This window comes from Paraburkholderia phenazinium (assembly GCF_900100735.1).
Taxonomy (GTDB): Bacteria; Pseudomonadota; Gammaproteobacteria; order Burkholderiales; family Burkholderiaceae; genus Paraburkholderia; species Paraburkholderia phenazinia.
Window position 1 is genome coordinate 113,806 of the sequence record NZ_FNCJ01000016.1, and the last position, 57,671, is coordinate 171,476.

The 57,671-nt window shown below is 62.2% G+C and carries 50 protein-coding genes and 1 pseudogene (2 of these 51 only partly in view); 14 read left to right on the plus strand and 37 right to left on the minus strand.

Annotation, left to right across the window (positions count from 1 at the left end; translation table 11 throughout):
* From BLQ92_RS28960 to ansP, 12 genes and pseudogenes are all read right to left on the minus strand, one after another.
* Positions 1 to 716 carry the 5' portion of an alpha/beta fold hydrolase gene (locus tag BLQ92_RS28960; RefSeq protein WP_090689921.1) on the minus strand. Its footprint begins 106 nt before the window's first position, so 716 of the gene's 822 nt are visible here — the first part of the coding sequence; it begins with the start codon at positions 714 to 716; its stop codon lies off the left edge, out of view.
* Between the two features lie 65 nt (positions 717 to 781).
* Positions 782 to 1,672, minus strand: coding sequence for a VOC family protein (locus BLQ92_RS28965; protein WP_244896678.1), 891 nt, complete (start codon positions 1,670 to 1,672; stop codon positions 782 to 784).
* Positions 1,673 to 1,745: 73 nt separating this feature from the next.
* A complete protein-coding gene (locus tag BLQ92_RS28970; RefSeq protein WP_090689928.1) occupies positions 1,746 to 1,988 on the minus strand; it encodes a DUF1427 family protein in 243 nt (80 codons plus the stop codon).
* A 46-nt stretch (positions 1,989 to 2,034) separates the two neighbouring features.
* Positions 2,035 to 2,721 carry a phosphohydrolase gene (locus BLQ92_RS28975; RefSeq protein WP_090689932.1) on the minus strand — a complete coding sequence of 229 codons (687 nt, stop codon included), beginning with the start codon at positions 2,719 to 2,721 and terminating at the stop codon, positions 2,035 to 2,037.
* A gap of 38 nt (positions 2,722 to 2,759) precedes the next feature.
* A complete protein-coding gene (locus BLQ92_RS28980; protein WP_090689937.1) occupies positions 2,760 to 4,475 on the minus strand; it encodes an amidohydrolase in 1,716 nt (571 codons plus the stop codon).
* Between the two features lie 2 nt (positions 4,476 to 4,477).
* A pseudogene (locus tag BLQ92_RS28985) lies at positions 4,478 to 4,681 on the minus strand (hydrolase); the annotation flags it as partial.
* Between the two features lie 280 nt (positions 4,682 to 4,961).
* The gene (poxB, locus tag BLQ92_RS28990; RefSeq protein WP_090689940.1) at positions 4,962 to 6,683 is read right to left on the minus strand and encodes a ubiquinone-dependent pyruvate dehydrogenase; all 1,722 of its coding nucleotides are present in this window, start codon (positions 6,681 to 6,683) and stop codon (positions 4,962 to 4,964) included.
* A 293-nt stretch (positions 6,684 to 6,976) separates the two neighbouring features.
* Positions 6,977 to 8,434: a mechanosensitive ion channel family protein gene (locus BLQ92_RS28995; RefSeq protein ID WP_090690117.1), complete on the minus strand. Its 1,458-nt coding sequence runs from the start codon at positions 8,432 to 8,434 to the stop codon at positions 6,977 to 6,979.
* A gap of 230 nt (positions 8,435 to 8,664) precedes the next feature.
* On the minus strand, positions 8,665 to 9,489 hold the full coding sequence (locus BLQ92_RS29000) for a transglutaminase family protein (protein ID WP_090689944.1): 825 nt from the start codon (positions 9,487 to 9,489) through the stop codon (positions 8,665 to 8,667).
* An 8-nt stretch (positions 9,490 to 9,497) separates the two neighbouring features.
* Positions 9,498 to 10,439: an alpha-E domain-containing protein gene (locus BLQ92_RS29005; protein ID WP_090689947.1), complete on the minus strand. Its 942-nt coding sequence runs from the start codon at positions 10,437 to 10,439 to the stop codon at positions 9,498 to 9,500.
* Between the two features lie 45 nt (positions 10,440 to 10,484).
* Positions 10,485 to 11,900, minus strand: coding sequence for a circularly permuted type 2 ATP-grasp protein (locus tag BLQ92_RS29010; RefSeq protein ID WP_090689951.1), 1,416 nt, complete (start codon positions 11,898 to 11,900; stop codon positions 10,485 to 10,487).
* A gap of 85 nt (positions 11,901 to 11,985) precedes the next feature.
* Positions 11,986 to 13,476 (minus strand): L-asparagine permease, encoded by a 1,491-nt coding sequence (ansP, locus tag BLQ92_RS29015; protein WP_090689954.1) that lies wholly within the window; start codon positions 13,474 to 13,476, stop codon positions 11,986 to 11,988.
* 271 nt (positions 13,477 to 13,747) lie between these two features.
* Between ansP and BLQ92_RS29020 the strand changes: the two genes are divergently transcribed.
* Together BLQ92_RS29020 and BLQ92_RS29025 are read left to right on the plus strand one after the other, a co-directional pair.
* Complete coding sequence (locus BLQ92_RS29020; protein ID WP_090690121.1) at positions 13,748 to 14,701, plus strand: LysR substrate-binding domain-containing protein; 954 nt, start codon at positions 13,748 to 13,750, stop codon at positions 14,699 to 14,701.
* Between the two features lie 50 nt (positions 14,702 to 14,751).
* Positions 14,752 to 15,711, plus strand: a complete 960-nt coding sequence (locus BLQ92_RS29025) for a substrate-binding domain-containing protein (RefSeq protein ID WP_090689960.1) — start codon at positions 14,752 to 14,754, stop codon at positions 15,709 to 15,711.
* Positions 15,712 to 15,773: 62 nt separating this feature from the next.
* On the opposite strand, the gene BLQ92_RS29030 is transcribed toward BLQ92_RS29025, so the two are convergent.
* Positions 15,774 to 17,936 carry an FUSC family protein gene (locus BLQ92_RS29030; protein ID WP_090689963.1) on the minus strand — a complete coding sequence of 721 codons (2,163 nt, stop codon included), beginning with the start codon at positions 17,934 to 17,936 and terminating at the stop codon, positions 15,774 to 15,776.
* A gap of 385 nt (positions 17,937 to 18,321) precedes the next feature.
* Between BLQ92_RS29030 and BLQ92_RS29035 the strand changes: the two genes are divergently transcribed.
* The 4 genes from BLQ92_RS29035 (at position 18,322) to BLQ92_RS29050 (ending at position 23,817) form a co-directional block, all read left to right on the plus strand.
* Positions 18,322 to 18,789 (plus strand): sugar dehydrogenase complex small subunit, encoded by a 468-nt coding sequence (locus BLQ92_RS29035; RefSeq protein WP_090690124.1) that lies wholly within the window; start codon positions 18,322 to 18,324, stop codon positions 18,787 to 18,789.
* A 1-nt stretch (position 18,790) separates the two neighbouring features.
* Positions 18,791 to 20,401 carry a GMC family oxidoreductase gene (locus tag BLQ92_RS29040; RefSeq protein ID WP_090689968.1) on the plus strand — a complete coding sequence of 537 codons (1,611 nt, stop codon included), beginning with the start codon at positions 18,791 to 18,793 and terminating at the stop codon, positions 20,399 to 20,401.
* Between the two features lies 1 nt (position 20,402).
* On the plus strand, positions 20,403 to 21,692 hold the full coding sequence (locus tag BLQ92_RS29045; RefSeq protein ID WP_090689972.1) for a c-type cytochrome: 1,290 nt from the start codon (positions 20,403 to 20,405) through the stop codon (positions 21,690 to 21,692).
* Positions 21,693 to 22,002: 310 nt separating this feature from the next.
* On the plus strand, positions 22,003 to 23,817 hold the full coding sequence (locus BLQ92_RS29050) for a GGDEF domain-containing protein (RefSeq protein WP_090689976.1): 1,815 nt from the start codon (positions 22,003 to 22,005) through the stop codon (positions 23,815 to 23,817).
* Positions 23,818 to 23,903: 86 nt separating this feature from the next.
* Here the strand turns inward: BLQ92_RS29050 and BLQ92_RS29055 are convergent, their stop codons facing one another.
* Positions 23,904 to 24,617 (minus strand): class II aldolase/adducin family protein, encoded by a 714-nt coding sequence (locus BLQ92_RS29055; protein WP_090689980.1) that lies wholly within the window; start codon positions 24,615 to 24,617, stop codon positions 23,904 to 23,906.
* 139 nt (positions 24,618 to 24,756) lie between these two features.
* Between BLQ92_RS29055 and BLQ92_RS41155 the strand changes: the two genes are divergently transcribed.
* Positions 24,757 to 25,059 (plus strand): type 2 periplasmic-binding domain-containing protein, encoded by a 303-nt coding sequence (locus BLQ92_RS41155; protein WP_143016681.1) that lies wholly within the window; start codon positions 24,757 to 24,759, stop codon positions 25,057 to 25,059.
* A gap of 65 nt (positions 25,060 to 25,124) precedes the next feature.
* On the opposite strand, the gene BLQ92_RS29065 is transcribed toward BLQ92_RS41155, so the two are convergent.
* Together BLQ92_RS29065 and BLQ92_RS29070 are read right to left on the minus strand one after the other, a co-directional pair.
* Entirely contained in the window at positions 25,125 to 26,087 is a 963-nt protein-coding gene (locus BLQ92_RS29065; protein WP_090689987.1) for an AraC family transcriptional regulator, read from the minus strand.
* 43 nt (positions 26,088 to 26,130) lie between these two features.
* Positions 26,131 to 26,817, minus strand: a complete 687-nt coding sequence (locus tag BLQ92_RS29070; protein ID WP_090689990.1) for an HAD family hydrolase — start codon at positions 26,815 to 26,817, stop codon at positions 26,131 to 26,133.
* A 130-nt stretch (positions 26,818 to 26,947) separates the two neighbouring features.
* On the opposite strand from BLQ92_RS29070, the gene BLQ92_RS29075 reads away from it, so the two are divergent.
* Positions 26,948 to 27,871, plus strand: coding sequence for a LysR family transcriptional regulator (locus BLQ92_RS29075; protein WP_090689994.1), 924 nt, complete (start codon positions 26,948 to 26,950; stop codon positions 27,869 to 27,871).
* 144 nt (positions 27,872 to 28,015) lie between these two features.
* A complete protein-coding gene (locus BLQ92_RS29080) occupies positions 28,016 to 28,741 on the plus strand; it encodes an alpha/beta fold hydrolase (RefSeq protein ID WP_090689997.1) in 726 nt (241 codons plus the stop codon).
* A 52-nt stretch (positions 28,742 to 28,793) separates the two neighbouring features.
* Here BLQ92_RS29080 and BLQ92_RS29085 read toward each other — a convergent pair whose 3' ends face one another.
* On the minus strand, positions 28,794 to 29,396 hold the full coding sequence (locus tag BLQ92_RS29085) for a CDP-alcohol phosphatidyltransferase family protein (protein WP_090690000.1): 603 nt from the start codon (positions 29,394 to 29,396) through the stop codon (positions 28,794 to 28,796).
* Between the two features lie 414 nt (positions 29,397 to 29,810).
* Between BLQ92_RS29085 and BLQ92_RS29090 the strand changes: the two genes are divergently transcribed.
* From BLQ92_RS29090 to BLQ92_RS29100, 3 genes are all read left to right on the plus strand, one after another.
* Positions 29,811 to 30,440: a lysophospholipid acyltransferase family protein gene (locus BLQ92_RS29090; protein ID WP_090690004.1), complete on the plus strand. Its 630-nt coding sequence runs from the start codon at positions 29,811 to 29,813 to the stop codon at positions 30,438 to 30,440.
* Positions 30,441 to 30,501: 61 nt separating this feature from the next.
* Entirely contained in the window at positions 30,502 to 31,434 is a 933-nt protein-coding gene (locus BLQ92_RS29095) for a phosphatidate cytidylyltransferase (protein WP_090690008.1), read from the plus strand.
* Positions 31,435 to 31,447: 13 nt separating this feature from the next.
* Positions 31,448 to 32,029 (plus strand): YcxB family protein, encoded by a 582-nt coding sequence (locus tag BLQ92_RS29100; RefSeq protein ID WP_090690011.1) that lies wholly within the window; start codon positions 31,448 to 31,450, stop codon positions 32,027 to 32,029.
* On the opposite strand, the gene catC is transcribed toward BLQ92_RS29100, so the two are convergent.
* From catC to BLQ92_RS29115, 3 genes are all read right to left on the minus strand, one after another.
* On the minus strand, positions 32,003 to 32,293 hold the full coding sequence (gene catC / locus BLQ92_RS29105) for a muconolactone Delta-isomerase (protein ID WP_090690014.1): 291 nt from the start codon (positions 32,291 to 32,293) through the stop codon (positions 32,003 to 32,005). The genes BLQ92_RS29100 and catC overlap by 27 nt on opposite strands.
* 90 nt (positions 32,294 to 32,383) lie before the next feature.
* A complete protein-coding gene (gene catA, locus BLQ92_RS29110; protein ID WP_090690018.1) occupies positions 32,384 to 33,292 on the minus strand; it encodes a catechol 1,2-dioxygenase in 909 nt (302 codons plus the stop codon).
* Positions 33,293 to 33,339: 47 nt separating this feature from the next.
* Positions 33,340 to 34,497, minus strand: a complete 1,158-nt coding sequence (locus BLQ92_RS29115; RefSeq protein WP_090690021.1) for a muconate/chloromuconate family cycloisomerase — start codon at positions 34,495 to 34,497, stop codon at positions 33,340 to 33,342.
* Positions 34,498 to 34,600: 103 nt separating this feature from the next.
* Between BLQ92_RS29115 and BLQ92_RS29120 the strand changes: the two genes are divergently transcribed.
* Entirely contained in the window at positions 34,601 to 35,488 is an 888-nt protein-coding gene (locus tag BLQ92_RS29120) for a LysR family transcriptional regulator (RefSeq protein ID WP_090690024.1), read from the plus strand.
* Positions 35,489 to 35,634: 146 nt separating this feature from the next.
* On the opposite strand, the gene BLQ92_RS41160 is transcribed toward BLQ92_RS29120, so the two are convergent.
* The 7 genes from BLQ92_RS41160 to BLQ92_RS29150 form a co-directional block, all read right to left on the minus strand.
* On the minus strand, positions 35,635 to 36,225 hold the full coding sequence (locus tag BLQ92_RS41160) for an ADP-ribosylglycohydrolase family protein (RefSeq protein WP_176860779.1): 591 nt from the start codon (positions 36,223 to 36,225) through the stop codon (positions 35,635 to 35,637).
* Between the two features lie 53 nt (positions 36,226 to 36,278).
* Positions 36,279 to 36,701 (minus strand): ADP-ribosylglycohydrolase family protein, encoded by a 423-nt coding sequence (locus BLQ92_RS41165; protein WP_280517453.1) that lies wholly within the window; start codon positions 36,699 to 36,701, stop codon positions 36,279 to 36,281.
* Positions 36,625 to 38,028, minus strand: a complete 1,404-nt coding sequence (locus BLQ92_RS29130; protein ID WP_090690128.1) for a sugar MFS transporter — start codon at positions 38,026 to 38,028, stop codon at positions 36,625 to 36,627. Before BLQ92_RS29130 ends, BLQ92_RS41165 begins: the two co-directional genes overlap by 77 nt.
* 99 nt (positions 38,029 to 38,127) lie before the next feature.
* Complete coding sequence (locus tag BLQ92_RS29135) at positions 38,128 to 39,183, minus strand: LacI family DNA-binding transcriptional regulator (RefSeq protein WP_090690027.1); 1,056 nt, start codon at positions 39,181 to 39,183, stop codon at positions 38,128 to 38,130.
* A gap of 173 nt (positions 39,184 to 39,356) precedes the next feature.
* A complete protein-coding gene (locus tag BLQ92_RS29140; RefSeq protein ID WP_090690031.1) occupies positions 39,357 to 40,919 on the minus strand; it encodes a hypothetical protein in 1,563 nt (520 codons plus the stop codon).
* A 754-nt stretch (positions 40,920 to 41,673) separates the two neighbouring features.
* Positions 41,674 to 43,245, minus strand: coding sequence for a methyl-accepting chemotaxis protein (locus BLQ92_RS29145; RefSeq protein WP_090690035.1), 1,572 nt, complete (start codon positions 43,243 to 43,245; stop codon positions 41,674 to 41,676).
* 177 nt (positions 43,246 to 43,422) lie between these two features.
* Positions 43,423 to 44,292: a glycosyltransferase family 25 protein gene (locus BLQ92_RS29150; protein WP_090690039.1), complete on the minus strand. Its 870-nt coding sequence runs from the start codon at positions 44,290 to 44,292 to the stop codon at positions 43,423 to 43,425.
* A gap of 261 nt (positions 44,293 to 44,553) precedes the next feature.
* On the opposite strand from BLQ92_RS29150, the gene BLQ92_RS29155 reads away from it, so the two are divergent.
* Positions 44,554 to 45,948, plus strand: coding sequence for a tetratricopeptide repeat protein (locus tag BLQ92_RS29155; RefSeq protein ID WP_090690043.1), 1,395 nt, complete (start codon positions 44,554 to 44,556; stop codon positions 45,946 to 45,948).
* A gap of 36 nt (positions 45,949 to 45,984) precedes the next feature.
* On the opposite strand, the gene BLQ92_RS29160 is transcribed toward BLQ92_RS29155, so the two are convergent.
* From BLQ92_RS29160 to BLQ92_RS29205, 10 genes are all read right to left on the minus strand, one after another.
* Positions 45,985 to 48,765, minus strand: a complete 2,781-nt coding sequence (locus BLQ92_RS29160) for a winged helix-turn-helix domain-containing protein (protein WP_090690046.1) — start codon at positions 48,763 to 48,765, stop codon at positions 45,985 to 45,987.
* Positions 48,766 to 49,261: 496 nt separating this feature from the next.
* A complete protein-coding gene (locus BLQ92_RS29165; protein ID WP_090690049.1) occupies positions 49,262 to 50,032 on the minus strand; it encodes a response regulator transcription factor in 771 nt (256 codons plus the stop codon).
* Positions 50,033 to 50,401: 369 nt separating this feature from the next.
* The gene (locus BLQ92_RS29170; protein WP_090690052.1) at positions 50,402 to 51,100 is read right to left on the minus strand and encodes a response regulator transcription factor; all 699 of its coding nucleotides are present in this window, start codon (positions 51,098 to 51,100) and stop codon (positions 50,402 to 50,404) included.
* Between the two features lie 48 nt (positions 51,101 to 51,148).
* A complete protein-coding gene (locus BLQ92_RS29175) occupies positions 51,149 to 52,276 on the minus strand; it encodes a DUF2827 domain-containing protein (protein ID WP_090690056.1) in 1,128 nt (375 codons plus the stop codon).
* The gene (locus BLQ92_RS29180; protein ID WP_244896679.1) at positions 52,273 to 52,749 is read right to left on the minus strand and encodes a DUF4019 domain-containing protein; all 477 of its coding nucleotides are present in this window, start codon (positions 52,747 to 52,749) and stop codon (positions 52,273 to 52,275) included. The genes BLQ92_RS29175 and BLQ92_RS29180 overlap by 4 nt, the downstream gene beginning before the upstream one ends.
* A gap of 68 nt (positions 52,750 to 52,817) precedes the next feature.
* Complete coding sequence (locus BLQ92_RS29185) at positions 52,818 to 53,972, minus strand: DUF2827 domain-containing protein (protein ID WP_090690065.1); 1,155 nt, start codon at positions 53,970 to 53,972, stop codon at positions 52,818 to 52,820.
* A complete protein-coding gene (locus BLQ92_RS29190; protein ID WP_090690067.1) occupies positions 53,969 to 55,135 on the minus strand; it encodes a DUF2827 domain-containing protein in 1,167 nt (388 codons plus the stop codon). Before BLQ92_RS29190 ends, BLQ92_RS29185 begins: the two co-directional genes overlap by 4 nt.
* Positions 55,136 to 55,226: 91 nt before the next feature.
* Positions 55,227 to 55,532, minus strand: coding sequence for an H-NS histone family protein (locus tag BLQ92_RS29195; RefSeq protein ID WP_090690071.1), 306 nt, complete (start codon positions 55,530 to 55,532; stop codon positions 55,227 to 55,229).
* A gap of 87 nt (positions 55,533 to 55,619) precedes the next feature.
* Positions 55,620 to 57,329, minus strand: a complete 1,710-nt coding sequence (locus BLQ92_RS29200) for a tetratricopeptide repeat protein (RefSeq protein ID WP_176860783.1) — start codon at positions 57,327 to 57,329, stop codon at positions 55,620 to 55,622.
* Positions 57,326 to 57,671, minus strand: the 3' portion of a protein-coding gene (locus tag BLQ92_RS29205; protein WP_090690078.1) for a tetratricopeptide repeat protein. 1,493 nt of this gene lie beyond the right edge of the window; only the last 346 of its 1,839 coding nucleotides appear in the window; its start codon lies off the right edge, out of view — the gene reads right to left on this strand; its stop codon occupies positions 57,326 to 57,328. The genes BLQ92_RS29200 and BLQ92_RS29205 overlap by 4 nt, the downstream gene beginning before the upstream one ends.

Sequence of the window (57,671 nt, forward strand, 5' to 3'; positions counted from 1 at the left end):
ATCTCCACGGCCTTGCGCCCCGAGTTATCGAGCGGCACGATCTGATCGTCGTCGCCTTGCAGGATTAGCGTCGGCACATCGATCTTTTTGAGGTCGGGCGTGTAGTCGACCTCGGAGAACTGCTTGATGCACTCGTAGAGACCGAGCACACCGCCCGCCATCCCCTGGCGCCAAAAGTCGTCGATCACGCCTTGCTTGACCTTGGCGTTGGGCCGGTTATAGCCGTAGAACGGCAGCGCCAGGTCCTTGAAGAACTGCGAGCGGTCGTTGGCGGTGTTGGTGCGAATCCCGTCGAAGACCTCCTTCGGCACACCGCCCGGATTGGCTTCCGTCTTCAGCATCAGCGGCGGCACCGCGCTGATCAGGACCATTTTAGAAACGCGCTTCGTGCCATGACGGCCCACGTAGTGCGAGATTTCCCCGCCACCCGTGGAGTGGCCCACAAGGGTTGCGCCCTTCAGGTCGAGCGCGTCGATCACGGCGGCCAGGTCGTCCGCATAGGTGTCCATTTCGTTGCCGAGCGCGGTCTGGCTCGAGCGGCCGTGGCCGCGGCGGTCGTGCGCAATCACACGGTAGCCCTTTTGCAGCAGGAACAGCATCTGCACATCCCACGCGTCCGCACTGAGCGGCCAGCCATGCGAGAACACGACAGGCTCGCCCGTGCCCCAGTCCTTGTAATAGATCTGTGCGCCATCTTTGGTCGTAACGTAGTTCATGGAACGTACTCCTGTGTGTGCAAAGGGGAACCGGCGGCGCAACGCCCATCCGTCAAACCTTCGGGCTATTTCGCCGCCTCGTGTATCTCGGCAATGTAGCCACCGGGAAATTCAAGCATTGCCGAGCGCCCGTACATACTCTGCGCCGGCTGTGACACCACCTTGACGCTCGCGGCCTGGGCCTTCGCAAGCGTCGCGTCCAGATCGGCGACCTGGTAGCCGGTTATCTCGCGCCCATACGGCCAGGGCAGCTTGCCGTCGGTGACGAAGATCAGCATGTTGCCGAAGCCCGACTGTAGCCGCACTCGCCGCATCGTTTGGCCGGACAGGCCGATCTCGGCGGCATCGGCATGCTTGTCGTCCGAAACCACCTTGCCGTGCGAGAAGCGCACAAAGCGCCGCACGAAGCCGTCGACAGCATGCGGCGACAGATACACTCGGTTATCCGGCACGCTCGCGAGCGGCTCGTACACCGGCGCCTTGGTATGCCAGTAGAGCTGCATCGTCAGGCCGCCCGGCCACTGGATCAGCGCGTCCTTGCCGATCGGGTCGTCGAAGGTATCGACGATCACGTCGGCGCCGGCGGCACGCGCGGCATGCACGGCGGCGGCCATGTCGGTGACGAGGTAGCCGGTGCGTTCGTTACCGAACGGGTAAGGAATCGGCGTCTGGAAGGCGAACACCGACAACATGCCCACCGGCGTGCGGACATACTGCGACGCGGTTTTACTGGGCGTCGGCGTGACCGTGAAAACTGCGCGCGGCGACGCGAAGCCGCCGAAGGTCGCGATAAAGCTGTTGACGAACGCATCGATGTCGTCGTTCGAGACATACACGTGCGTCGTGTCGTATTGCGGCCCTACCGAGACGCTGGCGCTTTGCGGCGCCATCACGTCGTCGCCGGCGCTCGCCTCGGCATGGCCCGTCGCAACCAGGGCAGCCGCGGCGAGCGTCATGCTCAGCGCAAATCTCACGGCCGCTGAAGTCTGCCGCATACGAAACGGATCAAATAGGCTCACTCGTGACCTCTCAGGTTTGCTTGCGCGAATCGATCGCGCTTTCGGAATGGGATGATTCGGCCGCCGGGGCGACGCTCACGTGCGCGGCGCTGTGCAACAGATGTGCCTGCACGAACGGCACCGCCCCTTCGCCGATCACAATGCCGAGCAGGCCGACGAGCGCGACCAGCGGCGGCGCGGGCGAATGCACGCGCACCATCCAGTACAGTAGTCCCACCACGAGACCGGCTCCAAACGAAATCAGATATGTCACGACTGCTCTCCTTCATACAGCAACACTGGCAACCCCGCAGGCGCGATCACTCTTGCCACTTTGCGCCGAGAATCAGGCCGCAGTAATTGATGCGCCGGTAATCCGGGTCGAGCCGTTCGAGCACATCCGCACTCAGCGTGCCGAACGTCGAGCCAGGGCGGTGCGCCACACCTTGCCCAATGGCGTGGATGAACTGCTCCTTGAAGCGCTCGCCACGCGGATAAGCCCGCAGGAGCTCCGCCTCCGACTCGCGCGGCAAAGCCGCGAGGTCCTCGCCGAACAGATCGGTGCGCACGCCGGCCGCGAGCAGCGCGGCAAGCGTCGAAGCATGTTTCGCAATGCCGTGGCTGGTATGCAGCGCCACCGCATGCCACATTTGCGTGGCGGCGGATGCAGCCACACCGTGGCGGGCGAGGAACTGCCGCGCCGCGTCCGCGCTGTCCACCTCGTAACGCCGTTGCGAGCCGAGGTAGGCAGCGCTCAGTCCGACGTTGATGAACATCGACGCCACATAGAGGCGTTCGGTGTTGCACCGCACCCCGCCGCGCTGCGCCTTCAACGCCGCAAGGATGAACACACGCTGCGCATGTCCGCTCAGCACGCCGGGCAACAGCGCGCCGGCCACCTCGTGCGCCTCGCGCGCCAGCTCGCCTTGCGGCACGCCGATGCCGCACACCTTCCTGCTTAACGAGCCTCTACCTGCCCCTGCCCCTGCCGATTCCTGTGACGCCATTTGGGTCTCTCTCCACAGCGCGGGACACGACGCAGGACTCAGAAAGCGAAGCAACTACAGCCCAGCGCACCCCAGAAGCTATTGAGGTCGCCGGCGGGCACCGGGCTTCGCCATGCCCAGTCGTGCCCGTGTCCATGCACGCCGCACAGCGTCGCGCAGCCGTCCGCACACGCCTGTTGCAACGTGCCCGCCGGCCGGTAGCGGCGATAACCGCCGAACTCGGCCACCGGCGACCACGACGGGCTGACCGGCAAGGGCGGCGTTTCGTCGCCGGAGAACCAGGCGCTGCCCACGGTATAGCGGCGCAAGGCTTCCATGCGGTCGAGCCGGTCCTGCTGCGCGTACATCGCGGTACCGCCGACGGTGCGCCCCGAGACGAGCCAGTACAGCGAGACGAATGGGTTATAGCTTGCAACGCGGGTGGCGTCGGTACCCGCGCCGACCGGCAGGCCGGCGGCCAGCATCTGGCGGATCGGCGGCGTGCGCGCAGCGGCCTCGGCGCCATAGCGGGAGATGAAGTATTCGCCCTGGAAAGCCATGCGATGCTGCACGGCGATCCCGCCGCCGAGCGCCGCAATACGTTCGATGTTGCGTTGCGTGATCGTCTCGCAGTGATCGAAGAACCAGCGCAGCCCGGCGAACGGCGTGTCCTGATTGACGCGTTCGAACACGTTGAGGAACCGGTCGATCGATTCGTCGTAGGTGGCGTGCAGGCGGAACGGCCAGCGGTTTTGCACCAGCAGGCGCACCACCGCTTCCAGTTCTTTTTCCAGCGCAGCGGGCAGGTCCGGGCGCGGCTCGAGAAAGTCTTCGAAGTCCGCGGCGGAAAACACCAGCATTTCACCGGCCCCATTCACGCGCAGAAAATCGTCGCCCTCCCCGGGCTTCGTCATCTTGACCCACTTGGCGAAGTCGTCGATTTCCTTCTTCGCGTTCTGCGTGAAGAGGTTGTAGGCGATCCGCACGGTCAGCTCGCCGCGTTTGGCGAGGTCCATGATCACCGCATAGTCGTCCGGATAGGCCTGATAGCCGCCGCCCGCATCGATCGCGCTGGTCACGCCCAGGCGGTTCAACTCGCGCATGAACTGGCGCGACGAATTGATCTGGTCGTCGAACGGCAGCTTGGGGCCCTTCGCCAGCGTCGCGTACAACAAGCCCGCATTCGGACGCGCGATCAGCATGCCGGTTGGATTGCCGCGCCGGTCGCGCTGGATCTCGCCGCCCGGCGGATTGGGGGTGTCCTGGGTATAGCCGACCGCGCGCAACGCCGCGCCGTTCAGCAGCGCGCTCTCGTACAGGTGCAGGATGAAGACCGGCGTATCCGGTGCGATCGCATTGATTTCCTCGAGCGTCGGGCCGCGCTTCTCCGCGAACTGGAATTCGTTCCAGCCGCCGATCACACGCACCCACTGCGGCGCCGGGGTGCGCGCCACCTGGCGGCGCAGCATCTCAAGCGCCTCATGCAGCGACGGCACGCCGTCCCAGCGCAACTCCATGTTGAAATTCAGGCCGCCGCGAATCACGTGCAGATGCGAGTCGTTCAGGCCGGGGATGACGGTGCGGCCCTTGAGGTCGATACGCTCGGTGCGCTCGTGAGCATGACGCATCACGTCCTGTTCGGAGCCTGCGGCGATGATCTTGCCGTCGGCGACGGCCAGCGCGGTCACGAAAGAACGACGCTCGTCCTGAGTGGCGATCTTGCCGTTAAAAAAGACCCGCTCCGCCATCCGAGGTACTTGCGTCGGATCGTTCATGGTTAGAGACCGCCCTCGTTGGCATGCGCGCCGAGAATCTGCTTGGCATAGCGCACGCCGACACCGTATGCGCTATGCGCCTTGAAGATCTCCATGCAACCTTCATAGGTCTCGCCGCGCGCCCAGTCGCGCTGCAGTTCGCACATCAGTTGCAGCGAGGTCATCGGCACCGCGCCGACCTGCAGAATGCGCTGCACGGCGCGCTCGTCGTAGGCCATGGAGTTCTCCGGTAGGCGAGGCAGGTTTTCAAACCAGCAAACGCAGGAGGCGAAGGCAAGCTCGAAGTGCAGTTGCACTCGCCATCCCAGTGCCCTGAAGCTTAGGGTGGAACCCGGCTTAAAGTCCTGATGGACAACTTAATTGTTCTGAATGGCCTGAAACGATTGCGCGGGATCGGCGAGCGTATCGATGCAGCGAAACGAAGGGCCCGGATGCGCGCCGCCCATCCGGGCCTATGCCCTCGCTACTTCTACGCGTGTGCCAGACTCAGCGCAGGTTGGTCTTCACCAACTCCACGATCTCATCGCCACGGCCGCTCAGAATCGCGCGCAGCATGTACAGGCTGAACCCCTTGGCCTGCGACAGTTCGATGGTCGGCGGCATCGCCAGCTCGTGCCTGGAAGTCACCACATCCACGAGCGCCGGCCCGGGATGGGCGAAGGCCTCTTTCAGCGCCGCTTCCACGCCTTCCGACTCCTCGACGCGCAGGCTGAAAATGCCCGCCCCTTTGGCGATCGCGGCAAAGTCCGTCTTGCTCAGATCGACATTGGTATCGAGGTAGCCCCCCGCCTTCAGTTCCATCGAAACGAAGCCGAGCAGGCTGTTGTTGAACACCACCACCTTGATCGGCAGATGGAGCTGGCGCGCGCTCAGCAGGTCGCCAAGCAGCATCGACAGGCCGCCGTCGCCGGAGAGCGACACCACTTGCCGCTGCGGATGTCCCGCTTGCGCACCGAGCGCCTGCGGCATCGCGTTGGCCATCGAGCCGTGATTGAACGAACCATGCAGTTGGCGCTTGCCGTTCATCGTCAGATAGCGCGCCGCCCATAAGGTAGGCGTGCCGACATCGGCGGTAAAGATCGCGTCTTCGCTGGCCACCTGATCGATCATGCGCGCGAGATACTGCGGATGAATCGGCCGGCCGGGACCGGCAGGCGTCGCCAGCTCGTCGAGCCCCTTGCGGGCCGATACATAGTGCTTGCGCGCGTTGTCGAGGAAGCGGCGCTCCGTCTTGCGCTGCAGCTTCGGCATCACGGCGCTGACGGTCTCCTTGACCGTGCCGACCAGACCCAGCGCGAGCGGTGCGCGTTTGCCCAGTTGCGAGCCCTTGTGGTCGATCTGCACGACCTTGGCTTCAGGCGGGTAGAACGGCCGGTACGGAAAATCGCAGCCCAGCAGCAGCAGCGTGTCGCACGACATCATCGCGTGATAGCCGGAGCTAAAACCGATCAGGCCGGTCATGCCGACGTCATACGGATTGTCGTATTCGATGAAGGGTTTGCCGCGCAGTGCGTGGACAATTGGCGCGCCGAGCGTGTCGGCGAGTGCAACGACCTCGTTGTGGGCGCCGGCCACGCCGCTGCCGCACATGATCGTCACCGCCTCCGAGCCGTTCAGCAAGGTGGCGAGGCGCTCGAGGTCGGCATCGGACGGCACGATGGTGGACGGCGCGCTATGGCTCCATTGCGGCGCTTCGGCCGGGCCTTCACTCAGCGCGATGTCGCCGGGCAGCACGATCACAGCCACGCCGCGTTCCTCGATGGCCGTGCGCATGGCGCGCTGCAGCACACGCGGGAACTGCGAGGCATTGGTGACCAGTTCGACGAAGTGGCTGCACTCCTTGAACAACTGCTGCGGATGGGTCTCCTGAAAGTAGCCGAGGCCGATTTCCGTAGACGGGATATGCGCGGCGATCGCCAGCACCGGCTGTTGATTGCGATGGCAGTCGAACAGGCCGTTGATCAGATGCAGATTGCCTGGGCCGCAGCTTCCGGCGCAGACCGCGAGCTTGCCGGTGGACGCCGCGTCGGCGCCCGCCGCGAAGGCCGCGACTTCCTCGTGACGTGTATGCATCCAGCGGATCGAGCCGAGCTGGCTCAGGCTGTACGCGAGTCCGTTGAGACTGTCGCCAGTCACGCCCCAGATTCGCTCCACGCCTGCGGCGGCGAGGGTTTGCGCCAGATAGTCGGCGATGGTGTGGCGGGCCATAAGCTACTCCTTTACGACAGCGTCGACCAAGCCCCGCATACCGAGGCGCGAGCCCGATGCCAGCAGTCTTGTTAGCCAACAGTAAGAGAGAAGAACGGCAATGCGGAACGCGCGAGGCAAGGGGCTCTTCAGGCTAAGGCGATCTACCTTAAAAGTCCTGAAAGCGACGTCAATCCTGCAAATTAAATGCCTTGCCGGGCGGTGCTCGCCGGGTGCCGTGCAGGATAGACCGCCCGCGCCGCTGGATCGTTCACCGTGCGGAATAACACGCGAGTATGACCGCGGCGTTGCGGCTAGGCCGCCAGGTCGTGCAGCTTGCGCATGCCGTCGCGCAACCAGTCGAACAGCGTGCGCTCGCTGAGCGCCGGTGTCTCGGGCACGCTGCCGAGCTTGAGCAGCTTGTCCTGGCGCTGCGACATCAGTTGGCACATCTGCTGGCCGACATCGGGGCGGCCTTTCAGCAAGGGCGTGAGGTCCGCCTTGTCGAGGCGGTAGACGACGGTCTGCGTCAACGCCGTGAGCCGCGCGCGCACCGGCAGGCCCGCCAGAACGCCCGCCTCGCCGAGCGCATCGCCGGGGCCGAGGCGCACCGGCTCGAGCACACCCGAGGCGGTCGTCACTTCCACCGAGATCACGCCCGATTCGACAATCATCAGATAATCGGTGACCGCGTCGGAGGCCACCACCAGTTGATTCGGCGCGTATTCGTGACGCGTCATCTTCGCCGCGAGGCTTTCCAGCTCGTCGCCTTGCAGCGTGCGAAACAGTTCGACGCGCGAGAGCAGCCGCTGCAAGCGGTCGGCGCTCGCGCGCGGCTGAGCCGGCACGGCGAGCGGCCGCAGATCGATACCCGCGGCGGCCAGGTGCCGGAAGCACAGATCGTAGAGTTCGTTGTTGACGGCCGCCTTCTTTGCCATATCGTCGACATAGGCGGTCACTTCGTATTGGATCGAGTTGACCGACGCCGCTTTGACGAGCGCGTACGGCGCGGGCGTTTGCAGCACCGTGCCGATGCCCGTCAAGGCGCGCTCGAGCGCGCTGAGCACGCGCGCCGGACGCTCTTCGGGCGAGATCTCCAGCGTAATCGACACGCCATGCAGCGCCGAGGGGCGGCTGTTGTTGACGATCTTGGCTTTGGCAGCCACGGCGTTGGGCACGATCACGACATTGCCCTGCCCGGTCAGCAGATGGGTCGCGCGCCAGTTCATTTCGAGCACCTTGCCCTCCACGCCGTCGACGCTCACCCAGTTGCCGATGTGATAGGGCTCGGTCGTATTGAGCACGATGCCGGCAAACACGTCGCCCAAGGTACTCTGGATCGCGAGACCCAGCACGATCGCGAGCGCCCCGGAGGTGGCCGCGAGGCCGCGCACCGGCACATTCAGCACGAAGGCGAGCGAGGCGACCGCTGCGGCCAGAAACACCAGCGCGCCCAGCACGTCCTGAAACAGCCGCTCCTTGTGCCAGCTGCTGGTCATGAAGAGCGCATCGAGCGAGAGCGTGAGCAGGCGTGCTCCGTTGAGCCACCACACCACTTCGAGTATCTGCGCGGCGAGGTGGCGTGGCACCGACTCGGGCCACGGCGCGGGCATGAGCGGATTCATGCCGGAGCCGAACAGCACGGCGCTGAAAAGGCCGAAGATCAGGAGGCGCAGCGCGAAGCGCAGCATGAGGTTGGGCGGCAGGCGCGTGCGCCAGATCGCGATGTCGAGAGCCAGCAGCACGAAGCCGATAACCAGAGGATCTTTCAAGGCACTCTTCCCATAGGTAGCAGGCGCGTGCACGACGGCGCGGCGCCGGGCGAGCGCCTTCTCACGCGGGGACAGGCGCCAGGAGTAAGAGTACGGGGAATTGGCGGTTTTTGCAGCGTCGGGCTGCTGGCTGAAACGCGTGGCTGACACGCTGGTGAAGCCGGACGTCGCGAGTGCCACCCGGTGCAGTGGCGTGCGGCGTCGCGTAGCGCCGCGCGCCATCCGGTGGGTCAACCCTGGCTCTGAGTCTGCCCTTGCAACTGCGTCACGGTGATTTCGACCGTGAGCGTCTCTGCCCCCGCTCCGCTGCGAACGCCGGACACCGGCATCGCGTCGCGGTAGTCCAGACCTGTGGCCATGCGCACATAGCGCTCGTCGGGGCACTTGTCGTTGGCGGCATCGAAGCCGACCCACCCTAGCCCCTCGACATATGCCTCTGCCCAGGCGTGGCTCGCGCTCTGCTGCACCACGTCCTCCATCAGCAGATAGCCCGAGATATAGCGCGCCGGGACGCCCAGCCGGCGCGCTACCGCGATAAACGCGTGAGCATGATCCTGGCAGACCCCGCACCCTTCGCGCAACGCGGTCTCGGCGTCGGTGCCGACCCCGGTGGTGCCGGGCCGGTAGGCGATCAGGCCGTGGATCGCGTTCATCAGCTTGTGCAGCGACTCCAGTTGCCCGTGGCCCGCGCGCAGATCGGCGGCGAGCGCCTGCACGCGCTCGCCGGCATGGGTCAGCGGGGTTTCCCGCTCGTAGATCCACGGCGGCGCCGTCTCGTTGGTGACGCCGTAGATACCGGCCAGGTCGCAGGTGTCGACCGTGCCGGCGGCGACGATCTCGATCTCGCGCTTGTTGCGCTCATGACGCACGAGCTCGACCCGGTTGCCGAGCCCGTCGGTCCAGCCGAGCGCCGGCGCGACGCCGTCGACCGTGACCTGCCAGTCGAGCACCGTTTGTCCCGCTCCGCTCTGGGGACGCAGCCGCAAGCGCTGCAAGGCATAAGGCACCGGTTGCTCGTACTGATAGCGCGAAGTGTGGCGAATGGCGATACGCATGGCCGTACTCAATCGAAGTTATAGGTCTCGGCGATTTCGAAGCCGAGCCGGTTGTTCTGCGCAATGAAGCCGGTGAGAAACTCGTGCAGGCCATGCCCGAAAATCTGCTTGACAGTGTTGTCGCGCAACGTCGCGAGCGTCGTGCCGGCGGTGGTCTGGCAGGCGTGCGTCACGCCGTAGTCCTGCGCCAGAAAGCGCAGGTTCTCGACGATGTTCACATAGCAGAAGTTCAGCGAACGCGGCATGCGGCCATTGAGAATCAGGTAGTCCGCGATGTTGGTGGGTTTGTACTGCACGTCGTAGACCCAGCGGTACGAGCGGTGCGCATCCACCGAGCGCAGGATCGACTCCCACTGGTAATTGTCGAGCGTCGTGCCGACGTACGAAATGGACGGCAACAGCAGATGGTATTTGACGTCGAGAATGCGCGCCGTGTTGTCGGCGCGTTCGATGAAGGTGCCGATGCGCGCGAAGTTGAAGATCTCGTTGCGCAGCATGGTGCCGTGAAACGAGCCGCGAATCAGCGCGGCCTCGCGTTTGATGCGATCGAGTACGAACGGCAGTTCGCTCGCGGGCACGGGCTCCGCCAGCACCCGCTTGATCACCATCCACGCTTCGTTGACGCTCTCCCAGGTCTCGCGCGTGAGCGCGGTGCGCACCATGCGCGCGTTCGAGCGCGCCGCTTCGATGCTCGACAAGACGCTCGACGGATTGTCGGTGTCGCGCAGCAGGTAGTCCGCGACGCTGTCGGCCGTACAGGTGTCGTGCTTCTGCCGAAAGCCCTCTTCGGTGCCCGAGGTCGCCACCACCGACGACCATGTGGCCGGCGCGTCGGCGCTGCGCGTGAGCGCCATGCGCAGTCCGGCATCGACCACCCGGGCGATGTTTTCTGCGCGCTCGATATAGCGGTGCATCCAGTAAAGCCCGCTTGCTGTGCGTCCAAGAAGCATGTGCTGCCCCACTCCGGTTGCTGTTTTTTTCTTGCTAACGACTGGCTACTCGGCCAGTACCCACGTGTCTTTGGTGCCGCCGCCCTGGCTCGAATTGACCACCAGCGACCCTTCCTTGAGCGCCACTCGCGTGAGGCCGCCCGGCGTGATGCGGATGCGGTCCGAGACCAGCACGAACGGGCGCAGATCGACGTGCCGCGGCGAGAGGCCCTGGCCGGTGAGGATCGGCGTGGTCGAAAGAGCGAGCGTCGGTTGCGCGATGTAGTTGTTCGGCCGCGCGCGCAGACGCAGGGCAAAGTCCTCGCGCTCCTGCTTCGAAGCCGTGGGGCCTACCAGCATGCCGTAGCCGCCGGAGCCATGGACTTCCTTGACGACCAGTTCGTCGAGATGGGCCAGCACGTACTTCAGGCTGTCAGCTTCCGAGCAGCGCCAGGTGGGCACGTTCTCGAGAATCGACTGGCGACCGGTATAGAACTCGACGATCTCCGGCATATACGAATAGATCGCCTTGTCGTCGGCGATGCCGGTGCCCGGCGCATTGGCGATCGTGATGTTGCCGGCGCGGTAGACGTCCATGATGCCGGCCACGCCCAGCACCGAATCGCGGCGGAACGTCAGCGGATCGAGGTAGGCGTCGTCGAGGCGCCGGTACAGCACGTCGATGTTGCGAAAGCCCTCGGTGGTGCGCATCGCCACGTGACCGTCCACCACCTGCAGATCGCTGCCCTCAACCAGATGCACGCCCATCTGGTCGGCGAGAAACGCATGCTCGTAGTAGGCCGAATTGTGAATGCCGGGCGTTAGCACCGCGATGGTCGGATTGTCGTGATTGCCGCCGGGCGGACAGACGGCGGCCAGCGACTGGCGCAGCAACTGCGGATAGGCTTCGACGGGCCGCACCTTGACCTGCTGGAACAGCTCGGGAAAGAGCTGCATCATCGTCTCGCGATTTTCCAGCATGTAGGAGACGCCGGAGGGGGTGCGCGCATTGTCTTCGAGCACGTAGAACTGGTTCTCTGCAGTCCGTACGATATCGACGCCGATGATATGCGTATAGACATTGCCCGGCGGCCGAAAGCCGATCATCTCCGGCAGAAAGGCTTCGTTCTGCGCAATCAGTTCCTTCGGAATGCGCCCGGCCCGCACGATCTCCTGGCGGTGATAGATATCGTCGAGAAAGGCATTGAGCGCCATCACGCGCTGTTCGATGCCTTGCGACAGGCGGGTCCATTCCTGTGCGGAAATGATGCGCGGGATGATGTCGAACGGGATCAGGCGCTCGGCTGCCTCTTCTTCGCCGTACACGGCAAACGTAATGCCGGTCTTGCGGAACACGCTCTCCGCGTCCTGCGCCTTTTGCGCCAGGTTGGCCGGATTCTGGGTATCGAGCCATTGCTTGAGCAGATCGTACGGCGCGCGTACTCCGGCTTCGGAGCTCAGCATCTCATCGAATGGCGTCACTTCGGGTTCTCCGTGCGGGTTGCGGGTTGCTTGTTGCGGCTTGTGGCTAGTTGTGATGGCTTGTGGCGAGTTGCGAGCCCCAGCTCTACTCGTCTTCGAGAATGCTTTGCGTGAGCGCGACCGAGGGAATGGTCGGCTTCAACATGGCGCCGGCGCGGCGGCGCACGCCATACCAGCCGGCCACCAGCAGCAGCACCACGACCGGAATCGAAGCGACCGTCCATGTGCCGTTCGGATAGTCGAACGCCATCAGCACCAGCACGCCCACCAGGAAGGCCAGCGTCAGCCACGAGGTGACCGGCGCGCCGGGCATCTTGAAGCTCACGTCTTCGGCCTCGCCGCGCGCCACCGCCTGGCGGAACTTCATCTGGCAGACCACGATGAAACCCCAGGTGCTGAGAATGCCGAGCGAGGCGATATTCAAAACGATTTCGAACACGCTCGACGGCACGAAGTAGTTGAGCACCACCCCGATCACGTAGATCGCCACCGTCACCAGGATGCCCGCGTAGGGCACCGATTGCGAACTCATGCGCGACAGGAAGTTCGGCGCGGAGCCGCCCATCGACAGCGCCCGCAGCACCCGGCCGGTCGAATACAGGCCGGAGTTCAGACTGGAGAGCGCAGCCGACAGCACAACAACGTTCATCACCGAGCCCACGCCCGGCACGCCGAGCGCGCCGAAGAACGTGACGAACGGGCTTTGCCCCGCCTTGTAGGCGCTCCACGGCAACAGGCACACCAGCAGCACGACCGCGCCCACGTAGAACAGGGCGATCCGCCAGATCACGCTATTGATGGCGCGCGGCAACACCTTGCGGGCGTCCTTGCACTCCCCTGCGGCCGTGCCGACCAGCTCGACGCCGGCAAAAGCAAACACCACACCCTGGACCAGCACCAGCGCGGGCAGCAAGCCATGCGGAAAGAAACCGCCGTTCTCGCCGATCAGATGCACGCCGGTGCTATTGCCGGCCACGTGCATGCCGGTGCCGAGAATGATCGACCCGATCACGAGGAACAGCGAAATAGCGGCGACCTTGATGAGCGCGAACCAGAACTCCATCTCGGCAAACCATTTCACGCCGATCAGGTTCATGGCCGCGACGATGCACAGCGCGATCAGCGCGAACACCCATTGCGGCACTGAGGCACACGCGCCCCAGTAATGCATATAGAGCGCGACGGCGGTAATGTCGACAATGCCGGTCATCGCCCAGTTGAGGAAATACATCCAGCCGGCCACAAACGAAGCCTTCTCCCCGAGGAATTCCCGCGCATAAGAAACGAAACTGCCGCTACTCGGGCGGTGCATCACCAGTTCGCCCAGGGCGCGCAGAATCAGAAACGAAAACACCCCGCATACCAGATAGACGATCGCCAGTGACGGACCGGCGATCTGCAGGCGCGCACCGGCGCCGAGAAACAGCCCGGTGCCGATGGCGCCGCCAATCGCGATCATCTGGACCTGACGATTACCCAACGTTTTGTGATATCCCGCTTCGTGCGATTCCAGCCAGCTTTGCTTATCCAGTTCGCCGCTAGCAACGGGGCGCGGTGAGTTATCCAGTGTGGACATAATCGGTTCCTTCCTTTAACGCGGGGCGGGAATTAACAATTAAGGTTTGGCGGGCGCTATTCGGCGTTTTTTATCGCGTCGCCACTGCACAATCGCATGAGCTGGCAAGCGAACGGTATGTAGCCCAATTTATGGCGGCAACGCTCATGCATATTTCGACTAACACCTATCGAAAAAAAACATCGGTATGCTGGGAGCGGCAGGCGGTAGGCTAGAGTCGCCGGCATCGCAAGGATGGCGGCTGTCGATTGATCCAATACAAGTGATGAATATGGAAGCAAAGTGGTTGGAAGACTTTCTTTCTCTCTCGGATACGAAGAGTTTTTCCCGTTCGGCACGCAGCCGGCATCTCACCCAGTCAGCTTTCAGCAGGCGAATCGTGGCGCTCGAAACGTGGATGGGCACGCGCCTGTTCGATCGCAGCGTCAATCCCATCACCCTCACGCCCGCCGGCCGGATGTTCCGCAGCCTCGCCGCCGACATCCTGCGCAGCATGCATGCGGCCCGTAATCTGGTGGGCGGCTACGAGCAGTTCGCGGAAAACGATCACGTGGTGCACTTCGCGGTAGCCCACACTTTGGTCTTCACGCTGTTTCCGGACTGGTTGAAGCGCCTGACCAACGAGTTCGGCAACATCATGGCGCGCGTCCAGGCCGTCAATGTGCCGGAGGGGGTGCAGCATCTGGTGGCGGGCGATTGCGACCTCCTGATCGGCTATCACCATGCGCAACTGCCGATCGCGCTCGACCCCAATCATTTTCCTTTCCTGACCCTCGGGGTCGAGCGGATCCTGCCGGTGTCGGCCGCCGGGCCCGACGGCAAGCCGCTCTTCGAACTGCCGGGCAAGGCCGGCCGGCCCTTGCCGCTGCTCGCCTATTCGTCGGGCGCCTTTCTCGGCAATGTGGTCGAAATGCTGCTGATGAACGCGACCGAGCCGTATTCGCTGTACCGCTGCTTCGAGACCCACATGTCGGAAGCGTTGAAGGGGATGGTGGCGGCAGGCCATGGCATCGGCTGGCTGCCCGAAAGCTGTATCGCCAAGGAGCTGCACGAAGGCACGCTGGTGCGCGCCGGTTCCGACGCGTGGTCGACCGAGCTCGAGATCCGCCTGTACCGGCCCGTCAAGCAACGCGGCCAGGCCGCCGAGCAGTTGTGGGCCTATATCAGCAACCAGTCGGTGGAGCCGCGAATCGAGGCTTTGCCGGAGATGCTCGCGCCGGGCTAGGCTGTATCATTCCTGTGCGCCAACCATCGCGCACAAGAAAAAGGAAGCCAATGGTACAGAAGACACGCCGGCGCGTGCTCGTGGCCGGCGTGCTCGCAGCGGCCGGCCTGGCAGTTTCGAAGATGACCGAGGCGGCGCCCGCGGGCAAGACGATCGCCCTCGTCCTGAAGTCGCTCGCGGATCCATTCACGGTCGCGATGGCGAGCGCCGCGCAGAACTATCAGAAACACTTTGCCGCGCAGTTCGACCTGAATGTGCTCGGCACCAGCACGGAGCTCGACACCCCCAGCCAGATTCGCATGGTCGAGACGCTGATCGCGGCCCACACCAGCGCCATCGTGCTCGCCCCGACCGATTCGAAAGCGCTCGTGCCAGTGGTGGCGCGCGCCATCAACGCGGGCATCATCGTGATCGCGATCGACAATCCGCTCGACGAAGCGGCCCTCGAAGCGCTGCGTCTCACCGTGCCGTTTGTCGGCCCGGACAACCGCAAGGGTGCGGCGATGGTGGCGAACTTCGTTGCAGCGCGGCTCAACCGCGGCGACGAAGCCGGCATCATCGAAGGCGTCGCCACCGATCTGAACGCACAGCAGCGCACCGAGGGTTTTCGCAGCGCGATGAACGCGGCGGGCATGAAGATCGTCGCGGTGACGCCGGGCGACTGGTCCTACAGCAAGGGCAAGGCGGCGGCGGCGACGATGCTCGCGCAGCATCCGCGGCTGCGCGCCCTGTTATGCGCCAACGACAATATGGCGACGGGCGCCGTCGACGCGGTTCGCATGGCGCGAAAAACCGGCCATGTGTATATCACCGGCTATAACAACGACGCGGACATCAAGCCGCTGCTCGATACCGGCCGGATGCTCGCTACCGTCGATCAGTTCGCAGCGCGCCAGGCCGTGTTCGGTCTGGATGTGGCGCTCAAGGCGCTTACGGAAATGACCCGGCAACAGGATCTGTCGCCGTTCATCGAAACACCGTTGCAACTGGTGACGGGCGCGGGTAGCTGAGCAGGTTGAGCCTGGCGCCAGCGGGTCGCCGCGCTCGCGAGCGGCACGGCTGCCGCGCCCCCTCAGGACAACACCGGTTTGGCGACGCCCTCCTCCAGGCTGCCCGTTTTCTCCACCAGCAAGCGGCGCAGATGCGCGACCTGATTGACCGCGTCGGCTTCGACCAGCGACAGGTGCTGGCGGGGAAACGCCTCCTGCTGCGCCCCCTGCCGTCCGCTGCGCAATTGCGCGTCGATCTCCTTGCTTACCTCGGCAAGCCACTCGATCAACGCCGCGTCCGCCTGCGTCTTGTTGGCGGCGAGCCGCATGCGGGTCGCCGTGCCGGCCACGCGCCGCAGCAGCGCGAGCGCGGTGATCGCGGCGCGGTCGGCCAGCGAACTCTCCAGCTTCTCCAGCCGCAGGCGGTTGAACGCCTCTTCCGCATTGTTGCTCGCGAGCCCCGCGGCGCGACGCAGCCGCTCCACTTCGGTGTCCGCGCCGCCGGCATGCCGCAGCGCGCCCAGCAGATAGTCGAGGTTCGCGGCGACGGCATCGGCGAGCCGGATGCGGAAATCGACCGGCTCGCGGCTTGGCCAGAGCAGGAAGGTCGCCAGCAGCGCAATCGAGCAGCCGAGCACGTTATTGCCGAGCCGGGTGAGCGCATAGCCCCACTCGCTCGCGCCTGGCGCGGCAAAATCCGCCACCAGCACGAAGGTCGGCGTGAGGAACAACACGAACAGGCTATAGCTCACCGTGCGCAGCGCCATGGTGGCGCAGACCAGCGGAAACACGATCAGCGAGATGCCGAGCGGCGAATGGATGGCAAGGCCGATCGCCGCCGCCAGCAGTCCTCCGGCAATGCTGCCCGCAGCCCGCTCGATACTGCGCGGCCAGGTGCCGGCAATCGAGGGTTGCAGGATCAGCAGCGTGGCCATGGTCGCCCAGTAGCCGAACGGCACATGCAGGGTCCGCACGATCATGAAACCCGCCGTCACGGCCACCCCGACGCGGGCGGCATGGCGCAGTCCGATCGACTGGAGCGACGCGTTGGCCTTGAGCGTCATCCATGCGCGGCCCACGTTGTCGACGGCGGCCTGAAACCAGCCGGTCTCACGCCGCTGCGGCGGCTCGACTTCGAGCGAGTCGGCACGCAGCTTGAGCGACAGCGGCTCGCCGAGCGCCAACTCCAGGGCGCCGGCCAGCTTGTGCAGACGGCGTTGCAGCGCGGCAAGCGTGGCCCGCGACTCGCCCGCCTGCGCGGCCCGCCTTGCGCCCGGGTCCTCGCTGACGGCGCGGCCGGTGCGCAGCAGCACCTCGGCAAGCGCCGACAAAACGCGCGCCGCCCGCTGCGGCTCGCGCAGGTTGTGATGGCCGCGCTCGCAGGCATCGGTGACGGCGATCAGATAGGCGAACAGCCGCTCGGTATCCGCCAGCGCCAGCAGCAGGTTCTCGTAACTCTCGCGCTTGTCGACCCGCGAGTTCGGCACCTTGGCCAGCACCTTGCGAGCGGTCTCCAGCGCGGCGCGCGCCTGGCCACGATAGGTTGCCGCATGGCGCGCCCACAGGCCGAAGTCGGCGCTGTCGCGCCTCAGCAGCCGCGCGCTGTCGAGCGCGATATCGGCAAGCCGCCCGTAGACCGCGCGCAAGGCCATGCGGCTCGGGCCAAAGGGATGAATGCGCCACACGGTCAGACTGAGCGCCACCGCAAACAGACACCCCGACAGGTAGATGGCGAGGAACAGCAGACTGTCGCGCACACTGTGCATCGGCTTGTCGACCATCACCACGCAGGCGGTCGCCGCCAGAATTCCCACCTGCGAAGCCGCCGCGCCCCATACGCGGGCGAACGCGCCTGCCGTCGCGAACAGCAGGATCGCGGCGGTCGCGGCCAACGTGCCGGCGCCCGAGGCGAACGCGGTAATGCCGCCGCACAGCGTGGAGAGCAACGCAAAGCTCAGCATCGAGGCAAAACGCATGCGGTTGGTCCCCGCGGCATCCGCGAGGCAGGTCCAGAAGGCGCCGATCGCCGCCCACGCAAACAACGGGTTGTGCAGCAGGTTGCCGAGCAGCAGCATCGCCGTGGACGCGCAGGCCGCCCGCAGCCCCTCGGACAGATTCGTCTCGTCGACCGCGAACGACACCATCCACACCGGCCGGTGGCGCGACACGGTATCGGCGAGTGCATGCAAGGTGTTCAGACGGCGGTTGGCCGCGTGCTTTGCCTTGCGCTGGAAATGACCAAACATTGAACCTTGGCGATGAAAACTGGGTTGAACGGCGCTTCGACCGGGTGAGTGGACACGCCTGATAACGATTCCACTCACGATCTTTGCAGAATTCAAGATAATACGGGTTAACCCTAGAAACAAATATGAGTTCGCTGCATGCCGGCGATGCCTTTTGTCCATCGTCCCTGGACTGCCGAAGCCCGCCGTCCATTGTGCTCCCGCCCTGCCCGCGCCGGACAGCGAAGCGGATTGCCTGGCTGGTGTCAGGTTCGTGGCGAACTGGAACCGGTTCCACTTATAATCGGGCCGCAATACCCCACATCGACATTAAGAACAAGAGAGGAATGTCAAATTGAACCGAGATGACTCGCACGGCGACCATGCGGCGGGAGCAGCGCCCTCGCTGGCGCCGCTGACATCGGCCGGCCGCCGCCAGTGGCTGCAAGGCGCGCTCGCGCTGACCGTGGCCGGCCTGACCGGCTCACTGACCCTGCGGGCCTTGGCCGACAACAGCACGGCCGCACCGCTCGATGCGTTCATGACGCTGTCGCAGGCATTGACGGGCAAGTCCGGGCTCGATCGCGACGTCGGCGCACGGCTCTTCGCCGCGCTCACGAAGTCCGCCCCCGACCTCGCGCCGCATCTGCCGCAACTGGCCGGGGCGTTCGCTGCCGGCTCGTCCAGCCCGCGCGACCAGGCGCTCGCGCTGCGCATCATGGAAGGCTGGTATCTGGGCACCGTCGACAACGTCGTGGTGACCTACGAAGAAGCGCTGATGTATCGAGTCGTCTCCGACACGCTGATCATCCGCTCCTACTGCCCCAACAAGCCCGGCTTCTGGGCCGCCAAACCCGTAGAAAAACAATCCTGATATGGCCGACACTCAACAAGCCGACGTTGTCGTCGTAGGCTCGGGCGTGGCGGGCGCGATCGTCGCGCACCAGCTCGCCCTCGCCGGTAAATCCGTGATCCTGCTCGAAGCCGGTCCGCGCATGCCGCGCTGGGAAATCGTCGAACGCTTTCGCAATCAGCCCGACAAGTCCGATAACTCCGCGCCGTATCCGTCGAGCGCCTGGGCGCCGCACCCGGAGTACGGCCCGCCCAACAACTATCTGATCCTCAAGGGCGAGCACAAATTCAACTCGCAATACATTCGCGCGGTGGGCGGCACGACGTGGCACTGGGCTGCGTCGGCGTGGCGCTTCATGCCGAACGACTTCAAGATGCAGACGGTCTATGGCGTGGGCCGCGACTGGCCGCTCCAGTACGACGATCTCGAGCACTACTATCAACGCGCCGAGGAAGAACTCGGCGTGTGGGGACCGTCCGATGAAGAACTCGGCTCGCCGCGCAGCCAACCGTACCCGATGCAGCCGCTGCCGCTCTCGTACAACGAGCAGACCATCAAGAGCGCGCTCAACGGCTACGACCCGAAGTTCCATGTGGTGACCGAGCCGGTGGCGCGCAACAGCCGTCCGTACGACGGCCGTCCCACCTGCTGCGGCAACAACAACTGCATGCCGATCTGCCCGATCGGCGCGATGTACAACGGCATCGTGCACGTAGAGAAGGCCGAGCAGGCCGGCGCGAAGCTGATCGACAACGCTGTCGTCTACAAGCTCGAAGTGGGCCCGCAAAAGCAGATCACGGCGGCCTTGTACAAGGACCCGCAGGGCAACGAGCATCGCGTGGAAGGCAAGTACTTCGTGCTCGCGGCGAACGGCATCGAAACGCCGAAGATCATGCTGATGTCGACCAGCCACGACTTCCCGAACGGCGTGGGTAACAGCTCGGACATGGTGGGCCGCAACCTGATGGACCACCCCGGCACGGGCGTCACGTTCTATGCGAACGAGAAGCTGTGGCCCGGCCGCGGTCCGCAGGAAATGACTTCGCTGATTGGCTTTCGCGACGGCCCGTTCCGCGCAACCGAAGCCGCCAAGAAGATCCACCTGTCGAACCTGTCGCGCGTCGATCAGGAAACGCAGAAGATCTTTGCCGAAGGCAAGGTGCTCAAACCCGCCGAACTCGATGCGCGGATTCGCGACCAGTCGGCGCGCTTCGTGGAGTTCGACTGCTTCCACGAAATCCTGCCCGCACCGGAAAACCGCATCGTGCCGAGCAAGACCGAGACCGACGCGATCGGCATTCCGCGCCCCGAAATCACCTACCGCATCGACGACTACGTGAAGCGCGGCGCCGCACATACACGCGAAATCTATGCGACGGCGGCCAAGGTGCTGGGCGGCACGGACATCCAGTTCCAGGACGAGTTCGCGCCGAACAATCACATCACCGGCGCAACCATCATGGGCAGCGACCCGCGCAACTCGGTGGTCGACAAGGATTGCCGCACCTTCGACCATCCGAACCTGTTCATTTCCAGTAGCGCGACCATGCCGACGGTGGGCACGGTCAACGTGACGCTGACCATCGCCGCGCTGGCGCTGCGCATGGCAGACCAGTTGAAGAAGGAAGTTTGACGTGCTGAAGAAAACCTTTTTCTTTCTGCTGGCCGGCGCGCTGGCCCTGCCCTCGTTCGCCCGGGCTGCTGCGGCTGCTGAAGCCGATCCCGCCAACAACGCCGCGCTCATCAAGCAAGGCGAGTATCTCGCCGTGGCCGGCGATTGCATGGCCTGTCACAGCACCGTCAAAGGCAAGCCATTCGCGGGCGGCCTGCCGTTGAAGGTGCCGATGCTCGGCACGATCTATTCAAGCAACATCACGCCGGATGCGCAAACGGGTATCGGCACGTGGACGCTCGAAGACTTCGACCGCGCGGTGCGCAAAGGCGTCGCCAAGGACGGCCACAACCTGTATCCGGCCATGCCGTATGTGTCGTACGCGAAGATCAGCGATGACGACGTGAAGGCGCTGTACGCGTACTTCAAGTTCGGCGTGGCGCCGGTCAACCAGCCGCAGCGGCCGAGCGACATCCCCTGGCCGCTCAGCATGCGCTGGCCGCTCACGGTATGGAACTGGGTGTTCCTCAAGAATGGTCCGTACCAGGCCAAGCCGAACCAGAGCGTTGCATGGAATCGCGGCGCCTATCTGGTGCAGGGTCTCGCTCACTGCAGCACCTGCCATACGCCGCGCGGCTTCGGCATGCAGGAGAAGGCGCTCGATGAAAGCGGCAGCGGCTTCCTGAGCGGTTCGGTGCTGGCGGGCTGGGACGGCTACAACATCACCTCAGACCCGAACAGCGGGATCGGTTCATGGAGCCAGGCGCAACTGGTGCAGTACCTGCAGACGGGCAGCGTGTCCGGCCTTGCACAAGCGGCCGGTCCGATGGGCGAAGCGGTACAGCACAGCTTCTCGCATATGAGCGATGCGGATATCGACGCGATTGCGACGTATATCCGCACCGTGCCCGCGGTCAGCGACGGCGCCGCGCACTCGCGCTCCAGTTGGGGTGCGCCGGCCACGGACGTGACGCGGCTGCGCGGTGTCGCGTTGAGCGAACAGCTCGACCCGGCACGCCTCTATCTGGGCAACTGTGCGACCTGCCACCAGGCGCATGGCCAGGGCACGCCGGACGGGTACTATCCGCCGCTGTTCCATAACTCGACGGTGGGCGCGTCCAATCCCGGCAATCTCGTGCAGGTCATTCTGCACGGCGTGCATCGCAAGGCGGGGGCGAACGATGTCGGCATGCCGGCGTTTGCCACCGAGTTGTCCGACGCGCAGATCGCCGCGCTCAGCAACTACGTGACCAAACAGTTCGGCAATCCGGCCGCGACGGTCAACGCCAACGACGTGGCCAAGCTGCGGTAAACGACTCCGCAAGGAACGCCCCGTTCTTTGCGTGGCGAGGCAGCGATCGCTGCCTCGCTTCTCTCTTCTCTTCCCCGCCTCTTTAGCCTGCTCGCCCCGCTCGTGGGCATCGCTGTTGCACACCGCGTTCGCAGGTCAATCGCCCCCCTCCGTCGGCCCTGCTACGGTCCGGATAAGACGCGGCCGCCCGCACTTCGCACGATGCGTACTGAATTTTTCAGGCGGCAGGCCGATAACCAGCTGAGGGCTTCGCACTTGTGTCGCCAGCAGTCGGACTGCGCCGCACCACGTGGCTTATTTGCACACCCAGATGGCAAGATACACTCGGCTTCGCGGCACGCCCCGCTTCGCGCTTCGCCTCGCGCCCCTGTTCTGGATGGTCTCCTGCGTGATTCTCGCGGCGTGCGCCGTACTCGCCGCGGCGCCTTCGCTCGAAGGTAGCTGGCAACGGGTTGCACAGAGCCGCCTCACCGTCGAGCAAGTCGTTCGGCTCGACGCGGGCATCAAGGCGGCCTGGGAGGTCTCGGCGGAACGCGGGCCCACCAACGGACTGCTCGGTGCGCATGCCGACGAGGCACCCATCTGGCGGGCCCGGCTCGCGGCCCAGCGCGCCGCCAGCGACCGCGCGCTCGCCCATCTGCATGACCTGTTGAGCAGCAACGCCGACGGGCAACCCAGCGACGAAGCGCCGGTCGTCGTCCAGACGATCCGCGATCTGCGCCTGCGGCGCGGGCAGATCGACCGCCTCGCCGCGGAGCCGCTCATCCGGCGCGACCCACAGACCATGGTGCAGCAGGTGGACGGCATGATCGCCCTCGTGACGCCGCTGGCCGGCCTCAACGTGCGCACCGGTGCCGCGATCGTGCGCCATGACCCATCGCTGGCCGATAACATTGCGATTGCGCAATTTGCCGCCGACCTGCGCGAGTCGGTCGGCCAGGCCGGATCGTGCGTGGCGGTGGGCCTGTTCCGGCAACAAGGTTTGAGCAGCCAGCAACGGCGCAAGATCGACCGCCTGGAGGGGCGTATCGACGAGTTGCAGTTCCTCATGACCACGCGGCTTGCGCACTACAGCGACGGCGCCGACTTACCGGCGCTGCGCAGCCTGCCGATTGCCCAGGATCTCGCCCAGGGCGCGAACCTCGTTGAAGCGACGCTGGCCGCCACGCAGGCCGCTCAGGCGCCCATGGTGCAGCGTGTGAACGCTGCGGCGGGAGCAGGCATGCCAGGGCCCGCCACGGCCTTGACCCCCGGCGAATTCACGGATCGCTACGTGCCGAGAATGGCCTCGGTCGAAGCCCTCCCCGATCTGGTACTCGACGCGGCGACCCGGCGCGCCCAGCGCTTGCACGAGACCGCTGTGGCGTGGCTGTGGGTCACCGGCGCGGCGCTCGCCACGGTCCTTGGCATCGTCACGGTGGCGGGCGTGCTGGTGCACCGCTGCCTCGTCCGGCCGCTCGCGGCCGTCACTGCGCATCTGCGCGCCATCGTCGCAGAATCCGGGCCGGGCGGTGCGGCCGTTGCGCCGCGCAGCGAGATTGGCGACCTGCTGCACGCGAGCGCGGCGCTGCGCCAGGCGAACCGCCGGCGCCGGCGCCTCGAGCGTGAGCGCGACGCCCTGCTGCAACGGCTTGGACGCATGGCCGATACGGATCACCTGACCGGCTTGCTGAATCGCCGGGTCTTCGATGCGGACGGTGCGCGGGCGCTCGCCGATGGCAAGGAGATCGCGCTGCTGTTGTGCGACATCGACTACTTCAAACAGATCAACGACCGTCTAGGCCACGCCGCTGGGGACCGGGTACTGCTAAGGATGGCGCAACGCCTGCAAAGCGCGTTGCACAGCGCAGACGCGCTTTACCGCTATGGCGGCGAAGAGTTTGTCGTGATTGTCGAAACGGACAACGATTTCATACTGCCGGTCTCACTGGCAGAACGCTTGCGCGATACGCTGGAAAACACGCCGTTCGCGGTCGGCGGCGAGACCTTGCGCGTGACGATCAGCATTGGCGTCACCTGGAGTCTGTCCGGCGACGACCTCGGCACGCTCGTCGGGCGGGCCGATCAGGCGCTGTATCGCGCCAAGCGCGATGGACGCAATTGCGTGCGGACGAGCGCGGACTGAGGGTGGCGGCAGGTGGGTCGGTCGCAGATGGTTTGGTTTGCCTCGCGCCCTTTCCCTGCTTAACGTGCTCAACGTGCTTAACGTGCTTACCATGCGAGATCGGCGGCGTTGAACCGGCGTTGATAGAACGCCCAGAAGTTGGCCACTAACGGCGCGTCGAGGATCTGCCCGAGCTTGGCTTCGAGTTCGGCGCGCGGTGTCGAATGGTACGGCAGCGAAGTGGAGAGCAGCGTCAATTGCGAGCAGCACGCCCGCTCCAGAAACAGCCCCATCAAGACGCATTGCGCGACCGATCCCCCGACAAAGGTGATGCCATGATTGCGCATCAGCACCGTCGAGGCAGCGCCGAGCGCCTCGGCAAGACCCGCGCCGAGTGCCGGCGTATCGATCAGACCAGTGGTCATCTCGAAGCGTCCCGGCGGGCCGCCCAGATATGCCGCTTCATTCGTGACCGGTTCGAGCGAAACATCCAGCGCGGAAAACAGCGTGGCATGGAACGGATGACTATGTCCGCAAACCCGCACATCGGGCCGCGCTTTCATGATTTCCGTGTGGATCGGCCATTCCTTATAAATGCGGCCCTCACCGGAGAGGCGCTGGCCCTTCCAGTCGAGCAGCACGAAATCGGCGGGCCCACGCACTTCCGCGAGCGCGATGCCCGAGCGCTTGAGCCACACGCCGCGCCCTGCCGGATCGCGGTAGCCCAGATGCCCACGTGTCAGATCGGCGTGGCCTTCCATATGCAGGACCCGGCATCCCTGCGCGAGTTCATGCAGTTCGGTTTCGATCGATTCATTCAAGACGGTTCCCCTCGGATAGCACGTCACAGATTGGACGCACGATCAGCTTAGGGCCACGCCCCGCAAACCGGTTAGCGCGTCGTGTGCACTCCGGACTTGCGCCAAACGCCACCTACCCCCATGCCATAATCTGCGCAACATGGCGCCCCTTTCTGAACACATGGCCACGCGTGACCTGAATCTGCTGCTGGCGCTCGATGTCCTGCTGCACGAGTCGAGCGTAGCCGCAGCCGCCGAGCGTCTGAACCTGAGCCGCTCTGCCATGAGCCGCGTGACCGACCTCGTCGCCCACGTCGCGGAGCGTCAGACTGAACGGGCCCGGGAAGGCATATTCACGTTTGCCTTGCCGGTGTCGACCGAGCCGGTGGTCGTGGCGCAGATCTGGCATCCCCGTTCCGAGCGCGATCCGGCGCACCGCTGGCTGCGGAGTTGCGTCAAGTAGGCGTTCGGTTGAGGCATAGGGCCTGGCTGCGTCCGGCACTGCGTGACCGGTCCCGGACCGAGCCGCTAGTTCAGCTTGCGCACCGGCAGCGTCAGATCGAAGCGTTGCCGCTGACCCAGGTTGTCCCACGGCGGCTCGCGATATAGTTCGTAGGCCTTGACGACCTCGTTGACATATTGGTTGGCCACGCCGACAAGCCACGTGATGCTCAGTACGCGGTAGGTCGCGAAAATCTCCTGATACGGCGCCTGGTGTTCCAGCATCGCATAGGTAGCGGCGGGAATCTTGAGCGCGGTCAGGGGCGCGCCTTTGGGATCGAAGCCGGTATCGACAATCGCGCAATCGTAGCGAATCAATTCGTTCGGCGTGATCTCCGGGCTGTCGTACGCAATGCCAACGGCTTGCAGCTTTTCAAGCGGCAAGCCGGCCTCGCGAAGCACCGTGGCAAAGCGCTTCCAGTGCGCCTCGATATTCGCATACGGGCCATAAAAGCGTGCTGCCAGCAACGGTAAGGACTGCAACTGATTGACCCGCACGCTCTGCGCACGCGCCCTATCCTCAGGCTGCGGCTGGCTCGAAGCGCGCCGCGAGAACACCCGGTACTGGGTGGGCACCAGACCGAACTGGCGATAGAACGCCCGCACGAACGCTTCGTGACTCGCATAACCGGCCGTGAAGGCGAGTTCGATGACGTGCAGATCGTTGTTCCAGAGGCTTACCGCGGCTTCGTCGAGCCTCACGCGGCGCAGATAGACGGCGGGGCTCTCGCCCATCACGTCCTTGAAATAGCGCTGAAAATGAAACAGACTCAGGCCGACGTGCTCGGCCACGTCCTTCAATTGCACGGAGCCCTGCTCCATGAAGCGGATCGCGCGGGCGATCCGCAGGTCGTCCAGCATCTCGGGCAGCGGCTTGCGTGGCTTGGACACAAGGCGCGAGCCGGCCGGCGGCCGGACATGCAGCAAGCTCGTCTCGCACTCGATCAGGGCCTGCGCCTCTGAGCCCACGCTCACAGGGTTGTCGCTCATCGGTCCGGCTCCAGACGCAGCGGGGGGTGAGAAGGAAGCGCGGCTATGCGCTCGGCCACTGCGCGAGCATGGCCGGCAGGTGTTCCATCTTCTCGAACACCTTGGCGACGCCGGCTTCGCGCAAACCCTCGGGGCTGCTGTGGCTAAGGCCGGCCGGGCTGTAGCCGAATACGGTCGCGCCTGCTGCGACGCCGGCCGTCGCGCCGGTCACCGTGTCTTCGACGATCGCGCAACGCTTCGGGTCCACGCCCAGGGCCTGCGCGGCAGCAAGGTACACGTCAGGATGAGGCTTGCTGCGCGGCATTTCATGCCCGCTGAAGATGCGCCCGGCGAAACACTCGAACATGCCGGTTTTCTTCAGTTGCATCTCGACCTTGTACCGGTCGGCCCCTGAGGCAACCGCGATGCGGCCATCGAGCGCTTCGTAGAGGCTGCGCACGGCCGCGGCCGCACCGCTGATTTCCACCAGCTCGCGCTCGAGCGCTGCGTTGCGGCGTTCGCGAAACTGCGTGAGCCACGCGTCCGTGATGGCAAAACCCGTGTTCGCTTCGATCAGCGGCGCCTCGTCGCGCACCGTCTTGCCGATGAAGATGCGAGTGGTTTCTTCGACGCTGACCTGCCAGCCGAGTTCGCCCAGCATCTCCGAGAGCACGCGGTTAGTAATCAGTTCGGAGTCGACAAGCACGCCGTCGCAGTCGAACAGGACCGCGTCGAAGGGAATTGAGGGCATGGTGGCAAGCAAAAGAAGAGTCTCAAAGCGCTAAAGGATACTTTAACTTGCGATTCGGCGTCGGCCGGGGCACGGTTGGCTGGATAATAGTCGTGGCAAACCCAGTGATGAACGAAGAGGCCCGTACAGCATGAAACCCCTGGATCTGACGCGTTTCGATCTCAACCTTCTGGTTGTACTCGAGGCGCTTTGGGCTGAAAGGCACGTCGGCCGCGCCGCCGAAAGATTGCACTTGTCCCAGTCCGCAACCAGCCACGCCTTATCGAGGCTGCGTATTGCTTTTGACAATCCGCTTTTCATCCGTCACCCCCGCGGGATCGAGCCAACGCCGCTGGCTAACGAATTGATGCCGCGAGTGGCGGCGGTGCTCGAATCGGTCAGGCTCGTCGCCAGTCCACGTGGCCCGTTCGATCCAGGCCGTTTGCAAGGGCCGCTCTCAATCGCAACCACCGACCACGCCATCTTGACCATCATCTCCCCTGCTCTGGCCAGGATCCAGGCTGCGGCGCCGGGCGCCGTGCTGAAGCTCAGACCAGCCGATATGGAGTCCTCTCTGCGCATGCTAGACAGCGGCGATCTCGACATCGTGCTGGGGTCGGGCTCTTTTGCCCAGATCCCGCAGCGTTTCGAGTGCCAGCTTGTCCATAAGGAGCGTTTCGTCGGCGTCGCGCGCAAGGGGCACTCCGCTCTGGTCAAGCGAGGCAAGAAGCTGCACATGGAACTGGATGACTTCGTTCGGCTGCCCCACATCCTGGTCTCGCCGCGCGGCGATACGCGGGGCACGCTCGACGATGCGCTGGAGAGCCTTGGTCGTACCCGCAAGGTGAGTGCCACCTGCCCCAGCTTTCTGGCGGTTCCGTTCATGGTCGGCGCTTCGGAATCGATTGCCGTTATCGCCGAGCGAGTCGCAGTGCGGATGCAGGAGACCGCGCAGTTGAGCCTGTTTGAGCTGCCCCTGGCGCTACCAACCTGGGAAGTACTCGTTATTCGAGCGCTGGGGCGCGCCAACGAACCCGCGGTTCAGTGGATTACGGACATGATGATCGCCGACTAAACACCGGCAGGGGCTTGCTGCCGGTGGAGCGGCCAGGGGACCATGAATCTTGTGCATCGACATGGTGTATCAATGCCATTGGATCAAATGCCTCGGGCCCCCTAGAGTTCGGTTGTCGTTTATTCAACCCGCCAGGCGTACCCCATGAAAACAGAGCCCACCTTGGTCATGATCCCTTGCTTCGCAGGGGCTCCGTGGCAGCTTAATCAGTTGACCCACTTGCAGAGCCGCCCCATGCGGACCCTTCGTTTGCCGGACGACGTGCGCGAGCTGGAAACATTGGCTGACTTCATCGCTGACCAGGTGAAGGATCTCGAGAGCTATGTGTTAGTTGGCGATTCGTACGGTGCGGTCTCCTCGATCGCGGTTGCGACGCGGCAGCCGAAGGGCCTGAAGGGCCTGGTACTTTCTGGTGGTTTTGCCAGGAGCCCGATCACCTCGCCCCTGCTCAAGACGCTGGCAGCGCTTGTAGCGTTCTTCCCCGGGCCGTTTTACCGCCAGGCAACCCTTCGGGCCCACGCAGCGCAGTTGGCTTCGTCGTTTGACAAGGAGGGGGAGATACCTTGGTCAACCGGAAAGAGTCGCGCCTTCTTCATCAAGGAGACGCCGCATAAGGCCTACGTCAACCGCCTGCGCTCGATCGAGAAGGCGGACTATACGGCCCTGCTGAAGAAGATCGATGTCCCCACGCTGATCCTGACTCCCGAGGAAGACAAGCTGATCGGCAAAGAAGCCGCGGGAATCCTCTTGAAGGGCATCAGCGGTTCGCAGGAAGTCATCATGCCGCGCACCGGTCACATGTTCAGGTTCTCGCATCCTGGCGCCTACTCTCTCGAGATCAGGAAGTTTCTGGAGCGGGCATCGCTGTGAGGACTTTGCAAATAGAGGACTCCATGCAGAGCCCGATAGGGTGACCCGGCGTTTAACGTGTCTCCGCCACTCCGTTACTGACGCGTTTGCCGATGGTGACGAGCGACAGCACGATCAGTGCGCGCCACAGCCACCCGGCCCACGGCGCAACCGCCAGGCCCAGGCCGATCCACAGACCGAATGCGCCGAGCGCCACAGCCCGATCGCTTTTGCCTAGCGGTCCGTCATAACGGCGCGTAGCGCCGGCGAGCGGCCCGGTCAGACCCGCACATTCGACGATCACCGCGACTAGCGCAAACGCCCACAGATCCGCCGGATGGAAGGCAGGGATGACCAGAAACGGCAAAACCAGCGCAATGTCGGAAAACACGTCGCCGAGTTCATTCAAATAGGCGCCCAGGGCGCTCTTTTGGCCGAATTCGCGCGCCAGCATGCCGTCGATCGCATTTAACGCCATGCGCAAGAACAGCCAGACTGGAATCAGTAGAAAGAGCCGCACGAGCGGAAACCCAAACGCCGCCACCAGCCCCACCAGAATCGAGCCGAGCGCCGCCGCAATGGTGACCTGATTGGCGGTGACCCCCGCCTGTGCGAGGCGCCGCACCAGCGGGCGCAGCAGGTTTTGAAACTTCGGCTTGAGTGCGTATACGCTCATGTCTATTGACTTCTCTTGAACGAGCTTGCCGGATAATTCGCAAACCGAAGGACGAACCGCGGAACAACCCGATTTGACAAAAAATGCCAAATGAATCTGCGTAAAGTGTTATGCCGCGGTTACACAGGTTGTTTTGCGTGCGTGTGAAACAGCGACATCGTCTTTTAAACAGGGCGAAACGTCAAGAATGCCGCTACCCGGGACAGCAATGTGGTGCAAGGCGCAAAAACTCGTCATAATTCCGCGACCTAATCCCTTAGCGGTTTTGTCGCGCTTTGCAACTGGTTGGAAGGCTTGGCACAGCGCTTTTCCATTGCCGGTTATTCGTTCGAGCAAACGGCATACATTGAAACTCGCGCATAACACTCTTACTGCGAGCCGCATGGCGGCGCATCGTTTCGAAAGGCGTATTGCATGAGTATCTGGCACGCATGGCAGCGCGATTTTCTACTGGGTGTGGTGCGTCTGGTCGCCGGCGCCTACCCCGTCTGGCATCAGGCCGCACCGAATGCGACACAGAAAATCTACTTCTCGAATCACACCAGCCACGTCGACACGCTGGCGATCCTCGCCGCGTTGCCGGGCGAGCTACGCAGTCTGGTGAGGCCGGTTGCCGCGCGCGACTACTGGCAGCGCGGCAAGGCCAAGGTGCATATTGCGGGCAACCTGCTGAATGTGGTGCTGATCGACCGCAAGCACGAAGGCGAAGGAGACCCGCTCGATCCGGTCCGCGAAGCGCTGCGGCTGGGCCACTCGATCATCATCTTCCCGGAAGGCACACGCAGCGCCGAGGCGCTGCCGCAGCCGTTCAAGAGCGGCCTGTTTCGCCTCGCAAGCGAGTTTCCCGAGCTCGAGCTCTGTCCGGTCTATCTGGAGAACTTGCAGCGCATCATGCCCAAGGGCGCGATCTGGCCGGTGCCATTGATCTGTAAGGTGCATTTCGGCAGCGCGCTGAAACTGGCGGCGGACGAGACCAAGGCAGCGTTCCTCGAACGCGCCCGCAATGCGATTGTCGAACTCTCGCCCGCGCGCCATGCGGTCTAAACCAACCGCCTGCGGCGCTTGTCCGGGCCTGCACGCTCAATAAAACACGGTACGACACACTATGAGAACGGCGTTCTGGGAACTTGTCGGCGGCGTGACCGGCTTTCTGGCGATTGCCTCGGCCATCGGCGCGATTCTCGCGTGGCGCGATGGCGGGCGCAGCGCCACCATCGCCAATCTGAACCAGCGCATCCGCGCATGGTGGGGGATGATCGCGATCATGGCGATTGCGATCGGCCTTGGTCCGGCCGCCACCTACCTGGTGTTCGCGGTCGTTTCGTATCTGGCGTTGCGCGAGTTCATCACGCTCACCCCCACTTCGCCGAGCGATCACACCACCCTCTTCATCGCTTTCTTCATTGCGATTCCGGTCGAGTATCTGTTGCTGTGGGTGAACTGGTATGGGATGTTTTCGATCTTCGTGCCGGTGCATCTGTTCATCACCTTGTCGCTAGTGTCCGCACTGACGCAAGACACGCGTGAATTCCTCAGCCGCAATGCGAAGATTCATTGGGCGCTGATGGTGTGCGTCTATGGGCTCAGCTATGCACCCGCCTTGCTGATTCTGGATATTCCGCACTACACCGGCGAAAACGCGCTGCTGCTGTTCTTCTTCCTGTTGGTCGTGCAGATCAGCGACGTGTTCCAGTATGTGGTCGGCAAACTGTTCGGCAAGCGTAAGATCGCCCCGCAACTGAGTCCGTCCAAGACCGTCGAGGGCTTCATTGGCGGCGGCCTGCTCGCCACGTTGTGCGGCGCCGCGCTCTATCGCATCACGCCGTTTAGCTTCGGCGCGGCGTTTCTGATGTCGCTCGCCATTGTGCTGGCGGGTTTCGTCGGCGGCCTGGTGCTGTCGGCCGTCAAGCGCTCGCTCGGTGCGAAGGACTGGGGCTCGATGATCGCCGGCCACGGCGGCACGCTCGACCGCGTCGATTCGATCTGTTTTGCCGCGCCGGTATTTTTCCACCTGGTGCGCTATCTGTACGTGCCGTAACGGGTGTCACGAAATGAACGATCGCTCAGCGCAGCTCCCTTTCCATATTTGCGTCACCTTGACGGAGGACGATTACGTCGCGGCCAACATCGTGATGTATTCGACGGGCCGTATGGCGAAGCGGCGCTTGAAGAGCGTCGCCGGCGCACTCGTGATCGGCGCACTGGTAGGCTGGTATTGGTGGCAAACCCATGACAACGTTGCAACTCCATGGCCTGGCGTGATCGGATTCGCCGTTGCCGGCGCCGCGCTGACATTCGCTATCCAGACCCTGTTCGTCCCCATGATCCTGCGGCGTGTGATGCGGCGCGCGGTTGCCTCGCTGAAAAAACGTGGCCCGATACCGTATCTCGGCCAGCAACAGGTGACGTTCGACGAGAGGGGCGTGACCGGCGAGTCGAGTTCGTCGTCCATACGCTTGAACTGGTGGACACTGACCGCGCGAGTGGACGACGCAGAACGTCTTTATCTGCTCTCAGGTGGGACGGCCTTTGTGGTGCTGCCACGCCGCGACCTCTCGCCGGACGAGCTCGCGGACATCGACGATATCGTGTCGCGTTACATGCCCTCAACGATCTCCGTCACGAATCGATGACGCATGCCGGCATAGCGCGCGCACTTCGAGTTCCATATAGGGAAACAACGGCAACTGGCTCAGCACATCGTGCAATTGCGCCGGGCTTTCGACGTCGAATACGCTGATATTCGCGTAGTGGCCGGCGATACGCCACAGATGCCGCCACACACCCTCCTCCTGCAGCTTCTGCGACATCGCTTTCTCATCCGCCTTCAGCCGCGCCGCGCGCTCTGCATCCATATCGAGCGGCAGATTGACAGTCATTTCTACGTGAAACAGCATCGCTTACTCCGTGTCGGTCATACAGCCCCAGCTGCGCGGCCAGGCGCGCGGCGAGACCGGTAAAAGGCCAATCAACAATTGGTGTGCGCCTCAAGCCTCGGCACGCATACGTTCGACTTCGGCGCCCGGCAGGTTGTCGCGCTCCTTGAACAGCGTGAAGTCGAAATCGATCAGCGCGAAATTGCCGTCCACGCCATAGGGCTTGCCTTCTGCGCCCTCGGCCTGCTTAACCGCCGGCACGAGGCCGTCGCGCGTGGCGAAGGCAAAGTCGTCCCACAGATACGGGTCGCCGTCGATATTGATCTGCGTGGTCAGCTTGCGAAATCCCGGCGCCGAGATGAAGAAGTGGATATGCGCCGGGCGATGCCCATGACGGCCAAGCTGATCGAGCAAGCGTTGGGTCTCGCCTTGCGGCGGCACGCTGTAGCCGACCGGCACCACGCTGCGGAAGCTGTAGTTGCCGCTGGCATCCGTGCGAATCGAGCGGCGCAGGTTGAAAGCCGGTTGCGATTTGTCGAAGTACGAGTAGTTGCCGAGGTGGTTCGCATGCCACACCTCAACCAGCGCATTCGCCAGCGGCTTGCCGTCTTCGCCGAGCACGCGGCCGCGCATCACCAGGGTCTGGCCGGGGCCGGCGCCGTCGTCGAGCCGTGCATGGCCCTCGGACAGCGGCGCACCGGCCACATACAACGGCCCTTCGATGGTGCGCGGCGTACCGCCCTCGATACCGGCCTGCGCTTCCGCCTCGTCGAGACGCAGATCGAGAAAATGCTCGAAGCCGAGGCCCGCGGCCAGCAGGCCCAGCTCGCCGCTTTTGCCCGCGTCGCCGAGATAGTTCAGCGCGGTCCAGAATTCGTCAGGCTGCACATCGAGGTCTTCGATCGTATAGAACAGATCGCGCACGACCCGGTTGACGATCTGCCTGGTGCGAGGGTTGCCTTCATTGATGGCGCTGTCGTTGATCTTCTGCAGCAGCGCGTCGATTGCTTGCCGGTTCATGGGGTATCTCCTTCATGTAATGATATGGATAACGAACTGACGATCCGTCAGCTCGTGGTGATGCTTGCGCCTTTGCGCGTATCGCGCCGCAAACGGTCGATCTTGCTCCAGTCGAGCGTGAGGCCGAGGCCCGGTCCTTGTGGAAGCTGCAAGGCAAAATTCTCGTAGCGCAGCGGTTCGGTGAGAATCTCTTCGGTCAACAACAACGGTCCGAACAGTTCAGTGCCCCACTTCAGTTCGTCGAAGGTGCTGAAGAGTTGCGCCGAGGCAATCGTGCCCACCGCGCCGTCGAGCATCGTGCCGCCGTACAGGTCGAGATTCGCGGCGCGAGCAATCGCGGCCACCTGCGCAGCGCCGGCGAGGCCGCCCGATTGGGCGATCTTCACCGCGAAGACGTCGGCGGCACGCATGCTGGCAAGGGCAAACGCATCGGCGGGACCGTGCAACGCTTCATCGGCCATGATCGGCACCTGCGCCAGATCCGTCAGACGTTTGAGACCGGCGCGATTCTCCGCGGCAATCGGCTGTTCGACGAGTGTGACGCCGGCTTCAGCGAAACGTTTGACGGCCCAGATCGCTTCCGATTCGGTCCAGGCCTGATTGACGTCGACGCGTACTTCACCGCGTCCTTCGAGTGCCCGTTTGATCGCCACCACGTGCGCAACGTCGTCGGCTACCGCGCGCGAGCCGATCTTCAGCTTGAACACGCGATGGCGTTTCGCTTCGAAGACGCGCTCGGCTTCCTCGATATCGCGCTGGGTGTCGCCGCTCGCAAGCGTCCAGGCCACCTCGACGCTATCGCGCACCCGGCCGCCGAACAACTCGGACAGCGGCACGCCAAGGCGCTGCGCCTGCCCGTCGAACAACGCCGTTTCAACCGCGGATTTGGCGAAGCGGTTGCCCTGAAACGACGCACGCAGCTTCCCCATGGCGGCGCCCGGACGGGTCGCGTCCATCCCTTCGAGCAAGGGGGCGAAGTAGGTGTCGATGTTGACCTTGATACTTTCCGGGCTCTCCTCGCCGTATGCAAGACCACCAATGGTGGTGCCCTCGCCCACGCCGACCACCCCGTCGGCGCAGCGAACGCGCACCAGCACGAGCGTCTGGCAGTTCATCGTGGCGACCGAGAGCCGGTGCGGACGGATCGTGGGGACGTCGACAAGGATCGTCTCCACGCTCTCAATCCTGACGGGTGTTGCTATCATTCGTTGCACTCCTGAACTGCTTTGCTGAGGTCACCATCTTAGGAACAAACCCGGCAAGCAGTCCAACACCCATTCCGACTACTTCCATACCTTAGAGGTATGCATGGAACTTCGCCAACTGCGCTACTTCGTTGCGGTCGCGGAAGAAATGAACATCACGCGGGCCGCCGATCGGCTGCATATGACGCAGCCGCCGCTGAGCCGGCAGATCCAGCAGGTCGAGGAAAGCGTGGGCCTCGCGCTGTTCGAACGCGGCTCGCGGCCGTTACGCCTGACCGAGGCCGGCCGCATCTTCTATGCGCAGGCGAAGCGTCTGATCGACGAAGCCGACGAACTCGCACCGCTCACGCGGCGTCTTGCGCAACTGGCCGAGCGCATCGTGATCGGCTTCGTGCCGTCGACGTTGTATGGCGCACTGCCTGCGGTGATCCGCGCGTTCCGCGAAGCGGCGCCGCATATCGAACTTTCGCTGATCGAAATGTTCACCATCGAGCAACTGGGTGCGCTCAAAGGCGGTCGTATCGACGTGGGTTTCGGCCGCCTGCGCTTCGACGATGCGCAACTGGCGCGCGAAGTACTCGTCGAAGAACGGATGATTGCCGCGCTGCCGCAGGATCATCCGCTGGCGCGGCAAAAGAAGCCGCTGACGCTCGCCGCGCTCGCACAGGAAACCTTGATCGTCTATCCGAGCACGCCACGGCCCAGCTATGCGGACCAGCAGCTATCGGCCATGCATGACCACGCGCTGGAGCTGAAGGCGATTCACGAAGTGCGGGAATTGCAAACCGCGTTGGGGCTGGTCGCGGCTCAGGTCGGCGTGTGTCTGGTGCCGGAAAGCGTGGAGGGGTTGCGCGCGCATGGGGTCGTGTACCGGGAGATTCCTGGAGCCAATGCCGTGTCGCCGATCATCATGAGTCGTCGCCTGCAGGACGAATCGCCGACTACCACGTTGCTTTGCTCGCTGGCGCGTGAGCTGTTTCGGGGTGAGTAAACTAAGCGCACCGCCGCGGGGCTGTGCGGGTTATCCAGGCCTGTCGTATTTCCTGGAACGAGTGCTGGATACCCACATACGCACCCGACTGGCTATGACCGTAGAGCGGATTTTGGTCATAGCCGGTTGATGAAGTCTCTGGGCCGCTAAGCAGCAGCCGTCAATTCGTCGCGCACCCAGCGCTTGATCGCGTCGCGGGCGCCATCTGCGCGATGGATGGCACGCACCGTCTGCGTGAAGCAATCTGCAGCGCCTAACAGATCGACCTGGTTCGTTTGATCGAGCTTGTCGCAAACACGCGCATCTATCACACCGCTCCCGTGCATCGCCCCGAGCACGGCGCCGATCATCACGCCGATCGAGTCGGTGTCGCGTCCGGAATCGATGCCATCTTCGATCGCACGATCGAAGTCGCCCTCGCTCAACAGCGCGAACCCAAGCGCCAAGGGCAATTCCTCGATCGAGAAGCGCCGCGACAGTCGATAGGCATCGGTCGCCACGCCTGCCTTCCCCTCGGTGTGTTGTACGTCGTCACCTATTGGGGAAAAGCGCGCGATGACCCGATGAAATTCGGCAACGACTCTGTCGTAACTTTCGCCGCGCAAACCGGCGGCGACGTCGGCGATCGCCGCAATGGCATCCCGCGTGCCGTCCTTCGCTACGCTGAGCGCTGCCTCGACCACTGCCTCAATGGTCGTTCCAGGTATGAAGGCAGCAGCAATGACGCCTGCGAGCACCCTGCCGCTTCCAGTCCGTAGCTTTCCTGATAGCCGCTGGCAAAGGCGATCGCCTATTCATAAGCCCCGTGCGGATCGCCCGCGTTGACCGCGCCGACCGGCGCGATATACATGGCCGCTCCGCAATTGACCATGTTGCCGATACCGCCCTGACGCGGGTCGCAGGATGTCAGTTGATGACGATGGAAAATCCATTTTTCCGGGTAGAACAGCCGCTCGAGCAGCATCGTTTCGCGCTGCAGTTCGGGCACCCAGCGCGGCGTCCAGGCAATCTGGCGCACCATCCCGCTCGCCATATCCCATGCGTCGAGGTGCCGGCCGGTTTCGTTGTAGACCGCCATCGGGCAAAGCACCATCAGCGTGTCATCCGTGACGATACCGCGCCCGCGTACCCGTCCCTTACGGGCGATTTCCTCTTCGGCGATGCGATGCCATTCCGTGTCGAGCGAGCCAACCCGGCCGTAGCGCTCGCGAATTTCCTGCCGCTTCGGGTTGCGATAGCGACGACGCCGTAATGCTTGACAAGCGTGTGCCGACCGCATGACCGCGCAAGCCGTAGTACATGATGTACAGGTAGCAGGAGACGGTCAGCACCATGTACACCAACTGGAAGTCGTACAGCCGCTTCAGGTGCGCAAAGAGCTGGGGCATGACGGCGCCGCCGACGATACCCATGATCAGGAGCGCCGAGCCTGTTTCGGTGAATCGGCCAAGGCCCCTGATCGCGAGCGGGAAGATGGCCGGCCACATCATTGCGTGAGCGAAACCGAGCGCGGCGATGAGTGCAATCGCGGCGTAGCCTTGCGAAGCATAGGCGCCGACGCTAAGCAACACGGCAAGGAGCGCCGAGATGACCAGATAGCGCTGTTGCGATACGACGCGCGGAACCACCGACAGGCCGACCAGATAGCCGACCAGCATGGCGAACAGGGTGTAGGACGTGAAGTGCCTGGTCTCGTCGAGTGGCAGATTCAGGTTTTGACCATAGAGGCCGATCGCATCTCCGGCCAGTACCTCTGCGCCTATGTACGTAAAAATGCACAAGACACCGAGCCAAAGATGGGGGAATGCAAATATGCTTCCGCCGGTTTCGCCATTGCGCATGGTGGCGTTAGCGGTCGAAGGCTTGATGTCCGGCAAGGACGAACGTGCAACGAAGACTGCCATGACGACCAGCACCACCGACAGCATGAGATACGGCCAATGCAAGCGCGCGGCAAAGTCGTTGAGCAGCGCCTGTGCAGCAGCGGGCGTCGGCGCAGCTTTGACCCGTTTGACGAACTCACCGACCCCGCCCATGACCAGGGCGGCGAACGCATACGGCGCCAGGATGCCGGCCGTCTTGTTGCAGATGCCCATGGCAGCCACGCGCCGGGCGGCACTGTCGATGGGTCCCAGAACGCTGACGTACGGATTGTATGCAGCCTGCATCAAAGACAGACCCGTGCCGACCACCAGCAGGCTGCTGAGTACACCGGGATAACTGTGCAGGCCGACGAACTGGCTAAACAGCAGCGCACCAATCGACATTACCCCAAGGCCCGCCGCCATGCCTCGTTTCATGCCGATCCGCCTCAGCACCGAGGCGTACGGCAACGCGAAGACGAAATACGGAACGTAGAAGACGACCGTGACCAGAAGTGCCTGGGCGTCATCGAGCCGGAACGCCAGTTTGACGAAGACCGTCAACGGACCATTGAGCCAACTGATCGCCCCAGTTACGAAGTACAGCATCCCGATGATGGTCATCGGCCGGCGGTACGAGCCACCGGACACCTCGCCCCCACCGTGAACAGTCAACATGGATTCACTCTCCTCCGGCGTTTCCAGAGGTTCCATTTTCCATCTGGGAACGTTCCCATATCACGTGCAAAAAAAAGCGCCCGGGGAATTTTGGGTACTTCAGACGACTTCCCGGTCGGCGCGGCTCAGCTTGTGGACACTGCACAGGTTGGCGAGCGATCCTCGTTCGATCAGCCTGCATGGTAGTTCTGCACGCGCGCCCGGGATCGCGGCGGTGCTGCCGTCGAGCAACCACGCCACCGCCTGTGCTCCAATCTGTCGAGCAGGTTTCTCGATCGTGGTCAGCCCGGGCCACGCGAACGCGCCCGCCTGAATGCCGTCGAAGCCGAGAATCGATACATCGTCGGGGCAGCGCAAACCCGCCTCGCGCACCGCGCTCATCGCGCCGATCGCCATCAGGTCGTTGGCGGCGAATACACACAAGTGGCCGCATTTGTGCGCAAGCAGGCGCTGCATGGCGAGCCGGCCACCTTCGACCGTGTAGTCAGCGCTCTCTACCGGCAACACGACTGGATCGATGTCGTGCTCGACGCAATGTTCATGTACCGCGCGCAGGAAACGCGCGCGGGCAAGCCGTCGCGTTTGCTGCCCGACAATCAGCGCGGGACGTTGATGGCCCATGGAACGCAGATGCTCCATACCGAGCCGCACGCCCTGCGCGACATCGGAGCCGACCGAACAGCTATCTGTAAACCGCTCGGCGCTCGAGCCAATCAGAATGCAAGGCAGCCCGAAACGATCGAGATCGCCCAGATCGTCCGAAATCGAACTGACAATCGCGCCGTCGACGCGCGCGCGCATCAGCGTGCGCAGGTGCATCGCCTCCTTTTGCGCGCACCAGTCCGACGAAAAAATCAGGATCGAGGTGCCTGCCTCAGCCGCACGGTCCTGCGCGCCACGCGCCACCTCCCCCCAGAAGGGGTTGGCGATATCGGGCAAGACAAGGCCCAGCATGCCGCTGCGTCCCGAACGCATGCTGACTGCCAGGGCATTGCGGGTGTAGCCGAGTGCATCCGCTGCGCGCAGCACCTGTTCTCGTGCCGAATCGGAAATGTTCGGCGCACCCGCCAGCACGCGAGCGGCGGTGCTCTTGGAAACGCCTGCGCGTTTCGCCACGTCGATGATGGTCGGCCTGCGACCGGGAACGGTCTCCATCGTTGCTTCGATGCCTTGGGCAATGGTATTTGGGAACGATACCACTGATTTTGGCGGCAACCAGCAGGCCCAGGGAAAGTATGGATGCGTCCAGACTGCGAATACGGACGGGGACACCCTCCACTAAAACCGGGGCCTCCCTACGGGGCCAGGTACGAGCGCCAAGCCACTGACTAATGACACGCGTGCCTTTCGTACACCGCCCAATGGCCCTCCGCTTTCAGCAAGGTAACCTTGCAGTGATCGTTGTTGAACAGCGCCGGCGGCACGGGTGCCGTGTGGCGCACAAAGAAGTACCGATAGATTTGCGCCTGGTTCTTTGTCCAGTCGAACGTTTCATAAAACGGCGTCGCCCCATAGTCCGAAGGGTGAACCGCGGGTAGCCGGTCAAGGCGATAGCGGACTATGAGCGCTGGAAACCACGCAAAGTTGAGGTCGGTCAGCCCTTGCCGCTCAGCCTGATACCACGCAGGGAAATTGTCGTAGGCAACCGGGTTGCCTGCTGCAGGGCTGCCTTTGTCGATGATCAGTGTGAGCGCCCTTTGCGCCGGTTCGGTGGCGTCCATCACGCTCTCGAAGTCTGCGCTTTCCGCCGCGAAGTCTAAGGTTTCCTTTGCCTGTATGCCCACAAAAGCGATGCACACCAATGCAAGCAACGCCTGCCCGGCTGCAGCGCGTCCCTGTGAGAACCCATGACTCGCGATCGCGGCGTCTGCGCGACAGAACATCAGCGCGTAAAACGGGAAGATAAAAAGACCGAAACGCTGGAACACGTAAAACGTGTTCATTCCAAGGCTCGGCAAACCCAGCCACACGACGACGGTGACCGCCATTGGCGTCAGCGCGGCCGGAGTTCGGTTCACGCGCAGATTCAGCATCAAGGGCGCGGCCAGCAGGACGATGCTAGCCTGAAGAGACGATCCGATATCCGGGTAGATACCCCAAGGGAAGACGAGAAGCGTCAACGGACGAAGCCATACCTTGCCCCATTGGATACCGAATGGATACATCGATGTCAGGTCGACATTGCGATGAAGCCACGCATAAACAACGCACAGCACACCTAGCGAAACGTAGGGCCATAGTGCCGCTATCGCACGCGCTGTCCTCCGTCGCAAGGTGGTGAAATGAAATGCCATACCTATCGCACTGACAAACAGGAACACCAGACCATGCGAAAAGAACATCCCCACTCCCGCAGCCAGCAATGCTGTCCCGCGTCGCGTGGTTGGCTGATCGGCGTACCGGAGCGCCACTAACAGAAACAACACGCCCAGCGGTGCGGCGACCAGGAACGTGAAGAAACCGTATTCGTAGGCGAATCCGAAGAAGGCCGGCAGGAACAGCCAGTCTAGGCGCGCCTCGCCACCGATTCGTTTGCGCAGCAGCACACACGACGTCACAAAGCCGTAGTACGCGAGCGTCAGCACGAGCTTCACTGCCGCCGTCGCCGGCATCACGAACGACAATGCGGTTGCCAGCGCATAACCGGTTACGTACGGGGTGAACAGATTGAGGCGCAACAGATCACGCCAGGGCGATACCCCCAACACCAGATCATGCAGCACCGCAACTTGCGCCACGTGCTGGGGCAAGTCGTCCATCGGGGGATGCGGCGCCAGCCAGAACACCGCGCCCGCGCTGACAACAACGATGACGAAGAGCACACGCAGCAGTCTTTCTGCCTGTGCAGCCACGTCTTCGATTGATCTGCGTGTGGTCTGAAACACGTACATGAACACCTCCGGAACACTGAATGACTGCGGCGTGTCGCGGGGCAAAAGGCTCAGCGTGTTGGTTCGACGATCAATCGTGGCCGCTGCCCAGTTTGCGGGCGAATCTTGACCACCCAGCCGCCGATTCCGCCAAGGAAAATGCGGCCATGTGAATTCCCCCGTGAATTCACACGGATACGACATGCGAAAAACGGGCCAGTGTTGAAACAGCGCGGGTGAGCAGGCTTTCGCTTGCCCTTACTTTGTCGTAAGCCCGCTTTGCTGGACAAAGTGTTGCAGTCTTGAGACTGGGAACTGCTTCCGGGGAAACATCGAGCGCGGCCAGCCCGGCGCGCTCACTCGTAACAGGCAGGTGAGATCTCGGTGGAGGTCCGTGAGCGCGTCTGAGAGCGCAAGAGATGTTTCAGAAATGAGACGCGCCGCGGTTGCGGTTGTGGGCTATTTCCAGCGCTGCGGGGGCGAATCCGGCAATCGTTCGGGCAACGAAAAGGTGTTGACGGCCTCTCGCAATTCATTTACCTGCGCGCATTGAGGTTTCGATTAATTGCTTGATCTCCATGGCAGCGCTAGCGGACCGTTGAGCAAGCGTGCGCACAGTGCCCCTGGCACACCGACGGCAATCAGCCCTATCCACAGTATTGCGATCGTTGCGCCCAGCTTCCAGCTCAATTTCATTTTTTCATAAAAATGCCGCGTCATGATCCTCTGATGACCGCAACGCGTCGCGCCGCAAATCGCGGTCTGCCCATTCCTTTCATGCCAGGCTCCATCCGAGTCCTCGCCGCCTGCTGAGGGGAAGCGATTGGGTCGCGTTCGCGCGACGGCTGTCCTGCAGCCTGAACGTACCGACCGCGGCTTTCAGCTTCCCCGCCTGATCGTCCAGCGACTGGGCGGCCGCAGCAGCCTGCTCGACCAGCGCGGCGTTCTGTTGCGTCACCTCGTCCATCTGCGTCATGGCCTGACCGACCTGTTCGATACCCTTGCTTTGCTCGTCCGAGGCCGCGGCAATCTCACCCATGATGTCCGTGACACGCGACACCGCGGAGATGATCTCTTCCATCGTTGCGCCGGCCTGATCGACCAGTGCCGTGCCTACGCCGATGCGTGAAACCGAAGTATCGATCAGGCTCTTGACGTCCTTCGCTGCCGCCGATGTGCGCTGCGCAAGCGCGCGCACCTCACCCGCGACCACCGCGAAGCCCCGCCCCTCCTCGCCGGCTCGCGCCGCTTCGACCGCGGCATTGAGCGCGAGAATATTGGTCTGAAACGCGATGCCTTCGATCATGCCGATGATCTCGGCGATCTTCGATGAACTCTCCCTGATTCCGCCCATCGTGCTCACGGCCTCAGACACGACCCGATTGCCGCGCCCGGCAATTTCCGATGCATTCGCAGCCAAGCCGCTCGCCTGACGTGCGTTTTCCGCGTTCTGGCGCACCGTGCCCGTCAACTCTTCCATGCTTGCCGCCGTTTGCTCCAGCGACGCCGCCTGCTCCTCGGTGCGTGAGGAAAGATCGATATTGCCGGCTGCAATCTGCTTTGATGCCACGCTCACCGATTCGGTCGATTCGCGAACCGAAGTCATCACATCCGCCACACGGTCCATAAGATGATTGAAAGCGGTCGCGGCAAGCCCGATTTCGTCCATGTTATGTACGGGAACGCGTTTGCCCAGATCGAGCGATTGGCTGACCTCTTGCAGCGTGTTCTGGATATGCCCTAACGCCCGCTGGATCGAGCGCGAGAGCGCCAGGATCCATGCGACCACCAGCACGAGCGCCAGAGTCATCACGACAACGACGGTCCTGACCGCGCTATCGCTGACGTGCTGCGCCTCATCGCCGGCAAGCCGCGCCTGCTGGTCAGTCTCGCTCACGAACTGCTCGAGCAAGGCCTGAAATGGCTGAAAATCCGAATGATAGAGCACGGTAACCTGATCGTTCGCCGCTTTCGCATCGTGAGCCGCGAGCTTGATCGTTTGCTGGGACTTCTGGTCATACGCATTCCATCCGGATTCAATGGCCCGGATTTTTTGCATTGCGTCGGGGGTCGTGAACAGTGGACTCACGATGGCCGACCATTGGCCGATGTTCTTCTCTGCGTCGCTGAACACCTTCACGGTATCGCTGGAGGTAGGATCGAGCTCGATCGTCGACAACGCGCTGGCCTTGATCTCGGTCAGACCACGAATCTCCTTTTCCGCCGTATGCGAGGCGCTCTCAGCTGCGCGGATCGAGTTGAGCGCCGTGATAGTCACAGCGATGCTGCCCCCGATGACAAGTAGCGTGACGGCGATCAGAATCTGAAGCTTGAGCTTGATTTTCATCTTTGTGCGTTCTACCCGTTGGAATTCGTATCCGGGTTTACGGCGCACGTCTGTCCCGTCTGAACCGGAGTTCACAAACGTTGACATAGCTTTTGTGGTTAAGACCTCAAGGCCATCGGAAGACAGCCATACCGGTGTCGAGGCGCGGAAGTGCTTCGACACTCGTAATTTGCTAGCTCAGAAATCTTGCCTAAACGTCTCGTACACTCGCATCCCGAGTCGATATTCAGATGACGTGGCGTTTACGGTTGTGAGCGCCTCCAATGCGGGTAAGTCGAGCGTAGTATTCCCGGCAAATAGAAGACGACGCAGAACATTGACCCATAAATATTCTTCAGGATCGACGGTTTGCGATAGATTCTCGTTCGATGTAATGGTCGACGGCATCTCGAAGCGCGGTGTAGCGAGAAATGGAACCAGTAAGCTACATGACAGCTCACCAGTCTCGATCCAGCGAAGATATAACCTGTCAATCGGTACGTCCGGTTGCTCACGTACATCGTTGATCAGACGCAACAACGTTCGTTTGCCGCGGGGTGTCACAAGATAGGCTGCCGCGCAGTAGGCATAGATTCCTTTCGTATCGAGTATGTCCACTCCTGAGAATTGTCGGCTGCCACCATCACCATTTAGTTCTACGTCGTTTATGTTCAAATGCCTTTCCGCGGCGGCAAGTAGCAACGGGGCTTTAAGCCAATACATTGCACAGTCCAGAAATACTATATCCGCGGTTGGCGTTCGTTCGATGAACGATTGCATGTTACTTTCGGTAATGGTGGACGAAAAATATCGACTGATCTCGGCATCGTCCTCGAATATGGCCGTTACCGTCTCTGGATCCGCCTGCTGGATGATCAACTCGTGCGATCGGCGGCACGCCCAAACGTTATTGTCCAGCTTTGCTTCGTACGGACCAGCGACGTGACCATCGACAGCTGGGAAACGGCGAATCCACTCTGCCAGATCGAGGCTATCAAGCTGCTCCTCAAAAAGTTGGCGACGCTCAACAGACCGGTCGAGATTAATGTAATAGCCATCTAGCCGCATAGGTAGTCAAACCTGAAGAATTCCGTCTACAGAGAGGCTACCAGCGCGCGTCTTTAAAGTTGTTAACCTTTGTGACGCGTCGCGTTAGATCAGAGGGCCATCGCACATAGAGCCTCTACAGAACTTTCACGGATTAGGTCGCAAGATCAATTGCAGGGAACCATCAGCAGCAAAAACGCACATCGTTCACAATAGTTCACGATATAGCTGCACCACTACGGTAGAAGATACCCTTTATTACTATGCCGGGGTATCAACTGCATGAATGTGGATAGCTACGACAAGCTTCAATTCGCTCTGCTTAGTGGTCGTGTCGACGAATGCGGCGCCTTCCTCGCATCGCGACACGAGTCGGACAAGGGGAGTGCAGAATACTGGTATTGGCTTGCCCAGATGTATTACCGCTCAGGTCGCTTCCAGGACGCGCTAGATGTCGGCTCAAAGCTCACGCGCGAGGCAGGCGTTTTTGCCATGCACTTCCACTTCATGGCAGATGTGTGCGCGCACCTCGGTGTGACGGATATCGGTCTTTCGGCACTCGATACGCTGGCATCCAAACCTGAGCTTGCGGCTGCATCGTCCTACTATGTGCGGCTGTGCGGCTATCACTATCTCGGCGAAGATGACGCTGTGCTGAGCGTGCGGCGCGACGCCGTTACGCCGCTCTCTCCCGGAAGCGAGCAATATCGCGCGCGCAGTGTGATGCGTAGCCAGGGCATTGCCACTGGGGTCGGCGCGTTCTGCTCGACGTATTGCAGCCGGCAGGCGGTAGCCGATTTTTCGCCAACGCTGAATGTCGAGCGCTACTGGTGTGGCCAGCGTGAACTGCCCAAGCGGCTCTCGATCGAGGGACATTCGTCCGGTTTCGGCGATTTCATTCAATGGGCCCGCTACGCGCAGGCCTTGCAGGCGCTTGGCGTGGAAATCAGCTGGGCCGCTGGGCTCAATGGAATACTGGGTGACTACAAACTCAACGATCACAGCCATCAGCTCGCGCAGCAACTCGTCGCGGCCGGTTTCGTTTGCGGGCGCAACGATACGTCCATGTGGAGCGACCCCTTCGCTTTATTTGCGTCGCTATTTCCCGTTCTCAACTATGGATCGACGGACCGCTATATCGCGCAGCGTACGGACAATCAGGTTGAGCAAACACTGAACGACATCCGCCAGCGAGCACAAGGCAGAAGATGCGTCGGCATTTTCTGGTCCTCGTGTGAGTCAAACAACCTTTACGCGAGCAGGAGCCTTCTTCACCAGCATCTCGCACCCGTATGGGATGCCTCGGACGACATTCATTGGGTCATCATGCAACGCGGATACCAGCGAGCGTGTTGGCTAGACGGTTCGTACTCGAAAGACCCACAACGCTGCACGATCCTGCCGGCGCACATTAGCCTTGCGCAAACCATTGGCATCATCGATTGCCTGGACGGCTTTGTCGGCAACGACGGCGTACTATCTCACGCTGCCGGCGCACTCAACAAGCCTGGCTATTTGTTGCTCAACGCACGGTGCGCCGACTGGCGTTACGAGCAAAGCGTCGGCACCACGCCGTGGTATCCGTCGCTAAAGGTGCTCAGGCCCGACACGATGGGCGATTGGGACGCGGTGGTGGCAAAACTCATATCGAGCGTCAAAAGTTGGGAGGCCGCGTAACACTGGCGCCATCGCCGGTTGCATTGCGTATTGCCACTACATAGCAGCACGGTCCTCGCCAACCCCGACCCCAAGAGCTTTCTGCACAGCTTCGATTCGCGAACTTGCATTGAGCTTTTCGAAGATTTTTTTCAAATGCCACTTGACGGTCTCAGGCGCCAGCTTCAACGAGCGGCCGATTTCCTTATTCGAAAGACCACAGGCAACGTGGTTAAGCACCTCGAACTCCCGCGCGCTTAGCTTGTCCGACGACATCGTCAGCGCCTCAACAGGCGTAGGTGATGCAGCCGGTGAACCGCCAGCACCGTCGAAAGCTGCCAGCAATCGATCGACATAGGCCGCTTCGACGTTGGAGACGTCCCCTGAGATCTGGCGAAACCGTTGCAGCAACGCCCGCACTGGCTGCCCTTCATCCAAGAAGCTGGTAATCATGCCACTCACCTCGCCAAGGCTCAGCGCGCGTCCGAGCGTAATGAGTGCCCGTTCAGACGCTCCGCATTGTTCCAACGCGAGGGCCAGCAGTACGGAAATAACCACCTCATAACAACGCCAGCCCATCGCGGCTACCGTATCCAGGGAACGTTCGAGGAGCGTCACCGCCTCATCGGCAAGTTCCTCGGCAATCAGCACGCGGGCCTGCAGGAGGCAGTAGCTTGTCCAGGTTTCCACAGCGGACCCCATCCGCCCTTCGCACATCATTGGCACGCTCGCGCCCAGTTCGTCAGCGATCTGCCTGGCCTCGGCAACGCAGCCCTCTACAAGCAATAGTCTTACCGTTTCAACATCGCACGCGAGCTTGAGACGTAGCCAGTGTCGGGATACAGCGACTTGTCGACCGTCTTCGAGAACAGCCAGCGCCGAACCTGTCTCTCCATCGCGCCATAGAAGGCGCGCCGCCGTAAGCACATGCCGGATCAACGCACCGAGTGTAGAAGCCTCCAATGCAATCGTCGTGCGGCCCGCGATCAACTTCCGCGCTCGCGTAAGCTCATTGCGTTCGTAGTAGATCGACGCAAGGCAACCCGCCAGCCCCACCGCACAAATTGAAGAATGACCTAGAGCGCTTTCGGCACGCGGAAGCGTCTCCTCGAAAACTCGCCTTGCTTCAGGCAGCTCGCCATGTACTAGTGCAGCAAGACCGTACATAAAGTTTCGCAGCATATCTGAGTAGATCGGCCCCTGACTCTGTTCCACGCGGTCTTTTGCAACGTCCCATATGCGACGTATCTGCTCAAAGTTTCCCCTATACATCAAGCCAAAAAATTGTGCTATTTGCGCGTAGCGCTTTACCCATGGCGCCGTAGACGCCCGCGAGGCCACCGCGATACACCCGAGTTCGAGCGCACGTTCGCTGTCGTCGCTAATACCGGCAATCAGTGCGCCTATAGCGTTCACCTCCGCCAGTGCGGCTTCGTCGACCATGCCACTATCATCGCGACACGTCCGGCCAATTTCGTCCGTAACAACGCGGAATTCCCTCGGGACACTGGTCGTTTGAAGCGAGAACACAAGCGCCCATGCTTTCGCAAGACGCAGGCGCAGCCGCCCCTGGATAACATCCGGTGGCAGTTTGCGAATCCACCCTAGCAACGTGTGCGGCTCACCACGTTCGAGCATTTCCATCGCACAGTTCTCGACCCACTGCGCAGCCTGCTGCAGGTCGCCTGCTGCCAGTGCATGCCTGACTGCCTCGGGCCACAGACGTGCTCCTGCAAACCATTGGGACGCACGACGATGCAACACTGGAACCTGTTGCGGCATCTGGCGGACAAGACGCCGCCGAAGCGCGTCGGACAGCAGTGCGTGATAGCGGTACCAGTCCTGTTTTTCATCAAGTGGCCGGATGAACACGTTATGCCGTTCGAGCCAGTCGAGCTTTGCACCGCTTGCCCCTCCAGCGCCCATGATGGCGTCGCACACGGCAGGGGTGAGCCGCTCAAGAATCGACGTGTACAACAAAAACTTCAGCATAGGCGGCGGCAATTGCGCCAGCACCGTATCGTTCAGGTAACGATCGATCCCGGAACTGGTGCCGGCAAGGTTACTGGCAACCCTGGTCGCATCGCCGACCTGAGTGAGTGCAAGGGAAGCCAGTTGCAAACCCGCCACCCACCCTTCGGTTGCTCCGTTCAACAGCTCGACGCTGGTTCGGTCGTGCAACACCCGACCTTTCTGGTCAAAGAACGCCTGCGCTTCGTCGATAGAAAAGCGGAGATCGTCGGCATCGATTCGCGTCAGCTTTCCTGGCGCCCTAAGCTGACCGAGCGTCAAGGCAGGTTCAGCGCGTGCTCCGAGCAGTACATGCAGGTTTTCGGGGGCGTAGCGCAGCAGACGGGACACAATCGCAAGAACAGGCTTCGCAGTCAGGCGATCGGCGTCATCCAGGACGAGGAAAACGCACCGGCCGCATGCAGCGATCCCATTCAAGAGCACTGAAATGACAGTTTTGATGGGGGCCATCGCATCGTTATTGAGGAGTTGCTGCGCGTGCCACGCGACGTCCTCCGACGCCCGTGAGAATGCCGCCACCAGATAGGCACCGAACTGCTGCGGATCGTCGTCTTCCTCGTCGAGGCTGAGCCATGCAACCGGATGCTGTTGCTCCGACAGCGCTTCACTCCATCCAGCAAGCAAGGTTGTCTTGCCGAAGCCCGCTGGGGCGGTCACGACGGTTACACCGTGCGCCGGCCACGCATGCAGCCGCTCGAGCAATGCGTGCCGTTGCACGCAACCCGGTGGGAGACGCGGTGGGATCATCTTGGTCTGAATCAGCGACACGCTCCATTCGCGCTCGCCACGGTCTGAAGATGCTTCCATGGTCCTTCTCCTCCCCTACCCCACCCGACGACAACCGCCCGTAGGAGACTCCAGGTGTCTCGGCGGGCGTTTTTATCGCGCACATTCGGCGCTTCTGTTGCTCAACACTGAACCGTGATCGTACTCGGCCAAAAGGAACCACGTCCATACCAACAATCCGCGTTCCTATTCCAGATACGTCTGCAGACACGGCAGCCCACCAGAACGGTAAATTGTGCTGCTCGCTGTCTCGTTCTTGGGGAAAGCAAAAAGTAATCGACGCTACCGATAAAGACCCAGCCTAGTGGATGAGTCACCTATCGCAGCGTCGTATCACTGAGGTATCCGAGGAGTTTTCCAGGCAACCAAGTGTAGCGGCTTACATTTGAAGCCGGTCGTTTTCGGCCCCGCAGATCAAACTTCGTCGAGTAGCGCCTCAAGACTCCCACCAAGCGCTTTGTCCGCTCACTCACCAGGTAGAACTACTCTAAGTAGTTCCACCCATAGTGGAACCACCCTAAGGCGACGGCATAAGCTGAGGATCCTGCATAACGTGATCATCAGGCTCAGCATGCGCCGACGCTCCCATTTTTGCATGAGTCTGGGCCACCTCGTCTAGCCTGTATCCGTGGGTATAGACCGTACTGAGGCGCACGCCGTTCTCCGGACGTAGCGACAGTTTGCGCCGAAGCCGGTAGATATGTGTATCGACTGTGCGAGAGGTACTGTCCAGCTCGCGGCCCCAAGCAAGCTTCGCCAACAGGTCTCTGGAAACCACTCGCCCGACGTTGGCGAAGAGGTAGGCAACGACGTCAAACTCCTTGGCGGTTAGCTCAACCGCTTTGCCATCAAGAGAGATACTGCGCTGTGCAGTATCAAGAATATAGGGCCCAACCGCTATCGTATTTTCGTTTTTCTCATTGCGCTTGACGCGACGCAGCAATGAGCCGACCCGGGCAAGTAACTCGGCCGTTCGAAACGGCTTGATGATGTATTCGTCCGCACCGGCCTCGAGCGCCTGCACGATGTCGACCTCCAACACCCTGCTCGTAAGAAACAGGACCGCCGGTTCGGCACCCAGATTGCCACGTATCCAGTGCAACACGTCGAACCCTGTCATGCCTGGCAATTGCCAGTCAAGCACCACCAGATCGACTTCGTTCGTCTTGAGAAAACGTACGGCACTCTCGCCACGATCGACCATGCTTAACTTGTGCACAGAGTGCTGCATGGCCCTTTCGACAGCGGCAGCTTGCGCTGGGTCATCCTCGACCAAAAGAATATTCATATATCCCCCCCATTCTTTCTAGTCAGCAAAGCGGCGAATGCAGCACCTGACAGCCAAAGTAGAATAAGTGCATGAGTAGAACTACGACCCTAAGAATCGCTGTGTCAGCCAGGAGTCCCCCTGCATGACTCATGTCCGGTCGATGGTCAGACTTGCTCTCTCAACACTTTCGTTCGCATTTATTTTGTGAACTTCGTGAACTCACAATAGCTGCTGGCGCGCGACAAAAGAGCCCCCCATCTGGGGGGGCTCCTGCGTATCCGAAGGGGTGGCAACCGTGCCGTGATGGGAGCCCAGGACGCCTGGGTTGCTATGGCAGGAAATCCAGAGGCACGAGGCAAGACGCCACGTGATACCCGACGTATGCGGCTACGGAACCTCTCCTCGTAAAAGATCAAGCCGGTATCCATAGCCGTAAACCGGCGCCAGACGATAACCATGCTCTGGGCGCAAATTCAGCTTGGCCCGGATCATCGAGATGTGAGCATCCATGGTTCGGCACGAGACCTGTGTGGTTTGCTTCCATACCCGCTCAAAGACGTATGCTCGGGAAAGAGGTCGGCCCATGTTCCGGAAGAACAGCAAAGCCAGTTCGTATTCTTTTGGTGTCAGCCTCACGGAAGAACCATTCATACATACCTGCTGCGTCGTCAGGGCGAACTCATAGACTCCGTATATCTCCTGGTGGACTGAAGAATCCGTCTGATAGGTACGACGCAGCAAGGAATCGACACGCGCTAATAGCACGCTCGCTGCCACGGGTTTGACGATGTAGTCGTCCGCCCCCTGGTTGAGCATGGAGCTAATATCGTCGTCGCCTCCGCGGCTGGTCACAAACAGAACAGGTAATCGGTTGGGCATGCTGCCGCGCACCCACTGCAAAATCTTTTCGCCCGACATGTCGGGGACGTTCCAATCCAGAACCAGCAAATCGAAGGTCTGTTTTTTTAGCTCGATCCGCAACCCCAATCCGGTCGAGAACGCCTGACACTCGTGTCCGCCTGCGATCAGTGCCCGGCAGATAAATTCCGCTTGAGCCGGTTCGTCCTCAAGAACTGCAATTTTCATAAAGCCTTTCGATGCAAATTTTCTAGATAAACGGGCAAAGCGCTTCGGTTAGCGGATGGGTCGGGTCATCAACTCGTCGAGTAGCGCGGCGTACTCCGTCACTAGTGGTCCGTTGTCCGGCGAGTAGCGCCCGATCAGAGCGCGCTGCTGCTCTCGGTACCAGGACGCCTGCGCATCGTGCGTTTCGATTGCCTCGATGACACGTCGCGCGCCCTCTTCGGCGTCGTTGTCGCGATAGTAGTAACCAAGATCGGCACAGAGCGATGCGTTGTGTACCAGTGGGTAACCTTGCCAGCACACTTCCAGATAGAAGTAGTTGAGCGGATTCTCCGTCTGGTGCGAAACGACAATGTCGGTATGTTCGGCCAGAAATGTCGGTGTATCGTGGCGACCAAGGAATACCGCCTTGTGCTCCTTCACAAGATCGAGCTGGTTCATCAACGTGATGAACTCGAGACTTTCTTTGGCGATCGCGTCTGCATTCGTCACCTGCAGAATGGCGATGCTCGCCGGCTGCTTGCGGTAGGCCAGTTCAGCGATCAGCACCGGGTATAGGCAGAACTTCACCACATTGATGTTCGGCTCCATCACGCTCAGCCGCTTCGCACCGGGCCGCGGCTGGTATTCGCCGACATGCGGAATCGTTGCGACGCGCTCGTCGAGAAACATCGGGCTCCACACGAACGGGACGATGCGACCGGTCTGACGCCGCAAGACCTCGAAGTAGGACCGGCTGATATTGGCAACCTGCGGAATGATCCAGATATCGTCGTAGCGCTGGTTGACGAACAGATGCTCGCCCCAAAGTCGTTTGCGAAACAGCACGGATTCCATTGCGTGGATGTACTCGAATCCGCAGCAATAGGAGACCAGTCGCACACCACGCTGCTTGAGGTAATCGGTCTGCGCGCCGTCGATCTGGCCGCCGAGTTCGATCAACACATCCACAGCGTCCTTTGCGGCCTCGAAACTCACCGTGGGATAGCGGGCGAGATCCCACGGTAAGGCTGGAGTAACCGGCACCTGCGTCGTATTGACCAACACGACGTGGGATACCTGCGGACAATGTCGCAGCGCTTCGGCAAGGAACACGGCATTCTGCTTGATGCCGTTGTTCCACAACGTTTCGCCTGCGTGGTGCAAGCCAATGGTAATGCCGATGCGCAGCCCACTCATGGCTTGGCGGCGTGCTCGGCTGTCGTTCCTTGGGTCTGACGCGGCACATAGCCGGTCAGGTGCCAATGACCGTCGGTTCCCAACTGGAAGCTTAACAACTCGAAGACCGTGCGGCCGCTGGCGAGTACTGACGCGTAGTCGACATTCGCATAGAGCCCGTCGGGAAGCGCGGCCGATCCGATGTACTGGATCCGCGTGATCGAGGCCCAGCTGCGCCGGGTAATGGCGCCAAGCGCCTGGCGGGACTGGCTCGTTTCGCTGACGAACTGGTCCTGCGGAATTTTCGCCTTGACGAACGGCGCCGCATCCTGCCAGGCATCGGCATAGTGGTTCGAATCGAACTGCTGGAATATGCGCTCGGCGTCTCCCAGCAACTCGTCGCCGGAGGAACCCTGCGCCGCGACGGCGATCGTGGCCGACGTTGCCAGCACACAAACGGCGGCCAACTTGAGGATTGCGATGAGATGTTTCAAATGAAGCTCCCTAAACATAAAGGTGGACAGCTATTAAAAATAGCCATGTCTGAAGATGGCTCAATCGCTCAAACCTGCTCATAGAGCGCTGCAAGCGCATCGCTATAAATTCGCACGTTGTCCTCATTCTCGGGATCGAGTCCGCGCAAGAACGCATTGGCCGTGCGCCGGTAAGCGTCGAGACAGGTGTCATGTTCTGCGAACGCGCGCTGCAATGCCTGTCCGCCCTCCTCGCAATCGAAGTCGTGATAGCGGTAGCCGCAGTCGCCGATCAGGTGCGAGTTGTGGATCAGCGGGTAACCGCCGTACAACGCCTCGTAGTAGACATAGTTCTGCGCGTTTTCCCAATGGTGGCTCACGACTGCGTCGACCTGCTCCGCCACAATGCGGCAAAACGGAAAGCGTCCTTCGAAGGAACTCAAACCGTGCTTCACGATATCCAGGCTACGAGCGAAGCCGTTGAAGTTCACGTGCTCCTTTAGATGGAGCGTGTTGTAGGCCCACACGTGTTCCAGCAGGTCCGGATTGGCGCGATGCGCCGCCTCGCACGACAGCAGCGGAATGAAGCTCGTCTTCACCATGCAGATATTGGGTTCGAAGATACCGGCACGCCAGCGGCGGCGGCCCGGCCGATAGCCGAAGCTGAGGCCCTCTGGGAGGCGCGTCGCCTCGCGCCCCAGCATCAATGGACTCCATAGATGCGGCACTACGCGCACCGGGCAGCGAGACGTACTGGTGTAATACGGCACGCAGGTGTTTTCGTATTCGGGCAGCGTCCAGACCTCGTGATAAGGCGCCGCGCTCACCAGGAGTCCATGCGGCTTGTCGAAGATCATCCGTTCGATGTCGATGACATAGTCGTTGCCCACCCGCATCGAAACGATCTTACCGCCGCGCTCGCGAAACGCCACCACCCACTCGTGCGACAGTTGGGCGCTCATCTCGATCATCACGTCGAGCGTCGTGGCGGCTGTGTCCATGTCGATCAACGGCACCGGCGAATCGGCGAGAAAGTTCTTCGCATCCTCGGGCCGGCCGTCGCCGCCGCCAGCGACGAGACAGGTGGCTTCGACCAGCGGCGAGCGCATCAGCAGCATCACCAGAAAAATGCAGTTCTGATAGATGCCGTTTTCCCACACCGATTGCTCGCCCTTACGCACGTAGATCGACACGCCGACGCGCAGCTTGCGAGGTAAGGCACCCCTATTTGGTTCGAGATTCATAAGCGGCTCGTGTAAGGGGAAAACACCGCGTCACGGCACAGGTGCAAAAGCCGGGCTGCATAAGCGTCGAGATTGCGCTGGTTGAACGGATCGACGGCCGCGAATACCTGTTGAGAGCGGGCCCGGTAATCGTCGAGACCGCTGGCATGACCGCCCGCTGCACGCTGCAATTGCAGCGCGCCTTCACGTGCATCGAAGCCGTGGTAGTAGTAACCCGCCTCCTTGAGCCAAGGCGAGTTGTGGATCAGCGGATAGTCGCCGTAAAGCGCGTCGAGGTAGCTGTAGTTCTGTTCGTTCTGCCATTGATGCGCGACGATGGCGTCGGCATGCTGCGCCATGAAGCCGACAATATCGTGGCGTCCGTAAAACGTAGCCTTGTGCTGCTGCACGAGGTCCAGCGAATTCGCAAAATGCAGCATCGTGAGGTGATCTTTGAGGTGCAGGGTGTTAAGCACGTGCATCGCCTCAACCGAGCGGGTGTCAGCCCGATATGCCTCGTCGCAGACCAGCATCGGAATGCTCGACGTCTTCACAACCGAAATGTTCGGCTCAAAAATGGCCACGCGCAGGCCGCGGCGGGCGCCATCGCCCGCGGCATCGGCGACTGGCTCGCGGGCTGCGTAGCCGTAGCGCCTACCGAGCGCCTCGACCTCGAGCGCACGCTGCTGGACAAACTGCGGATGCCAGATGAACGGCGCCTCATAGACATCGCAGCGGTGCAAGAGGCGCATCATCGGCGCGAACGCGGCATCTTTCGGCAGGTACCAGACCTCGTCGCAACGATCGGGGCGTGGTGCGTGCGCGGGCTTCCAGAAAATGGCAGGCTCGGCGAGACTCACATACGGCTGGCCGCAGCAGTAGAACACCACCTTCTTGCCGCGTGCGCGCATCAGGTCAAGCCATTCGAGATCGAGCGCGCCGCCCATCTCGACAATCACATCGACCTCATCCGTGGCTTCGTGCGCCCTCATCAGCCGCAGGTTGCGCGCACCCAGATCCACCTGGGCAGGCATTACCCCCTGGTCGCCGACGTCAATTAACAGTACCGACTGCACGAACGGCAAGCGCTGGAAAAGTTCAGCCAGGAAGATGACGTTCTGGCCAAGGCCGTTCTCCCAGATATTCTGGCCGGTATGGGTAATAACCGAAATTCCAATGCGCATTATTCGGACATCCAGGCAACGGTACGAACTGTCGCCACAAGTGGCGGAAGGGTCGGCGCCACTTGTGGCACCAACCCTGCGAACATCGCGATCATGGTCTGTCTCCCGCATCGGGTATCAGGAATTTCTCCAGGTCCTGACCAATCAACCATGCCGGCTTCCGTCCACGGCCCGACCATGTGGCGCCAGTTACCGGATTGAGGTATTTCGGAACGAACCGGCGAGCGCTACGCTTGCCGCCCGGCGAAGACTTCAACAGGTCCCGCACGTCGACACCATTCTCAGCCAGCACTTCCAGCACACGCGCGGCAAGAAGTTGCGCTTCCCGCTCCCGGGCAAGCTCAATTTCCCGCGTGAGTTCGTTGAGCTTGCCCAGCAATTCCCGATACGTATTCATTGCATCCCTATCAGATACCCGGTTTGGGCTCTCGAGATAACCTCATAGCCGGCGTAACACTCCATTGCGCCGGTCCCGGATCCGCGCCTATTGCGCGAACACGGTCCCTACTGATGAAGCCGCCCTGCTATTCACAAACTGGTCCAGCGATACCGCAACCCGCTCGATTACCTCCGCCCAGTCCCCGGGCGCCGATTGCCGGTACAGACCCATCACGCGTGGATACCAGGGCGAATCCGTCCTCTCGTGCATCCAGCGCCAGTCGGTCCACTGTTTGTGCAACAGGAGCCAGCAGGGCTTGCCCAGCGCCCCGGTCAGGTGTGCGACCGCTGTGTCGACCGAGATCACCAGGTCCAACTGGCTGATGAGGGCTGCCGTGTCGGCAAGATCATGGATGCTTGAACCCGCAGACACGATGGGGAGATCTGCAGACAGAGATGCTGGCTCGTCTTCGCCCTGCCCTTTCTGCAAGCTCACGAACGTTACGCCCGGCACCGTCCATAGCGGCGCAAGCGACCGCAGACTGGGCAGGGACCGGTCAGCATCATGCTGATGGACCGTTGCCCCCTTCCAGACGAGCCCAACCTTGAGCCCGTGTGCGGGCAACCGGGTACGCCAATACCCGACCAGGTCAGGCAGCGCATGGAGATAGGGCAGACGCGCGGGAATGCTCTCGGTCGTGGTGCCAAAGTGCAGCGGCAGGCTCATGATCAATGACCAGAAATCGTGCGGGCCCACTGCGCCGGTATGGCAGACCACCTCATCGACCCCTTCAAGCGTCTCAGTAAGTGCCTTCAATGGTGCTGGACAGAGCAACGTGAGACGGCGCAGGCCACGCGCCTTGAGTAGCGGCGCATAGCGGGCAAACTGGATAACGTCGCCCAGTCCCTGCTCATGCCATATCACGAGCGACCGGCCGGCGAGCGGTTCGCCCTGCCATTGCGGATAGCCCGGATCCGGGCCGGGTACATTAGCCGTGCGACGCGGATGGTAGCGGGCCTCCGCATGCTGCCAGCCCTCAGCGTATCGCCCCTGCCCCAGCAGGAGGACCGCCAGATTCCAGCGGGCATCTGCGAACTCTGGGTGCTGCTGCAGCACTGTGCGGTACATCATTTCGGCTTCGTCGTAACGATCCAGCTCCCGGAGGGTCGTGCCGAGATTGTTCTGGGCATCAGCGTGTCTTTTGTCAATCTCCAGCGCGTGACGGAATGCCTGTTCTGCCTCGCCGAAACGTCCAGCCCGCAGAAGCTGCAACCCCAGGTTGTAGTGAGCGAGAAGGTAGCCAGGATCATTCGCGGTTGCGCGGCGGTATGCCGTTTCGGCCTCATCGAAACGCCCCATGCCGCCAAGCAGGAGTCCCAGGTTGTTCAGGGTATCGTTCGAGCTTGGGTCAAGCGCCAATGCCCGACGAAACGCGCACTCCGCCTCCTCCCGACGCTCCGTCCTCATGAACAGGACGCCGAGGTTGTAGTGGGCGAGCACGTAATCCTGGGTCAATTCGATCGCACGGCGAAAGGCCGTCTCTGCCTCAGCGAGCCGTCCCAGTTGGACCAGCACATCGCCGAGGTTGGTCAGGAACACGGCACTATCGCTGATCCCGGTTGCCTGCTGGATCAGCGCCTCAGCCGCGGACAGTGCGCCCCGGCGGGCATGGATCAGCCCGAGAAGATGTAGCGCATCTGCATGCTGAGGATCGTGCCCGAGCACCCGCCGATAGCCCTCTTCGGCCTCCTGCACACGGCCCGCCTGGTGTGCCTCGAATGCCGGCAGAAACACGGCGTCGCATGGGTTCGTCATGCGCTCGCCCTTTCGACCAGTTGGGGTGTCGCTGTCTTGACAAACGCCGCAAGATCCCGAGCGACCAGTGCCAGGACCGGCTCCCATCGGCCATACTCCTGTTGCCGGTACAGCCGGATCGACGGATACCATGGACTATCGCTGCGTCCGGTCATCCAGACCCAGTGCGGATTGACATCCAGCAATACCCACGTTGGTAGGCCCAGGGCGCCGGCCAGATGCGCGACCGACGTGCATACGGTGATCACCAGATCCAGACTCTGGAGCAATGCCGCCGTGTCATCGAACGATGTCAGCTCCGAGGTGGGGTCGGTCAACGCCAACCCTGCCTCGCACATGTCC

Coding starts and splice junctions, on each gene's coding strand:
- poxB (WP_090689940.1), bottom strand. CDS start 6,683: ATGGCCCGCCACACCATCGCCGACTATCTGGCGCAAACCCTCGCCGCC.
- BLQ92_RS29185 (WP_090690065.1), bottom strand. CDS start 53,972: ATGAATCTCGAACCAAATAGGGGTGCCTTACCTCGCAAGCTGCGCGTC.
- BLQ92_RS29030 (WP_090689963.1), bottom strand. CDS start 17,936: ATGTTTGGTCATTTCCAGCGCAAGGCAAAGCACGCGGCCAACCGCCGT.
- BLQ92_RS29165 (WP_090690049.1), bottom strand. CDS start 50,032: ATGAATATTCTTTTGGTCGAGGATGACCCAGCGCAAGCTGCCGCTGTC.
- BLQ92_RS41155 (WP_143016681.1), top strand. CDS start 24,757: ATGGCGCCCCTTTCTGAACACATGGCCACGCGTGACCTGAATCTGCTG.
- catC (WP_090690014.1), bottom strand. CDS start 32,293: ATGCTGTTTCACGTAGAAATGACTGTCAATCTGCCGCTCGATATGGAT.
- BLQ92_RS29170 (WP_090690052.1), bottom strand. CDS start 51,100: ATGAAAATTGCAGTTCTTGAGGACGAACCGGCTCAAGCGGAATTTATC.
- BLQ92_RS29190 (WP_090690067.1), bottom strand. CDS start 55,135: ATGCGCATTGGAATTTCGGTTATTACCCATACCGGCCAGAATATCTGG.
- BLQ92_RS29085 (WP_090690000.1), bottom strand. CDS start 29,396: ATGAGCGTATACGCACTCAAGCCGAAGTTTCAAAACCTGCTGCGCCCG.
- BLQ92_RS28975 (WP_090689932.1), bottom strand. CDS start 2,721: ATGGCGTCACAGGAATCGGCAGGGGCAGGGGCAGGTAGAGGCTCGTTA.
- BLQ92_RS29155 (WP_090690043.1), top strand. CDS start 44,554: ATGAATGTGGATAGCTACGACAAGCTTCAATTCGCTCTGCTTAGTGGT.
- BLQ92_RS29065 (WP_090689987.1), bottom strand. CDS start 26,087: ATGAGCGACAACCCTGTGAGCGTGGGCTCAGAGGCGCAGGCCCTGATC.
- BLQ92_RS29195 (WP_090690071.1), bottom strand. CDS start 55,532: ATGAATACGTATCGGGAATTGCTGGGCAAGCTCAACGAACTCACGCGG.
- catA (WP_090690018.1), bottom strand. CDS start 33,292: ATGAACCGGCAAGCAATCGACGCGCTGCTGCAGAAGATCAACGACAGC.
- BLQ92_RS29160 (WP_090690046.1), bottom strand. CDS start 48,765: ATGGAAGCATCTTCAGACCGTGGCGAGCGCGAATGGAGCGTGTCGCTG.
- BLQ92_RS29100 (WP_090690011.1), top strand. CDS start 31,448: ATGAACGATCGCTCAGCGCAGCTCCCTTTCCATATTTGCGTCACCTTG.
- BLQ92_RS28965 (WP_244896678.1), bottom strand. CDS start 1,672: ATGACGCTCGCCGCGGCTGCCCTGGTTGCGACGGGCCATGCCGAGGCG.
- BLQ92_RS29200 (WP_176860783.1), bottom strand. CDS start 57,329: ATGACGAACCCATGCGACGCCGTGTTTCTGCCGGCATTCGAGGCACAC.
- BLQ92_RS29145 (WP_090690035.1), bottom strand. CDS start 43,245: ATGAAAATCAAGCTCAAGCTTCAGATTCTGATCGCCGTCACGCTACTT.
- BLQ92_RS29175 (WP_090690056.1), bottom strand. CDS start 52,276: ATGAGTGGGCTGCGCATCGGCATTACCATTGGCTTGCACCACGCAGGC.
- BLQ92_RS29095 (WP_090690008.1), top strand. CDS start 30,502: ATGAGAACGGCGTTCTGGGAACTTGTCGGCGGCGTGACCGGCTTTCTG.
- BLQ92_RS29075 (WP_090689994.1), top strand. CDS start 26,948: ATGAAACCCCTGGATCTGACGCGTTTCGATCTCAACCTTCTGGTTGTA.
- BLQ92_RS29090 (WP_090690004.1), top strand. CDS start 29,811: ATGAGTATCTGGCACGCATGGCAGCGCGATTTTCTACTGGGTGTGGTG.
- BLQ92_RS29050 (WP_090689976.1), top strand. CDS start 22,003: ATGGCAAGATACACTCGGCTTCGCGGCACGCCCCGCTTCGCGCTTCGC.
- BLQ92_RS29005 (WP_090689947.1), bottom strand. CDS start 10,439: ATGCTTCTTGGACGCACAGCAAGCGGGCTTTACTGGATGCACCGCTAT.
- BLQ92_RS29020 (WP_090690121.1), top strand. CDS start 13,748: ATGGAAGCAAAGTGGTTGGAAGACTTTCTTTCTCTCTCGGATACGAAG.
- BLQ92_RS28980 (WP_090689937.1), bottom strand. CDS start 4,475: ATGAACGATCCGACGCAAGTACCTCGGATGGCGGAGCGGGTCTTTTTT.
- BLQ92_RS29025 (WP_090689960.1), top strand. CDS start 14,752: ATGGTACAGAAGACACGCCGGCGCGTGCTCGTGGCCGGCGTGCTCGCA.
- BLQ92_RS29000 (WP_090689944.1), bottom strand. CDS start 9,489: ATGCGTATCGCCATTCGCCACACTTCGCGCTATCAGTACGAGCAACCG.
- BLQ92_RS29040 (WP_090689968.1), top strand. CDS start 18,791: ATGGCCGACACTCAACAAGCCGACGTTGTCGTCGTAGGCTCGGGCGTG.
- BLQ92_RS29115 (WP_090690021.1), bottom strand. CDS start 34,497: ATGATAGCAACACCCGTCAGGATTGAGAGCGTGGAGACGATCCTTGTC.
- BLQ92_RS29070 (WP_090689990.1), bottom strand. CDS start 26,817: ATGCCCTCAATTCCCTTCGACGCGGTCCTGTTCGACTGCGACGGCGTG.
- BLQ92_RS29135 (WP_090690027.1), bottom strand. CDS start 39,183: ATGGAGACCGTTCCCGGTCGCAGGCCGACCATCATCGACGTGGCGAAA.
- BLQ92_RS29130 (WP_090690128.1), bottom strand. CDS start 38,028: ATGTTGACTGTTCACGGTGGGGGCGAGGTGTCCGGTGGCTCGTACCGC.
- BLQ92_RS29140 (WP_090690031.1), bottom strand. CDS start 40,919: ATGTACGTGTTTCAGACCACACGCAGATCAATCGAAGACGTGGCTGCA.
- BLQ92_RS29150 (WP_090690039.1), bottom strand. CDS start 44,292: ATGCGGCTAGATGGCTATTACATTAATCTCGACCGGTCTGTTGAGCGT.
- BLQ92_RS29080 (WP_090689997.1), top strand. CDS start 28,016: ATGAAAACAGAGCCCACCTTGGTCATGATCCCTTGCTTCGCAGGGGCT.
- BLQ92_RS29120 (WP_090690024.1), top strand. CDS start 34,601: ATGGAACTTCGCCAACTGCGCTACTTCGTTGCGGTCGCGGAAGAAATG.
- ansP (WP_090689954.1), bottom strand. CDS start 13,476: ATGTCCACACTGGATAACTCACCGCGCCCCGTTGCTAGCGGCGAACTG.